The sequence below is a fragment of the Pseudomonas sp. genome, from assembly GCF_028293835.1.
In the GTDB taxonomy this organism is placed as follows: Bacteria; Pseudomonadota; Gammaproteobacteria; order Pseudomonadales; family Pseudomonadaceae; genus Aquipseudomonas.
This window is the reverse complement of record NZ_JAQGNX010000111.1, coordinates 1-42,139: the sequence shown is the minus strand read 5'-3', so window position 1 is coordinate 42,139 and position 42,139 is coordinate 1. Positions and strand designations below refer to the sequence as shown.

36 protein-coding genes, 1 tRNA gene, 3 pseudogenes and 1 riboswitch are annotated in these 42,139 nt (G+C 57.6%); of the genes and pseudogenes, 27 read left to right on the top strand and 13 right to left on the bottom strand.

The features are described 5' to 3' along the window. Positions 1-252 precede the first annotated feature (252 nt). From JWR17_RS16345 to rpoE, 4 genes are all read right to left on the bottom strand, one after another. The gene (locus JWR17_RS16345) at positions 253-1,632 is read right to left on the bottom strand and encodes a DegQ family serine endoprotease (protein WP_299832977.1); all 1,380 of its coding nucleotides are present in this window, start codon (positions 1,630-1,632) and stop codon (positions 253-255) included. Positions 1,633-1,982: 350 nt separating this feature from the next. After that, a complete protein-coding gene (locus JWR17_RS16340) occupies positions 1,983-2,951 on the bottom strand; it encodes a MucB/RseB C-terminal domain-containing protein (protein WP_299832975.1) in 969 nt (322 codons plus the stop codon). A 25-nt stretch (positions 2,952-2,976) separates the two neighbouring features. Beyond that, positions 2,977-3,570 carry an anti sigma-E factor RseA C-terminal domain-containing protein gene (locus JWR17_RS16335; RefSeq protein WP_299832974.1) on the bottom strand — a complete coding sequence of 198 codons (594 nt, stop codon included), beginning with the start codon at positions 3,568-3,570 and terminating at the stop codon, positions 2,977-2,979. Between the two features lie 31 nt (positions 3,571-3,601). Continuing rightward, the gene (gene rpoE, locus JWR17_RS16330; protein ID WP_020288878.1) at positions 3,602-4,183 is read right to left on the bottom strand and encodes an RNA polymerase sigma factor RpoE; all 582 of its coding nucleotides are present in this window, start codon (positions 4,181-4,183) and stop codon (positions 3,602-3,604) included. Between the two features lie 504 nt (positions 4,184-4,687). Between rpoE and nadB the strand changes: the two genes are divergently transcribed. Continuing rightward, positions 4,688-6,304 (top strand): L-aspartate oxidase, encoded by a 1,617-nt coding sequence (nadB, locus tag JWR17_RS16325; protein WP_299832973.1) that lies wholly within the window; start codon positions 4,688-4,690, stop codon positions 6,302-6,304. On the opposite strand, the gene JWR17_RS16320 is transcribed toward nadB, so the two are convergent. Further along, positions 6,273-6,740 (bottom strand): protein YgfX, encoded by a 468-nt coding sequence (locus JWR17_RS16320; RefSeq protein WP_299832972.1) that lies wholly within the window; start codon positions 6,738-6,740, stop codon positions 6,273-6,275. The two genes, nadB and JWR17_RS16320, sit on opposite strands and share 32 nt — an antisense overlap. Beyond that, positions 6,724-6,978 (bottom strand): succinate dehydrogenase assembly factor 2, encoded by a 255-nt coding sequence (locus JWR17_RS16315; RefSeq protein ID WP_299832971.1) that lies wholly within the window; start codon positions 6,976-6,978, stop codon positions 6,724-6,726. The genes JWR17_RS16320 and JWR17_RS16315 overlap by 17 nt, the downstream gene beginning before the upstream one ends. 160 nt (positions 6,979-7,138) lie before the next feature. Here JWR17_RS16315 and JWR17_RS16310 point away from each other — a divergent pair, with 160 nt between their 5' ends. Together JWR17_RS16310 and JWR17_RS16305 are read left to right on the top strand one after the other, a co-directional pair. Then, positions 7,139-8,080: a folate-binding protein YgfZ gene (locus tag JWR17_RS16310; RefSeq protein ID WP_299832970.1), complete on the top strand. Its 942-nt coding sequence runs from the start codon at positions 7,139-7,141 to the stop codon at positions 8,078-8,080. A 102-nt stretch (positions 8,081-8,182) separates the two neighbouring features. Beyond that, positions 8,183-9,004, top strand: a complete 822-nt coding sequence (locus tag JWR17_RS16305) for an HDOD domain-containing protein (RefSeq protein WP_299832969.1) — start codon at positions 8,183-8,185, stop codon at positions 9,002-9,004. Between the two features lie 30 nt (positions 9,005-9,034). Here JWR17_RS16305 and JWR17_RS16300 read toward each other — a convergent pair whose 3' ends face one another. Then, positions 9,035-10,435, bottom strand: coding sequence for a sensor histidine kinase (locus JWR17_RS16300; protein WP_299832968.1), 1,401 nt, complete (start codon positions 10,433-10,435; stop codon positions 9,035-9,037). Then, positions 10,428-11,099, bottom strand: a complete 672-nt coding sequence (locus JWR17_RS16295) for a response regulator (protein ID WP_299832967.1) — start codon at positions 11,097-11,099, stop codon at positions 10,428-10,430. Before JWR17_RS16295 ends, JWR17_RS16300 begins: the two co-directional genes overlap by 8 nt. Positions 11,100-11,313: 214 nt before the next feature. Between JWR17_RS16295 and JWR17_RS16290 the strand changes: the two genes are divergently transcribed. The 5 genes from JWR17_RS16290 (at position 11,314) to JWR17_RS16270 (ending at position 16,703) form a co-directional block, all read left to right on the top strand. Then, the gene (locus tag JWR17_RS16290) at positions 11,314-12,609 is read left to right on the top strand and encodes an OprD family porin (RefSeq protein ID WP_299832966.1); all 1,296 of its coding nucleotides are present in this window, start codon (positions 11,314-11,316) and stop codon (positions 12,607-12,609) included. Between the two features lie 43 nt (positions 12,610-12,652). Next, on the top strand, positions 12,653-13,639 hold the full coding sequence (locus JWR17_RS16285; protein ID WP_299832976.1) for a tripartite tricarboxylate transporter substrate binding protein: 987 nt from the start codon (positions 12,653-12,655) through the stop codon (positions 13,637-13,639). Positions 13,640-13,703: 64 nt separating this feature from the next. Then, positions 13,704-14,162, top strand: a complete 459-nt coding sequence (locus tag JWR17_RS16280) for a tripartite tricarboxylate transporter TctB family protein (protein WP_299832965.1) — start codon at positions 13,704-13,706, stop codon at positions 14,160-14,162. A 2-nt stretch (positions 14,163-14,164) separates the two neighbouring features. Next, positions 14,165-15,679: a tripartite tricarboxylate transporter permease gene (locus tag JWR17_RS16275; protein WP_299832964.1), complete on the top strand. Its 1,515-nt coding sequence runs from the start codon at positions 14,165-14,167 to the stop codon at positions 15,677-15,679. Beyond that, a complete protein-coding gene (locus JWR17_RS16270) occupies positions 15,672-16,703 on the top strand; it encodes an AbrB family transcriptional regulator (RefSeq protein ID WP_299832963.1) in 1,032 nt (343 codons plus the stop codon). The genes JWR17_RS16275 and JWR17_RS16270 overlap by 8 nt, the downstream gene beginning before the upstream one ends. Before the next feature lie 28 nt (positions 16,704-16,731). On the opposite strand, the gene ung is transcribed toward JWR17_RS16270, so the two are convergent. Further along, entirely contained in the window at positions 16,732-17,430 is a 699-nt protein-coding gene (gene ung, locus JWR17_RS16265) for a uracil-DNA glycosylase (protein ID WP_299832962.1), read from the bottom strand. A 175-nt stretch (positions 17,431-17,605) separates the two neighbouring features. Between ung and JWR17_RS16260 the strand changes: the two genes are divergently transcribed. Beyond that, positions 17,606-18,718 carry an enoyl-CoA hydratase/isomerase family protein gene (locus tag JWR17_RS16260; protein ID WP_299832961.1) on the top strand — a complete coding sequence of 371 codons (1,113 nt, stop codon included), beginning with the start codon at positions 17,606-17,608 and terminating at the stop codon, positions 18,716-18,718. A 183-nt stretch (positions 18,719-18,901) separates the two neighbouring features. Here JWR17_RS16260 and JWR17_RS16255 read toward each other — a convergent pair whose 3' ends face one another. Both JWR17_RS16255 and JWR17_RS16250 read right to left on the bottom strand, forming a co-directional pair. Then, positions 18,902-19,231, bottom strand: coding sequence for a hypothetical protein (locus JWR17_RS16255; RefSeq protein WP_299832960.1), 330 nt, complete (start codon positions 19,229-19,231; stop codon positions 18,902-18,904). An 8-nt stretch (positions 19,232-19,239) separates the two neighbouring features. Beyond that, complete coding sequence (locus tag JWR17_RS16250) at positions 19,240-19,563, bottom strand: hypothetical protein (RefSeq protein WP_299832959.1); 324 nt, start codon at positions 19,561-19,563, stop codon at positions 19,240-19,242. Between the two features lie 450 nt (positions 19,564-20,013). Then, a riboswitch (guanidine-I (ykkC/yxkD leader) is annotated at positions 20,014-20,115 on the top strand. A 59-nt stretch (positions 20,116-20,174) separates the two neighbouring features. Here JWR17_RS16250 and JWR17_RS16245 point away from each other — a divergent pair. The 13 genes from JWR17_RS16245 to JWR17_RS16185 all read left to right on the top strand — a co-directional run bounded on the left by JWR17_RS16245 (position 20,175) and on the right by JWR17_RS16185 (position 37,620). Next, positions 20,175-21,254 (top strand): putative urea ABC transporter substrate-binding protein, encoded by a 1,080-nt coding sequence (locus JWR17_RS16245; RefSeq protein WP_299832958.1) that lies wholly within the window; start codon positions 20,175-20,177, stop codon positions 21,252-21,254. A 27-nt stretch (positions 21,255-21,281) separates the two neighbouring features. Further along, positions 21,282-22,097 carry an ABC transporter permease gene (locus JWR17_RS16240; RefSeq protein WP_299832957.1) on the top strand — a complete coding sequence of 272 codons (816 nt, stop codon included), beginning with the start codon at positions 21,282-21,284 and terminating at the stop codon, positions 22,095-22,097. Next, the gene (locus tag JWR17_RS16235) at positions 22,094-22,858 is read left to right on the top strand and encodes an ABC transporter ATP-binding protein (RefSeq protein ID WP_299832956.1); all 765 of its coding nucleotides are present in this window, start codon (positions 22,094-22,096) and stop codon (positions 22,856-22,858) included. The genes JWR17_RS16240 and JWR17_RS16235 overlap by 4 nt, the downstream gene beginning before the upstream one ends. Before the next feature lie 12 nt (positions 22,859-22,870). Continuing rightward, positions 22,871-23,596, top strand: a complete 726-nt coding sequence (locus tag JWR17_RS16230; protein WP_299832954.1) for an urea amidolyase associated protein UAAP1 — start codon at positions 22,871-22,873, stop codon at positions 23,594-23,596. An 11-nt stretch (positions 23,597-23,607) separates the two neighbouring features. Next, the gene (locus JWR17_RS16225) at positions 23,608-24,240 is read left to right on the top strand and encodes an urea amidolyase associated protein UAAP2 (RefSeq protein WP_299832953.1); all 633 of its coding nucleotides are present in this window, start codon (positions 23,608-23,610) and stop codon (positions 24,238-24,240) included. A 316-nt stretch (positions 24,241-24,556) separates the two neighbouring features. Continuing rightward, complete coding sequence (gene uca, locus JWR17_RS16220; RefSeq protein WP_299832952.1) at positions 24,557-28,225, top strand: urea carboxylase; 3,669 nt, start codon at positions 24,557-24,559, stop codon at positions 28,223-28,225. Positions 28,226-28,253: 28 nt separating this feature from the next. Beyond that, on the top strand, positions 28,254-30,071 hold the full coding sequence (gene atzF / locus JWR17_RS16215; protein ID WP_299832951.1) for an allophanate hydrolase: 1,818 nt from the start codon (positions 28,254-28,256) through the stop codon (positions 30,069-30,071). A gap of 175 nt (positions 30,072-30,246) precedes the next feature. Continuing rightward, complete coding sequence (locus tag JWR17_RS16210; protein ID WP_299832949.1) at positions 30,247-33,645, top strand: DUF6543 domain-containing protein; 3,399 nt, start codon at positions 30,247-30,249, stop codon at positions 33,643-33,645. 74 nt (positions 33,646-33,719) lie between these two features. Beyond that, the gene (locus JWR17_RS16205) at positions 33,720-35,207 is read left to right on the top strand and encodes a sensor domain-containing diguanylate cyclase (protein WP_299832948.1); all 1,488 of its coding nucleotides are present in this window, start codon (positions 33,720-33,722) and stop codon (positions 35,205-35,207) included. Further along, positions 35,197-35,427: a cysteine-rich CWC family protein gene (locus JWR17_RS16200; RefSeq protein ID WP_299832947.1), complete on the top strand. Its 231-nt coding sequence runs from the start codon at positions 35,197-35,199 to the stop codon at positions 35,425-35,427. The genes JWR17_RS16205 and JWR17_RS16200 overlap by 11 nt, the downstream gene beginning before the upstream one ends. A gap of 6 nt (positions 35,428-35,433) precedes the next feature. Continuing rightward, complete coding sequence (locus JWR17_RS16195) at positions 35,434-36,126, top strand: 16S rRNA pseudouridine(516) synthase (RefSeq protein ID WP_299832946.1); 693 nt, start codon at positions 35,434-35,436, stop codon at positions 36,124-36,126. Between the two features lie 312 nt (positions 36,127-36,438). Beyond that, positions 36,439-37,323 (top strand): alpha/beta hydrolase, encoded by an 885-nt coding sequence (locus JWR17_RS16190; RefSeq protein WP_299832945.1) that lies wholly within the window; start codon positions 36,439-36,441, stop codon positions 37,321-37,323. A gap of 223 nt (positions 37,324-37,546) precedes the next feature. Continuing rightward, a tRNA-Gly gene (locus tag JWR17_RS16185) sits at positions 37,547-37,620 on the top strand. Between the two features lie 317 nt (positions 37,621-37,937). Here JWR17_RS16185 and JWR17_RS16180 read toward each other — a convergent pair. Then, positions 37,938-38,174, bottom strand: a pseudogene (locus tag JWR17_RS16180) (DUF4113 domain-containing protein); the annotation flags it as partial. Positions 38,175-38,597: 423 nt separating this feature from the next. Here JWR17_RS16180 and JWR17_RS16175 point away from each other — a divergent pair. The 5 genes and pseudogenes from JWR17_RS16175 to JWR17_RS16155 all read left to right on the top strand — a co-directional run. Next, the gene (locus tag JWR17_RS16175; protein ID WP_299832944.1) at positions 38,598-38,954 is read left to right on the top strand and encodes a metalloregulator ArsR/SmtB family transcription factor; all 357 of its coding nucleotides are present in this window, start codon (positions 38,598-38,600) and stop codon (positions 38,952-38,954) included. A 25-nt stretch (positions 38,955-38,979) separates the two neighbouring features. Then, a complete protein-coding gene (locus JWR17_RS16170; protein ID WP_299832943.1) occupies positions 38,980-40,263 on the top strand; it encodes an arsenic transporter in 1,284 nt (427 codons plus the stop codon). Between the two features lie 16 nt (positions 40,264-40,279). After that, positions 40,280-40,750: an arsenate reductase ArsC gene (locus JWR17_RS16165; RefSeq protein ID WP_299832942.1), complete on the top strand. Its 471-nt coding sequence runs from the start codon at positions 40,280-40,282 to the stop codon at positions 40,748-40,750. Positions 40,751-40,796: 46 nt separating this feature from the next. After that, positions 40,797-41,510 (top strand): arsenical resistance protein ArsH, encoded by a 714-nt coding sequence (arsH, locus tag JWR17_RS16160; protein ID WP_299832941.1) that lies wholly within the window; start codon positions 40,797-40,799, stop codon positions 41,508-41,510. 114 nt (positions 41,511-41,624) lie between these two features. Beyond that, positions 41,625-41,864 (top strand): annotated as a pseudogene (locus JWR17_RS16155) (hypothetical protein); the annotation flags it as partial. Positions 41,865-42,005: 141 nt separating this feature from the next. Here JWR17_RS16155 and JWR17_RS16150 read toward each other — a convergent pair. Further along, positions 42,006-42,139: pseudogene (locus JWR17_RS16150) on the bottom strand (NCS2 family permease); the annotation flags it as partial.

The following is a 42,139-nucleotide window of genomic DNA, read 5'->3' as shown; positions in this document are numbered from 1 at the left end:
ACTTGCCATGGTCAATGTGGGCGATGATGGAGAAATTGCGGATATGACTCAAATCACTCACGGATCAACACTCAAAAAGGTTGCAGGCAGACTGCCCGCCGAAAAATAGCCGGGAATTGTACCTGATGGAAGGCTGGGGCGTCACGTTCAGTAGCCAAGCAACGGCTTCTTACGCGCTGCGCGGGCACCTTCGCGGATGACGGGCACAAAAAAGGGCGGTAATCACCGCCCCCTTTCGATTTACAACGCAGACTACTCGGTCAGTTTGAACGTGATGAAGCTCGCACGGCCCTGGCGCAGGACGCGCATGGACACTGAATGGTTCATCGGCAAGTCTTTAGCGACCTCGGTGAAGTTCTTGGCCGTGGTGATCGGCTGATTATTCAAGTGAGTGATCACATCGCCCGGCTGCAACCCAATGCGAGACGCTGGACCATCTTCCACTTCCTTGATGACCACACCGCCCTTGAGGTCGAAGTTCTTCTTCTGCTCAGCGGTCAATTCAACCACCGAGACACCGAGACGATTGCTGCTGCGCTCGATGCCCTCTTCAGGAATGCCCATTTCCTGGCCCTCTTCCGGCAGCGCACCGACGGTGACGGTCAGGGTTTGACGCTTGCCGTCACGAATCACTTCCAGCTCAGCCTTGCTACCGTCCTTCATATTGCCGACCAAATGCGGCAAGTCGGCGGACATGACGATTGGCTGCCCATTGGCGCTGAGGATGACGTCACCCACTTGCACGCCACCTTTGGCCGCAGGACCGTTGTCGAGTACTTGAGCAACCAGCGCGCCGGCGGGTTTGTCCAGGCCAAACGACTCGGCCAGGTCTTTGTTGACCTCTTGGATCACCACGCCCAGCCAGCCGCGATTGACCTTGCCACCGGCTTTCAGCTGGTTGGCAACGTCCATGGCAACATCGATTGGAATGGCGAAAGACAAGCCCATGAACCCACCGGAACGGGTGAATATTTGTGAGTTGATCCCCACCACTTCGCCAGCCATGTTGAACAACGGGCCGCCGGAGTTACCCGGATTGATGGCCACGTCGGTCTGAATGAACGGCACATACGTGTCGTTAGGCAGGCTGCGACCTTTGGCGCTGACGATGCCTTTGGTCACCGAGTGATCAAAACCGAACGGCGAACCAATGGCCAATACCCACTCGCCGACCTTCAGCTTGTCGGAATCACCAATTTTGACTGTCGGCAGGTCCTTACCGTCAATTTTCAGTACCGCAACGTCGGTACGGGGATCGGTGCCGATCAGCTTGGCTTTCAGCTCACTGCGATCGGAAAGACGCACGATAATTTCGTCTGCGCCTTCGATCACGTGGTTGTTGGTCAACACATAACCGTCAGAGGAGGTAATGAAGCCCGAACCCAGTGACTGAACTTCGCGCTGGCGGTCACCACCCTTGGGATTGCGCTGGCCTTTTGGAAGGCTGTGCTCGAAAAACTCACGCAGTTGAGGCGGAAGGCCCTCCAGGTCCGGCATTTGCCCACTGGCGACGGAGCGATCAGGCATTTTTTGACGCGTGCTGATGTTTACAACGGCAGGTGAAGCTTGTTCGACCAGACCAGTAAAGTCAGGCAAAGCCTCTGCCTGAGCGATAGCCGCTTGACTCAACATCAGTACAGCGGCAACGAGTGACAAATAGGAATTCAAGCGTGGTATCAAGGTACGTCTCCCGTTCACAACGAGGATGGTTAAGCTGCCGGACCGACCGGTCCGAAAAAGCTGGCGTGCGTCGCAGTACAGTGCGCCGGCATTCCGTTTGCCAATGTTCCTGGCCCAGAAACGACCAAGGCCAAAGCAGTTAAGCAATGACCTATAAGAACAATCGAGTGTTTTTGCAAATCGGAAATTTCACAAAACATTTCAGCATCTCAACTGCGAAACAAACTCAAGCCGTGTCGCGAATCATACAACCGCAAATGAGAAAATCTCGTTGACGGCTGCGGCTCTACCGCCGCGCCGCATCAGCCGGCGGTCTGCTTAGGCTGCGTATCGGTACTGCGCATTGAAAGGGCGATTCGCTCAGCGGTGCCAATGGGGATTTCACCCACCACGGTGACCATCGCGTCGCCGGCAGCGGTGGTCACGCGTCGCGAAACTGCAGCCGTGGGGCCTAGTTGGGTCCGGATATCAGTCACGACGGCGCCGTTCAACGGTTCGATAAATACCGAGAATCGCGCCAGGCCGTCGTCATACATCAAACTCGTCAGGAGAACTTTCGAAACGGGGTCTTTACGCACCGAACTACTGCTCAGCTGGAACCCTTCAGGCACCCAGTCAGACCGCCATTTAGCGGGAACGGGTGGGGTGTCGCTTTTAATTTTTGCTGCTTGCACAGGCTTACAATCGGCCGTAGCGTCCAACATTTGATCGGTTGGAATGTCATGAGTATCCAATTCAGTAAACTGGAATCGCTCAAGCAATTGCCCTTTGTCATTTAATAATAACGACTTCAACGGCAGCGCTGTTTCGCCGTCCAAGTGTAATTCGACGCTATATCGATATTGGTCCCGTGGCGTTAGCGCAACAATAGTTGCGTTACGACCGGCGACGCGAGATTTTCCCACGATATTAATATCGTAGAAAGCTGAGAGTCTTTTAGGATCAAATGCTCGTGCCGGAGAATCGGGCTGATTGGTTATGCCTGAAACAAGCGTGCCGCTGACGCATTGGGTAAGTCCGTCAACGCGCAGCACCTCTTGCGCAGAACCGTCGAGCTGGAGCATATGCTCACGGACTTTGCCATCCACTACCCGATGCCAAATCCGATGGGTAGAAAAACTACCGTTACGCTCGTAAACAAAAGTGCCTTGAAAACTTTGCTGCTGCTCAGCCTGCGCAAGACGCCTGAGCATGTCTTGCGCGTCGTCGGCTTGCGCTGGAAGAACCAGCCATCCACCGAGCAGAAGCGGCAATAGAGGAATGGCGCGCATGGTCCTCCTTAGCCTTGGCGAAGCCTTAACGGCTTTCCAGGCTTGCAGCACGTGCGTAAGGCAGAGCGCTTTCAGTCCCTTTCAACGCAGCTTGCTGAGCATGCTGACGCAGATAGCCTGGAAGACGCTGATCATGCCAACCGGCTTGACCTTGCAATACACCGCTGGCCATAGGGCCTGGCGCTTGTTCCGAGCTCTCTTTGTATCCGGCCAGAACTGCCGGGCCTTTCACTTGCGGCACCGACAGGTTCGCCGGCTGTGGTGCTAGCTGTGCAAGCTGGGCACCTGCGATATCGTCCTGGTTGTACAAACGCACGCCCGCCAATACAGCGACGGTTACCGAAGCAGCAACGGCCAGACGACCCAAGCTACGCCAAGGACTGCGCGGCGCTTTGAGTGGACTTACTTCATCGGCAATCGCGGCAGAAACAGCAGCCGAAATATCCAGATGAGGCAACAACAAGTCCTTGTGCATTGCTGCACGAGCCACTTGATAACGCGACCACGTAGCACGTGTATCAGCGTCGTCAAAGGCATTCAATACTCGACGTATTTCCAGCTCGTCCGCTTCGTTGTCCATCACTGCGGACAGCGATTCCTGCAGGGCTTCACGACTCATGGCGGTTCCTCTCTTGGCTATCGCCGCTGTCTCAGGACTCCTGCAACAACGGCTGCAGGGCTTTGTCGATGGCTTCCCGAGCGCGGAAAATCCGAGATCGCACGGTACCCACCGGACACTGCATGACGCTCGCAATGTCCTCGTAACTCAGACCGTCGAATTCACGTAAAGTTAGGGCTGTACGTAAATCTTCTGGAAGTAACTGGATAGTTCGATGGACAGTGCCTTCGATTTCATCCCGTAACAATGCGCGCTCTGGTGACTCGATATCCTTGAGGCCATGATCGCCATCATAAAATTCCGCGTCTTCAGACCTTACATCGCTATCTGGCGGTCGCCGACCTCTCGATACCAAATAGTTTTTCGCCGTATTAATGGCGATGCGGTACAGCCAGGTATAAAAGGCGCTGTCGCCGCGAAAATTTCCCAATGCGCGGTAGGCTTTAATAAAGGCCTCTTGCGCAACATCCTGGGCTTCATGGGTGTCGTGCACAAATCGCACGATCAACCCGAGAATTTTGTGCTGGTATTTCAGCACGAGCAGATCAAACGCTCGCTTGTCGCCGCGCTGTACGCGCTCGACCAGCTGCTGATCCTCTTCCTGGGTTAGCATGAACACTCCTCGGTGGACCTGAAGGAGTGTTGCAGCCGCCCTTTAGCGGGCTTGCAAACATAGACTCGGGCTTTTCGCAAAAGTTCTCCCCTCCAAGCAAGTTTCCTGCGAGCGGTCATTAGCCCGCACGAAAAACGCAGCGCGAACATTGCCGGGCTGCGTGAATAATCTTGTCGTCGATAATTACGCGGCGCTGTTACTTCAGTCACTGCTGCTCCGCACGCAATCGACGCGTCCCTTTATAGGCAACCTGCTATTGAGCTCCGGGGGTGTAGGAAAGTTCCCGGATTTCCCTATCAGATGTACGAACCTTCCCACAACCTGGCTGGAAACATGATTCAGTCCAAAAATTGATGCGATCCGATTTCGGAAAAACCGTATGCACATCTATTCAGACTGGAGCACACTCCGGCCCCGCAGTGGCCACACAATGACATGAAAGCCCCGCTATTGTGCCGTTCCACCCCTCTATATACTAGTGGCCGCATTGGGCGGAGTTCAGACATGAGCCAACATTTTCAACATGACGTCCTAGTGATTGGTAGCGGAGCCGCTGGCCTGAGCCTCGCGCTGACGTTGCCCAGTCATTTAAGCATCGCGGTCCTGAGCAAGGGCGACCTGGCCAACGGCTCGACATTCTGGGCCCAGGGTGGTGTCGCGGCCGTCCTGGACGACGCAGATACCGTACAGTCCCATGTGGAAGACACCCTCAACGCCGGTGGCGGGTTGTGCAACGAAGACGCGGTACGCTTCACCGTCGAGCATAGCCGAGAAGCCATTCAGTGGCTGATTGACCAAGGCGTGCCGTTCACCCGAGATGATCAGCCCCACGTAGAAGACGGTGGATTCGAATTCCACCTGACCCGTGAGGGTGGCCACAGCCACCGCCGCATAATCCATGCCGCCGACGCCACCGGCGCCGCGATCTTCAAGACGTTGCTGGCCCAGGCCAAATTGCGTCCCAATATAGAACTGCTGGAACAGCGGGTCGCGGTGGACTTGATCACTGAGCGTCGCCTGGGTCTGGACGGTCAACGCTGCCTTGGCGCCTACGTGCTCAACCGTGCAAGTGGCGAAGTCGACACCTATGGCGCTCGCTTCACGGCCCTGGCATCGGGTGGCGCAGCAAAAGTCTACCTGTACACCAGCAATCCCGACGGTGCTTGTGGCGACGGTATTGCCATGGCCTGGCGTTCCGGCTGCCGTGTGGCAAATCTGGAGTTCAACCAGTTTCACCCCACTTGCCTGTATCACCCGCAAGCCAAGAGTTTTTTGGTGACTGAAGCCCTTCGCGGTGAAGGCGCTTTCCTTAAACTGCCGAACGGCGAACGCTTCATGCCGCGCTTCGATCCGCGAGCCGAACTGGCACCGCGTGACATCGTCGCCCGCGCCATTGACCACGAGATGAAACGCCTGGGCGTTGACTGCGTGTACCTGGACATCAGCCATAAGCCTGAAGCCTTCATCAAGACGCATTTTCCGACGATGTACGAGCGATGCCTTGAGTTCGGCATCGACATTACCCGGCAACCCATCCCGGTGGTGCCGGCAGCGCACTACACCTGCGGTGGCGTAATGGTCAATGAACAAGGCCGGACCGACGTGCCGGGCCTTTACGCCATTGGCGAAACCAGTTTTACCGGATTGCACGGCGCTAACCGGATGGCGAGTAATTCGCTGCTGGAGTGCTTTGTCTACGCGCGCTCCGCCGCAGCCGACATTCTCCATCATCTGCCGACCGTGCCCATGCCCGAGGCATTGCCCACCTGGGATGCCAGCCAGGTAACCGACTCCGACGAAGACGTGATCATTGCGCACAACTGGGACGAACTAAGGCGTTTCATGTGGGATTACGTGGGGATCGTGCGCACCAACAAGCGCTTGCAGCGTGCGCAGCATCGGGTGCGATTACTGCTGGATGAGATCGACGAGTTCTACAGCAACTATAAGGTCAGTCGCGACTTGATCGAACTGCGCAACCTGGCGCAAGTGGCCGAACTAATGATCAACTCAGCCATGGAGCGCAAAGAAAGCCGGGGATTGCACTACACGCTGGATTACCCGGACATGTTGCCCGAGGCACTGGACACTATTCTGGTGCCGCCCACCTACGTCGGCTGAATTTCAGACGCACGCGTAAGCGACGGTGCTCTTCCGGCGCCAGCGCGTCGCTCGGAATGCACAGACCACGCACCCGCCGACCGAACCGTCGCGGCTCGTTGACCACCCGAAAGCGCAGGACCACAACGAGCGGCAACGCGAGGCTGTCGCGGCGCAGTTGCACGGCTTGCCAACCGCCGCGATCACTCCACAACTGCCATCCGTCGACAGTGCGGCGCAGCCCGGTGAACGCCGCAGGGCTGCTCAGCACAATAAACTGTGGCAACGCCCAACACCCATGAACCAGACACGCAATAGCGCCGAGTACACGGACCCACCAGGACACATCAAGAAAAAATAACGAAAACAGCGCCAGCGCCTGGGCAACCCAGTACGCCGTCAGCAACAGCCGCGAAGCCTGCCAACGGCATTCGAACCGACTACTTTGGCTGGACACGGTCCAGAATCATCCGGACCATGCGCTGTAGCTCAGGGTCTTCAGACTCGGCGCGCTGCATGAACCAACCGAACATGTCCTGGTCTTCAGACGTCAGCAACCGACGATAAAGATCGCGGTCTTCAGCGTTCAGCGTGGAGTAAACCTCTTTTACAAATGGTACCAGCAGTACATCCAGCTCAAGCATGCCACGGCGGCTGTGCCAGTAGAGCCGGTTGAGTTCAACGTCATCGACCATGGAGCGCTCCTCAAATTAGGCGGCAAGTATACAGGCGCAGTTCCGCGCGGCGCACTGAGCTTTGGTCGCAGGAGTTTTCAATTGATCGGTGATCAAACCTGTACCCTTAGGCAAACTCGGCACTATCATGGTGCCCAGACTATTTATCCTGCGATGGCCCATGTCCGACTCCCCTTTCTTCTGCACGCTATCCCACGAGGGCATACTCGCCGTCCGCGGCCCTGACGCCAGTAAGTTTCTTCAGGGCCAACTGACGTGCAACCTCAATTACCTCAACGACACCACGGCAACCCTCGGCGCACGCTGCACGCAAAAGGGCCGCATGCAGTCGAGCTTTCGCATTCTGCTTGAACGTGATGGTTGCCTGCTGGCGATGGCGTCGGAGCTGATCGAGCCACAATTGGCCGACCTGAAGAAATACGCGGTGTTCTCCAAGTCCAAGCTGACCGACGAAAGCGCCCGCTGGGTGCGTTTTGGCTTTGATAACGGGGACGGCACGCTGGTTTCCCTGGGGCTGGATTTGCCGCAAGCCACGGATTCCGTGGCGCGTGCCAATGACCTGATCGCCATCCGTGTGTCGCCGGCTCGCGCCGAATTGTGGGTAGCGGCCGATCAGGCCGAGACCGTGCAGACGCGCATTGCAGCACAGCTGACCCAAGGCTCGCTGAACGATTGGCTGCTGGGCCAGATTCGGGCCGGTATCGGCCAGGTCACCGGGAATACCCGCGAAACCTTTATCCCGCAGATGCTGAATTTGCAGGCAGTAGGCGCCGTGAGCTTCAAAAAAGGCTGCTACACCGGCCAGGAAATCGTCGCGCGCATGCAGTACCTGGGCAAGCTCAAGCGTCGTTTGTACCGCCTGACGCTGGCAAACACTGAGCTTCCCGAACCCGGCACCGCTGTTTTTTCGCCGGTTCATGCCAGTGCAGTGGGCGAAGTGGTCATGGCTGCAACGGCAAGTAATGGCATAGAGTTACTGGCCGTGTTGCAGGCTGACGCAGCAGAGGACGGTAACATTCACCTGGGCAGTGCAGACGGCCCGGCCCTGGAGTTGGCAGAGCTGCCGTACACTCTGGACTCCAAGCTCGAAACTCAGCGTTAATCCGTATGCACTACCTGCTCGTTTCCGGGTCCAACCGCAACAACCCCGAGCCCTCGTCGAGTGTTCGGCAACATGAACCACGCTACGCCTATGAGATGTGACATGAACACGATGGCTGACACGGTGCAAAAGGATCTGATCCGGGCAATAAATAATGACGCGCTGTTTTTGCCAACCCTGCCGGAAGTTGCTTTGAAGATTCGTCTCGCCGCCGAAAACCAAGACATCAGCGTCAGCGAATTAAGCAAAGTGATCGCCAGCGATACCGCCTTGTCGGCGCGATTGATCAAAGTCGTTAACAGCCCGCTGATGCGCGGCAGTATCGAAGTGAGCGACCTGCATACCGCTATCACCCGATTGGGCATCAACTACAGCTGCAATTTGGCCATCGGATTGGTCGTTGAACAGATGTTCCATGCCAAGTCGGAGGTGGTTGAGCGCAAGATGCGTGAAATCTGGATAAAAAGCTTGCAGGTAGCGGGCATCAGCTACGTGTTGTGCCGCAAGCACACTCAACTTAAACCCGATCAGGCGACGTTGGCGGGGATGGTGCACCTGATCGGCGTATTACCAATCCTGACCTATGCCGAAGAGCATTTTGAACTGCTGTCAGATTCGGTCAGCCTTAACCATGTGATTGAGCGGATTCACCCGATCATTGGTGAGAGATTACTCACTGCCTGGGAATTTCCTGCGCCGCTGGCCAAAGTTCCGGGCCAGTTTCAGGACTTTGAGCGTCAGGCACCCCAGGCCGACTACGTGGATCTGGTACAAATCGCCATGCTGCACAGTTATCAAGGTACTCATCATGATTACGCCGAGATCGACATGAGAACCCTGCCCTCGTTTAAACGTCTGGGCCTTAGCTTTGAAGACGGCACGTTGGTCACCCAGATGAATGAAGCAATGAATATGCTTGTCTAGACCATTGCCCGGTCATCAAACAAACCTGCATCAGCCCTGACAAAAATGCACCCGCACCTTCAGCCCACGTTCAACCCCGTCATGGAGGCTGATCTGGGCCAGGTGCGCACGGCAGATTTCGCCGACAATAGCTAAACCGAGTCCCGAGCCTGAACCGTGCGGATAGCGACGGTAAAAGCGTTCAAACACGCGTTCACGGTCCGCTTCGGGAATACCGGCGCCGTCATCTTCCACCTCAAGCACACCTGGCGCACTGACCCGAAGGACGACATTGCCATTCGCCGGGGTATGCGCCAATGCGTTATCGACCAAATTACTCAGCAATTCGTTGAGCAAAATCGGATCGCCGCGCACCCACACCGGGGCATCGGCTTCCAGCGCCAAAGCGACCCCTCTGGCATGAGCCAGCGGCGCCATGGCCATGCCTAACTCACGGGCCAACTGGCTGAGATCGAGTAATTGCGCACCGCCTTCGGAAATCGCCCGGGCGCCGTTTTCGATGCGCGCCAACGACAACAATTGATTGGCCAGATGAGTCAGGCGATCAGTGCTCTGGGCCGCAGCCGCCAACGTAGTGCGCCAGTTCGCCGGATGGGTGTCGCGCAACCCCAGCTCGACACGCGCCTTGAGGGCGGCCAACGGGGTGCGCAACTCGTGGGCGGCGTCGGCGATGAACTGCGATTGGCGCTCGAACTGCACGCGCAGACGCTCGGTGAAGTGGTTGAGCGCGCCCACCAGCGGCCGCAACTCGCGCTGTACTTCGACCAATGGCAATGCGCGTAAATCGTCCGGCTGACGCTCTTCCACTGCGGTGCGCAAGCGCTCCAACGGGCGCAACGCCGCACTGACAGTGAACCAGACCAACACCAGTGCACCGCTGCCCAACATGCCCAGACGCCACAACGTATCGGCCATCAAGCTACGCGCCATGCGCACTCGTGCTTCTTCGGTTTCGGCAACACGAATTTCCACCATGCCGTTCATAGTTGGCTCGCTGACCGGCTTGAGCAAGCTGACCACGCGCACCTCCTGGCCTTGATAACGTCCATTGTAAAAACTCGCCAACGCCGGATAGTCGTCGGTGCGCAAGGTGCCGGGTGGGGGGGCCGGAAGATTTTCATAGCCCGAGACCAACTGCTTGTTGATGTCGTTGACCTGGTAATAAATTCGCCCGGCACTGTCATAGGCGAACGTGTCCAGGGCAACGTACGGCACATCGGCGCTGAGGCTGCCGTCGCGCTGGGAAACCCCAGCCGCGATGGTCCGCGCCGAGGCCAGCAATGTGCGGTCGTAGGCCGTATCGGCAGCTTCGCGGCCGTTCCAGTAAGCGCTTAAACCACTGGCCAACATTAATACCGTCAGCAACAAACCGAGATTCCACAGCAGCCGCCAACGCAGGCTGGTAGGGCCCGCGCGGGTTGCATCACGCATCACGGCTTTCCAGCAAATAACCGAGTCCGCGAAAGGTCACGATAGCGATCGGATGCCCGTCGAGCTTTTTGCGCAGGCGGTGCACATAGATTTCGATCGCGTCGGGACTGGCCTCCTCATCAAGGCCAAACACTTGCGCCGCCAACTGCTCTTTGCTCATTACCCGACCAGGCCGTGCAATCAACACCTCCAGCACCGCCTGCTCCCGAGAGGTCAAAGTCAGCAATTCGTCACCCAGGGCAAAACGCCGTGTATCCAGGTCGTAAACCAATGCCCCGCAGCGCTGCTGGCGCTCGCCACCCAATACGCTACGGCGCAATAATGCTTTGACCCGCGCCTCCAGTTCGGAAAGCTCGAAGGGCTTGGCCAAATAATCATCGGCGCCCAGATTGAGCCCATGCACGCGGTCTTTGACATCGCTGCGTGCGGTCAACATCAGCACCGGCAGGTTTTTGCCCCGGGCCCGTAAGCGCGCCAGGACTTCGAAGCCGTCCATGCGCGGCAGACCCACGTCGAGAATTGCAACCGCGTATTGTTCACTGCTCAAGGCCAGATCAGCGGCCACCCCATCGTGTAAGACGTCAACGGTCAAACCCTGACTTTTCAGGGACTGAGCCACGCTTTCGGCCAGTTGCAGATGGTCTTCGACGAGAAGAACCCGCATCGACTTCTCCAGTTTCTTAGGCTTATAAGCGGCGGAGTCTACAGCCGTGTTGGCCACTGTGAAGCACGAAAACAAATCAGCCATCACCAATGGGTCACTGAAAGGTTAGTGAAAGCTTCACCTTTTAGCATTCAGCAGCGGTAAGTCACCACTGCCGCGAAATTGAAAAACGCCCCGATGCGTTTTCTTATAAGAACAATAAATGGAGTACTTCATGACGCTGTCTTTGCAGCCTCTGGCCCCCTCGCCTGTTCGTTCCCAGCGCATAAACTCAACCGCCCTTGCCGGTGCAGCGGCACTGGCTGGTTTCAGCCCGATGAGCTTTGCTGACTTCGTCGAAGACAGCAGCGCCACCCTCGAAACCCGCAACATGTACTTCAATCGCGATTTCCGCGACGGCACGAGCGCCCAACAGTCCAAGCGCGACGAATGGGCTCAGGGCTTCGTGCTCAAGGTCGAATCCGGCTACACCGCCGGGACCGTCGGTTTTGGTCTGGACGCCATCGGTATGGTTGGACTCAAACTCGATTCCAGCCCCGATCGCACCGGCACCGGCCTGTTGCCGACCCATGACGACGGCCGCGCCGCCGACGAATACTCCAAGGGTGGGCTGACGGGCAAAGTCAAAGTCTCAGCCACTGAACTGAAAATCGGCACGCTGATACCTGAATTGCAAACCCTGCGGCCCAACGACGGACGCATCCTGCCGCAGTCCTTTGAGGGCGGCATGCTGACCTCAAAGGAATTCAAGAACCTGACCTTCACTGGCGGCCGCTTGCAAAAGGTCAAGGATCGCGACGATACCAGCAGTGAAGAGATTGCCCTGAACAACAAGAACAAACGCTTCACCGGCAACGTAGCCGGGAAGAATTTCGACATGGCCGGGTTCGATTACAAACTCACCGAGAAAATGGTAGCCAGCTACCACTTCGCCGAACTCGACGAGGTTTATCGCCAACACTTCGTCGGGCTGGTCGCCTCGCAGCCTTTTGGGCCGGGCACCTTCGGCACCGATTTACGCCTGGCGGTCAGCAACGACCAGGGCGCGGCACGGGGTGGCGACATTGATAACACCTCGCTCAATGGCATCGTCAGTTATGCCCTCAGCGGCCATAAGCTCAGCGCCGGTTACCAGCGCATGTCTGGAGACAGCGCTTTCCCGTATATCGATGGCAGCGACCCGTTCCTGATCAACTTCGTGCAAATCGGCGACTTCGCTGAAGCCAACGAACACTCGTGGCAAGCCCGTTATGACTTTGACTTCGCCAAGCTCGGCGTTCCCGGCTTGACCTTCATGAGCCGTTACATCAGCGGCGATAACGCCAGCGTGAACGGCCATAACGGTGAAGGCAAAGAATGGGAGCGCAACAGCGAAATCAAATACGTAGTACAGAGCGGCACTCTGAAAAACGTCGCGGTGCGCCTGCGTAATGCTACCTACCGCTCAAACTTTGCCCGGGACGCTGATGAAGTGCGCCTTCTGGTCAGCTATACGGTCGCGATCTGGTAAGCGCTTGCCAGCCATTTTCTAAAAACAACAACTCCCCTGGAGACTGCCCATGACTTTATCCTTGCGTCGCTTCGCCCTGGCCGCCAGCTGCCTGCTGGTGGCTACTCAACTGACCGCCGCCGAACCCAAGCGCCCGGAGTGTATCGCCCCAGCGTCACCGGGCGGCGGTTTTGACCTGACGTGCAAGCTGGTGCAAAGCGCACTGGTTAACGAAAAACTACTGAGCAAACCGATGCGCGTCACCTACATGCCAGGAGGCGTCGGCGCGGTGGCTTATAACGCGGTGGTCGCCCAGCGTCCGGCCGATGGCGGGACATTGGTGGCGTGGTCCAGCGGTTCGTTGCTGAACCTGGCGCAAGGTAAATTCGGCCGTTTCGATGAGAACGCGGTGCGCTGGCTGGCAGCGGTCGGCACCAGCTATGGGGCCATCGCGGTGAAAAGCGATTCGCCCTACAAAAATCTGAATGACCTGGTCGAGGCGCTGAAAAAAGACCCAAGCAAAGTCGTGATTGGTTCCGGCGGCACCGTCGGCAGTCAAGACTGGATGCAAACCGCATTGATTGCCAAAGCCGCCGGCATCAACCCGCGTGATTTGCGTTATGTCGCCCTGGAAGGCGGTGGTGAAATCGCAACGGCGTTGCTCGGCGGGCACATTCAAGTGGGCAGCACGGACATTTCCGACTCTATGCCACACATCCTCAGCGGCGACATGCGCCTACTTGCGGTGTTCTCCGAGAAGCGTCTCGATGAACCAGAGATGAAGGACATTCCTACCGCCAAAGAACAGGGTTACGACATTGTCTGGCCCGTGGTTCGCGGTTTCTACCTGGGGCCAAAGGTCAGCGACGAAGATTACGCCTGGTGGAAGGCCGCGTTCGACAAGTTGCTGGTGTCGGAAGACTTCGCCGCATTGCGTGATCAGCGCGAACTGTTTCCTTTCGCCATGACCGGTGCAGAACTGGACGTGTATGTGAAAAAACAAGTGGCTGACTACAAAGTCCTGGCCAAGGAATTTGGCCTGATTCAGTAACCGAGTCGTTTGCTATCAGCGGTCGCGCCCATCATGCGAAAGCGGCGCGACCCAGGAGTTTTCCATGCTCATACAACGAATTTTCGCCTCGGTGTTGCTGCTGGCGTGCATCGGCCTGGCGCTCATGGCCTGGCCGTATCAAGCGGCCTTTTCCTACGAACCGGTCGGACCTCGGGCGTTTCCACTGTTGATGCTCGGCCTGATGATGCTGGGCCTGCTGTACCTGCTGATCCGCCCGACGGCCATCGTCCATACCGACGAAGACCCACAACTGGACCGCCCGACTCTAATCAAGATCGGGCTGTGCACCTTGCTTCTGTTGGTATTCGCCGGACTGTTCGAACCGCTGGGTTTCATTCTCAGCAGCATCCTGATCGGTATCCCTATGGCCCGACTATACGGCGGGCGCTGGATGCCCAGCGTGGTGATCGTGACCTTGATGAGCGTCGGCCTTTACGTGTTGTTCGATAAAGCCATGGACGTTCCGTTACCACTAGGCCTGCTCGACGTTCTGGAGGATTAAACATGGATACTTTTGCCTATCTGGGCCAAGGTTTTGGCGTTGCGCTAACCCCTTACAATTTAATCACCGCCTTGTGTGGCACGCTGATCGGCACTGTCGTCGGGCTGCTTCCGGGTCTCGGTCCGATCAATGGTGTAGCGCTGCTTATTCCCATTGCGTTCGCCCTCGGCCTGCCGCCTGAGTCTGCTTTGATTTTGCTCGCGGCGGTGTACCTGGGCTGCGAATACGGCGGCCGGATCAGCTCGATCCTGCTGAACATTCCAGGTGAAGCCTCTACAGTGATGACCACCCTTGATGGTTACCCAATGGCTCGTCAAGGCTTGGCAGGTGTGGCGTTATCGCTGTCGGCGTGGAGTTCGTTCATCGGCGCATTTATCGCCACCTGCGGCATGGTGTTGTTCGCGCCACTGTTGGCGAAATGGGCGATTGCCTTCGGCCCGGCGGAATACTTCGTACTGATGGTGTTTGCGATTGTCTGCCTGGGCGGCATGGCCGGTGATCGTCCGCTGAAAACCTTCATCGCCGCGTTGATCGGCTTGTTTCTGTCCAGCGTCGGCATTGATGCCAACAGTGGCGTGTACCGTTTTACCGGCGATAACATTCACCTGACTGACGGTATTCAGTTCGTGGTGTTGGTGCTTGGCCTGTTTTCCATCAGTGAAATCTTGTTGCTGCTGGAGAAGACTCACCGGGGCCAGGAAGCGGTGAAAGCCACTGGCCGGATGATGTTCAACTTCAAAGAAGCCAGTTCGGTGTTCGTGGTGAATATTCGCTGCGGCTTGCTCGGGTTCATCATGGGCGTGCTGCCGGGGGCGGGCGCGACGCTGGCCAGTGCCGTGGCCTATATGACTGAGAAACGGCTGGCGGGCAAGACAGGCAAATTCGGCCAGGGTGACATGCGCGGCCTCGCCGCCCCTGAAACCGCTATCGGCGCTTCGGCCTGTGGTGCGCTAGTGCCGATGCTGACCTTGGGTGTTCCAGGCTCTGGCACCACGGCGGTGATGATCGGCGCACTGTCTCTGTACAACATCACCCCCGGCCCGCTGCTGTTTCAACAGCAACCGAACATTGTGTGGGGCCTTATTGCCTCGTTGTTCGTCGCCAACGTCATGTTGGTGATCCTCAACATCCCTATGATCCGCATTTTCACCCGCATCCTTGCCGTGCCGAACTGGGCGCTGGTGCCGGTGATCGCGATCATCACTGCGATTGGCGTCTATGCAGTGCACGCCACGACGTTCGATCTGTTCCTGATGGTCGGTATTGGCATCTTCGGTTACATCCTGCGCAAGCTGGATTTCCCGCTGTCGCCGGTGCTGCTGGGCTTCATTCTCGGAGGTTTGATGGAGCAGAACCTGCGTCGTGCGCTGTCCATTTCCAATGGTGCGCTGGAGATCCTCTGGTCCAGTCCGATCACTTTTGGCGTCTGGGTGCTGACCGCGATCATGCTGCTGATGCCAATCCTGCGCATCTGGCGTAAACGTTCCGTGCAACGTCGCGCCGTGGCAGATGCTTGATCGCTCGCTAAAAACCTGGTGGGGAACACCGCTGGTTGGCCTGCTGGGCGGTTACCTCGCCAGCCAGGTCGGTTGGCCGCTGCCGTGGATGGTCGGCTCGTTACTGGCGATCATAGTGGTGCGCTGCCTGACGCCTTGGCAACTGGGAGAAATCCCCGGCGGACGTAAAGTCGGCCAATGGATCATCGGAATCGGCATCGGTCTGCATTTCACCCCACTGGTGATAGAGCAGGTGATGTCGAACTTTGGCCTGATCTTCTTCGGCGCCTTGGTAACCAGTGTTTCCAGCGTGGTTGGCGTATGGTTGATGCGCCGCACCGGCGAAGACCGTGCAACCGCGTTTTTCTCCAGCATGCCAGGCGGCTCGGGGGAGATGGTTAACCTTGGCGCACGCAACGGGGCCATCCTCAGCAGCGTCGCCGCAGGCCAAAGTTTGCGGGTGTTGATGGTGGTGCTGTGTGTGCCCGCGCTGTTCAAGTACTTCATGGGCGACGGCGCGCCAGTGCTGACGCCGGTCGCAGTGGATTGGCGTTGGTTGCTGGTGCTGTTTCCGGCGGGCGGATTGCTAGCGTGGGCCTGGCAGCAGATGAAACAGCCCAATCCGTGGTTGTTTGGCCCCCTTCTGCTCAGCGCAGCCGTGAGCATCGGCATGGACTTGCACATTGGCTTGCCCCACGGCGGCAGTCAGGTTGGGCAATGGTTGATTGGTAGCGGATTGGGTTGCCACTTCAACCGTTCTTTCTTTCGACGTGCGCCGTCGTTCATTGGCAGAACCTTGCTCGCAACGGCTTTGACCATGCTGATCGCCGCCCTTGCCGCTGTGGGATTAAGCGCGCTGACCCATCTGGATCTGCGCTCCTTGACCCTGGGCATGATGCCCGGCGGCATCGCTGAAATGAGCCTGACGGCCGAGGTATTGCTGCTGTCGGTGCCCCTGGTGACGGCAATGCAGGTCATGCGCCTGCTGTTTGTGTTGTTTCTGGCTGAGCCGTTGTTTCGGTATTGGGATAAACGGCCGGTTTAAGACCGCGCAGCCTTATAAAAACAAAATCCTACAGCGTTACTTCCGGCAGCTTCCAATCAATCGGGCTCAACCCATTCTGCTGCAGGTACTTATTGGCCCGCCCAAAATGACCGTTACCCAAAAATCCTTTGTATGCCGACAGTGGCGACGGGTGCACTGAGGTTAATACCAAGTGCTTGGTGGCATCGATCAGCTTTTGTTTGCTTTGTGCGTGGGCGCCCCACAGCAGAAACACCAAATGCGGTTGATGTTCACTGACCGCCTCGATGACCTTATCGGTAAAATGCTGCCAGCCTTTTTTCGCATGTGAGGCAGCGTTGGCCCGCTCGACGGTCAGGGTGGTGTTAAGCAGCAACACGCCTTGATCAGCCCAGGATTGCAGATAACCGTGATTGGCAATGTCGATGTTCAGGTCACGCTTGAGCTCTTTGTAAATGTTGACCAGGGAAGGCGGTGTCGGCACCCCCGGCTGCACTGAAAAACACAAGCCATGGGCCTGACCGGGACCGTGATACGGGTCCTGACCAAGGATCACCACCTTGACCTTATCCAACGGCGTCGAATTCAGCGCGTTGAAAATCAGTGGTCCTGGCGGATAGATTTCTTTGCCGGCCGCGTGTTCCTGGCGTAAAAACCCGCGCAACTCATTCATGTACGGCTGCTCGAATTCGTCACGCAGCGCGTGCTTCCAGCCGGGTTCGAGTTTGATTCGGTCGTCGCTTGTCATGGCACACCTGCAGAAAACAATGCGCGGACACTAGAAAAGCCTGCCTCCGATGTCAAATCCGCTGAGCAGAAAGCGCCGGTTCCTGCGATTCTTTTCAAATCGCCGTTTGCAACTGCCCGCGCACCGGGGTATCACAGAGTCCATGGATAACCGCCCAGCCCCCCGAGAGGTCACGATGAATCTGCAATTTGAAGAACTCCCTGCCCAAGACGGCGCGCGTATTGGTATCGCCAGTCTGGATGCGGAAAAATCCCTGAATGCCTTGTCTCTGCCCATGATTAAAGCGCTGGCGGATCGTTTGGAAGCGTGGGCCAGCGATCCGCAGATCGTCTGTGTGCTGCTGCGCGGTAATGGTGGCAAAGCGTTCTGCGCAGGGGGTGACGTAATCGGCCTGGTACAAGCCTGTAGAGCGCATCCCGGCGAAGCCCCACCGCTGGCTGCCCATTTTTTCGCAGCGGAGTACCGCCTCGACTACCAACTGCATACCTACCCCAAACCGTTAATCTGCTGGGGCCATGGGTATGTGCTTGGCGGCGGCATGGGTTTGTTGCAGGGCGCGAATATTCGCATCGTGACCCCGAGCAGCCGCTTGGCGATGCCGGAAATCAGCATCGGTTTATTCCCGGACGTGGGTGCCAGTTGGTTCCTGTCGCGGCTGCCGGGGAAATTGGGCCTGTTTCTTGGCCTGACCGGATCCCATATCAATGCTCGGGATGCACTGGACCTGGACTTGGCTGATCGTTTTTTGCTGGATGAGCAGCAAGAAGAATTGGTCGAAGGCTTGTTGCAAATGAATTGGCAGGAACAAACCTCGGCGCAACTCAACAGCTTGCTCAAAGCGTTGCAACAGGAAGCCCTCGAGCAAATGCCTGAAGCGCAGTGGCTACCGCGTCGGCAACAGATCGATGAACTGCTGGACGTTGGCGACCTGGCCAGCGCCTGGCGCGCGATTACCCAGTTGCATCCGCAAAATGATCCTCTGCTTAGCCGCGCGGCGAAAAATCTGAGCGAGGGCTGCCCGCTGACGGCTCATCTGGTGTGGGAACAGATTCACCGTGCCCGGCATATGTCATTGGCGCAGGTATTCCAGATGGAATACACCCTCAGCCTGAACTGCTGCCGTCACCCGGAGTTCAGCGAAGGCGTTCGGGCGCGCTTGATCGATAAAGATCAAAAGCCCCACTGGCACTGGCAGGACGTGGCGACCGTTCCGGATGCGGTGATCGATGCGCATTTCGTCAAGGCCTGGGAAGGACGGCATCCATTGGCGGATCTGTCGGAGTATTAAAGCGAGGCCATGGAGTTGCGGGTCTTATGGTTCCGCAATCCAATGTTCAATTCACACTCTCCTCGGGCTGGCAAACAGCTCTGTAGGAGCCAACTCGTTGGCGAATCGATTGGCCGGACACAGAGAGTCGGGCCACTCGCCAACACGTTGATTGCGACAGAAATGATGTACTCACGAAGGGCTTCAAGGCCTGTCCCACGGACCGTGTCCGCCGCCCGCGCCGTAATGACCATCGTACTGACGCTCATAGTGCTGCGGTGGCCCCGGTTGGTAACCGGGGTTGCCGCGATAGCGCGGGTCCCACGCCTGCCCGGCCGGGTGGGAGTCCACGCTTGGCGGTGTGGACTCCATACGCGGTGGGGCCGTTTCGTAGCTGGGCCGAGGCGCGGCATAAATGGGGGTCGTCACAGAGCCGGGCTGACCGTGGTTATGCTCGGCACCATAGCCTTCGGCGTGAGCTGCGCTAGCTGCCAGCACTGTCAGTGAAAGGCTCATTAATAAGCGTTGCTTCATGGGGCCTCCTACTTATCGCCTACCGCCACCACCGCTACCGCCACCAGATCCACCGTGGCCTCCTCCACCTGAGCCACCGTGACCGCCTGGACTACCTCCGTGTCCGCCGCCGCCAGGCCGACCGCCAGAATAGCCGGGACGTGGTCCGCTCCAATTAGAACCTGGGCGTGGACCGGTGCCTGGATGATAACCGCCACCGGGTGCATAACCACGGCCAGGCCAAGGGCCATTACCGTAGCCGGGCCGGCCATAACCGGGACCAGGTCCGCGTGGATAATAGCCGGGACGCGAGCCGTAATAACGCGATTGGCCGACGACATAACCGGGGCCATAGTAACGATCGTAACCACCGGTGCCGTAGTAATAGCCTCCGTACACCGGCACGGGCGCCGTATATACATCGGAGTCGTAATAATCCGGTCCCGCGTAACAACCTGCTAGCGTCAAACCCAGCAAAGCAATAAGCAAAGTTTGTCGATACATGGCGGCCTCCCGGACCGCTATAGAGCTCAAACCAGCGACGCTGGTCGGCGTCGGTCAACTCTGACAGACAATAAATAAGACTGTAATAAGAGGTTTCGGTGCCGCCACATCCCGAGATATGTGTAACAAAATGCGCCCTCGCCCGGTGCGGACTTGCACCATCGTGAGGCACGCCACGCTAAGACAATGCGCCCGAGGATGCGCCAAGCCACGACCCATAAGGCTCGGCGCCACTTGGCACGGCTCTCGCTTGAGATTCTGTGTGCAGGAGTTAAAACAGGTTCGCGGCACCACAATTTGCAATAGCCGACTAGGGTTCCGGCTCGCTTCATGCGAGTGGCTGGTCCGAGAGTTGGCGACCTCCAGTAGAGGTTACACGGCGGGATAAAAGCCCGGGAGACAAGACACCAGTGGTGTCACGTGCCTCCTGCTCGCCTTTTTTCCTACTGGAGATCTCTACATGCAGCTCACCACCCGCAAGCCCCGCCTGTTTTCCTTGCTCGCTGCCGGCCTCGTCGCCGCATTGAGTCTCTCGGCCCAAGCCGCCCCGAAACAACACTTCAACGTCTGCTGGACGATTTATGCCGGTTGGATGCCGTGGGAGTATGCCGGCGCTCAAGGCATCGTCGACAAGTGGGCGAAGAAGTACGGCATCAAGATCGATGTCACTCAAATCAACGATTACGTCGAATCCATCAATCAATACACCGCCGGTCAGTTCGACGGCTGCACCATGACCAACATGGACGCCCTGACCATCCCGGCAGCAGGCGGCGTCGACAGCACTGCGCTGATCGTCAGCGACTTCTCCAACGGCAACGATGGCATCGTGATCAAGGGTGACGGCAAAAAAATCACCGACCTCAAGGGCATGAAGGTCAACCTGGTGGAGCTGTCGGTGTCCCATTACCTGCTGGCCCGGGCCCTGGACACCGTTGATCTCTCGGAAAAAGACCTGACCGTGGTCAATACCTCCGACGCCGACATCTCCGCCGCGTTCAATACCGACGAAGTGAAGGCGGTCACCACCTGGAACCCCATGTTATCGGACATCAAAGCCAGGCCGGGTGTGACTGAAGTGTTCGACTCCAGCAAAATCCCGGGCGAGATCATGGACATGATGGTGGTCAACAGCCAGACCCTCAAAGACAACCCGGCACTGGGCAAGGCACTGACCGGCGCCTGGTTCGAAGTGGTGGCGTTGATGAACGAAAAATCCGCTGCCAGCACCGCTGCGCTGGAGCACATGGCCAAAGCCTCGGGTACTGATCTGGCTGGTTTCCAATCGCAACTGGACACCACCAAATTGTTCGCTACGCCCAAAGAAGCCCTGGCGTTCGCCAACAGTTCTCAACTGCCGTTGACCATGCGCAAAGTGGCTGAATTTTCTTTCCAGCACGGGCTGCTGGGCCAAGGCGCCAAAGACACCGGCGCGGTGGGCATGTCGTTCGCCAACGGCGTTACCAGTGGCGACAAGGCCAATCTCAAGCTGCATTTCGATCCGAGCTACGTGCAGATGGCCGCCGACGGCAAGCTGTAATCGCGTCTTAGCCAAAGGTCATTGCCCATGCGTTTGATAAACCGCCGCCCGGATCGCGCCAGTCGACTGATTTTGGTGATCTTGCCGTTTGCCTTGCTGCTGTTCGCCTACTTCGTGGGTTCGGCAGCTCGGCTGACGGAAAACCCCAACGACAAGCTGTTGCCCAGCGCCGTACAGATGACGGAATCGGTCAAGCGCATGGCTTTCGTTGAAGACCCGCGTACCGGCGAGTATCTGTTGTGGCAAGACACCGGCTCCAGTCTGCGGCGTTTGGCCATCGGCTTGGGCATCAGTGCGTTGCTGGGGCTGTGCCTGGGCATCGCGGCGGGCATCGTGCCGATGTTCGGGACACCGCTATCGCCGCTGCTGACGGTGCTGTCCATGGTGCCGCCTCTGGCGATTCTGCCCATTCTGTTCATCGTATTTGGCTTGGGCGAGCTGTCGAAAGTCATGCTGATAGTGATTGGTATTACGCCGATTCTGGCTCGGGATCTGGAACAGCGCGCCCAAGAGATTCCTGTTGAGCTGTTGATCAAGGCGCAGACGTTAGGCGCCTCGACCTGGACTTTGATCCTGCGGGTCATCCTGCCGCAACTGCTGCCGCGTCTGTTGATTGCTCTGCGGCTGGTGCTGGGTTCAGCCTGGTTGTTCCTGATCGCCGCCGAAGCCATTGCCTCCACCGACGGCCTGGGTTACCGGATTTTCCTGGTGCGCCGGTATCTGGCAATGGACGTCATTTTGCCCTATGTGGTGTGGATCACCTTGCTGGCCTGGTTGATGGATTGGGGGCTTAAAGCGCTGACCCGACGTGCATTCCCTTGGTATGAAGGAGCGCGGGCATGAGCTTTATTTCGGTGAAGAACGTCTGGCAGGAATACGACCGGCAGCCGGTGCTGGAAGGGCTGAATCTAACGGTGGATGAAGGCGAGTTCTGCACCTTGGTCGGAGCTTCTGGCTGCGGTAAATCGACTTTCCTGCGTCTGCTGTTGGGCCAGGAGGTGCCGAGTCGCGGGCAGATTCACCTGGACGGCAAACCCTTGGTTGGCGAACCCAACGCCAGCCGTGGCGTGGTATTCCAGCGTTACTCGGTGTTCCCTCACCTGTCGGTGCTGAATAACGTTGCGCTGGGCCTTGAATTGCCCCGCTCGGCATTACTCGGCCGACTGTTCGGCAAGGCCAAACGCGAGGCTCGGGAACAGGCCGCCGTGTTGTTGCACAAGGTCGGTCTCGGGCACTCACTGGATAAATACCCGACGCAACTGTCAGGCGGCATGCAACAACGTCTGGCGATTGCTCAGGCGTTGATCATGCAGCCTCGAGTGTTGTTGCTGGACGAACCATTCGGCGCGCTGGATCCGGGCATCCGCAAGGACATGCACGGCCTGCTGCTGGAGCTGTGGCGCGAGACCCGACTGACTGTGTTCATGGTCACCCACGATTTGTCCGAAGGCTTCAATCTGGGCACACGCCTGCTGGTGTTCGACAAGGTTCGTCACGACCCTCAGGCGCCCAGCGCTTATGGCGCCCGCATTACCTACGACATCCCCTTGAACAGCGACCGCCGCGCTGCACGCGCCGCGATTGATTCGCTGCAAACGGTCTAAAGGAATTTACAGATGACTGACTCAACCACCCTGTTCCCGGTGTTCGCCGAAGAGCTTATTCCCGGCGGCGGCCACCGTTCATTCGTGCTCAAGCGCGGCCAACTGCTGCGCCTGTCCGACATCGAAGGCGGCGCCAACGTCAGCCTGACGTTGCTTAACGCCAACGAAAAAACCGAACGCCTGAACCTGCCCGACAGCCTCAAATGCCAACACACCGCCAAGCTCACCAACGGCCACTGTTTGTACTCGGACATGGGTCACGTGTTGGCCGCAATCACCGCTGACACCTGCGGTTGGAGCGACAGCATTGGCGGGATTTTATGCGCCGAAGAAGTCGCGGAAAAATACGGCCAGGGTCGCTATCAAGAACTGCGCAACGGTTTCTTCCGTAACGGCACCGACAATTTGCTGGTCGAGTTGGGCAAATGGGGGTTGGGTTTGTCCGACCTGCTGATGACCCTGAACCTGTTCAGCCGGGTCAATGTTGACGACAACGGCGCGCTGCGTTTCGTCCCTGGCAATTCCAATGCGGGTGACTACATCGAGCTGTACGCGCCCATGGACACGCTGGTGGTGATGACCGCGCTGCAACACCCCATGGACCCCGATCCGCACTATGCCCCCAGGCCGATACACCTAAGCTGGATGAACGCCGACGCCAGCGTCGCCGAGCACTGCCGCACCTCACGCCCGGAAAACGAGCGCGGCTTTATCAACACTGATCGCCTGTTCGCCTGAGGATCGTCACCATGAACATGACTTCATCCAAACACCCTGAAGCAGCGGCCTATAACGCGACTATTCCCGCAGGCGAGCCGTGGCTCAAGGAAGTCAAAGCCGGGCAGACCGTGCGTATCCTCGACCTCGACGGCAATCAAGCGGTAGATACACTGTTTTACAGTTCGGCCAACCCCCGTGAACGCTACGATGTGCAGCGCACCTTGCGTCGGCAAAACAATGTGTATTTGAGCGCTGGAAGCGTGCTGTACTCCAACCTCGGCAAGCCGATGCTGACCATCGTCGAAGACACCTGCGGCCGCCACGACACCCTCGGCGGCGCTTGCTCGCAAGAGAGCAACACCGTGCGTTACGCTTTGGAAAAACGCCACATGCACAGCTGCCGCGACAACTACCTGCGCGCGTGCGCCCACGATGGTCGCCTGAGCAAAAAAGACGTCGGGCCGAACATCAACTTCTTCATGAACGTACCGGTGACGGCTGACGGTGGGCTGACCTTTGAAGACGGTATTTCCGCACCCGGCAAGTACGTCGAACTGCGCGCCGAGATGGACGTGATTGTGCTGATCTCTAACTGCCCGCAATTGAACAACCCGTGCAATGCCTACAACCCGACGCCAGCGCAGTTGCTGATATGGAACTGACACTTTCGTTGTTGCGCCGCTGGTTATTGCGCCTGTGCCAAAGCCGTTCGGGGCAATGTTTGAGCCTCTGTCGGAGCTGCCGCAGGCTGCGATCGACCGGGGACCGGTCGCATTCGTCACACCGTTAAAGGTTGTTCCAACCTTATCGCAGCCTGCGGCAGCTCCTGCAAACGTCCTCGCTTACGCATAAAAGCGGACGCAGACAAATAGCACTCAGGTTTCGCCATCGGGGACGGCCCCGAGGCATTGTTCAATAGCGGGACGGCCCGCTTCCCAGTAAGAAACCGAACTGCCATCGGTTTCCGGGGTTTATGCCATGTTCGACACACTGCTGATTGCCAACCGTGGCGCCATTGCCTGCCGCATCCTGCGCACCCTGCGCGAGCTGAAGGTCAAGGGCGTGGCGGTGTATTCCGAAGCCGACGCCGCCAGCCTGCACATCCTTCAAGCCGACGAAGCCCATAGCCTCGGCGAAGGCGGCGCGGCCGGGACCTATCTGGCGGTGGATAAAATACTCGCCCTCGCCAAAGCCAGCGGCGCCAAAGCAATTCATCCGGGCTACGGCTTTCTCTCGGAAAACGCGGCCTTCGCCCAAGCGTGCGAAGACCACGGCATTGCCTTTGTCGGCCCAACCCCGGAACAGCTGCGGGTGTTCGGTCTCAAGCACACGGCACGCGCGCTGGCCAGGCAACACGGCGTACCCATGCTCGAAGGCACTGAGCTGCTGGACAGTCTTGACGATGCCCTCAGCGCGGCAGAACCCATCGGTTATCCGGTGATGCTCAAAAGCACGGCGGGCGGCGGCGGGATTGGCATGCGCGTGTGCCGCAACGCCGCAGAACTGAGCGAGTCGTTCGAGGCGGTGAAACGCTTGGGACAAAACAATTTCAGTAACGCCGGGGTGTTCATCGAGAAGTACATCCAGCGCGCCCGGCACCTGGAAGTTCAGGTTTTTGGCGACGGCCAGGGTGAAGTCATCGCCCTTGGCGTCCGCGACTGTTCAGTGCAGCGTCGCAATCAAAAAGTCCTCGAAGAAACCCCGGCGCCGAACCTGCCCGACGGCATGGCCGATGAGCTGTGCGCAGCAGCCATTCAACTGGCGAAAGCGGTGAACTACCGCAGCGCCGGGACCGTGGAATTTGTATTCGACAGCGAAGATCAGCGCTTCTATTTCCTTGAAGTGAACACTCGGTTGCAGGTTGAACACGGCGTGACCGAACAGGTGTGGGGCGTTGATCTGGTAAGTTGGATGGTGCAACTGGCCGCCGGAGATTTACCGCCGTTGCTTGAATTAAGGGCCGGGTTACAGGCTAACGGCCATGCGATTCAGGCGCGTCTATATGCCGAAGACCCGGGCCGGGATTTTCAGCCCTGCCCTGGCTTGCTGACCGCCGTGAGTTTTCCGGCGGCTGATGGCAAAAGCTTGCGCATTGATACCTGGGTTGAAGCCGGTTGCGAGATTCCACCGTTCTTCGATCCGATGATCGCCAAGCTGATCAGCTGGGCGCCGACCCGTGATCAGGCCAGCGCTGGGCTTGTGCAAGCGTTGGCTGACAGCCGTTTATATGGCGTCGAAACCAACCGTGATTATTTGCGGCAGATTTTAGTCGACGCACCGTTCGCCAGCGGCCAACCGTGGACCCGTTGCCTGGAAGGGTTGGTGTACCGCGCCGACACGTTTGAAGTGCTGAGTGGCGGCACCCAAACCAGCGTGCAGGATTATCCGGGACGCCTGGGTTATTGGGCGGTTGGCGTGCCGCCGTCGGGGCCGATGGACAGTCGGGCGTTGCGCATCGGCAATCGCCTGTTGGGAAATGCCGAAGGCACCGCCGCGCTGGAAATCACCATGAGCGGCCCACTGCTGCGCTTCAACACCGACGCGGTGGTGGCAATTACCGGCGCAGTGATTCCGGTGACACTGAATGGCCAACCGCAGGCGCTAAACACAGCGTTCATGGTGCCCGCTGGTGCAACCCTGGCGCTGGGTACGATTGCCGGTGCCGGGGCGAGAAGTTACCTGTGTGTGCGCGGCGGTTTGGACCTGCCGGATTATTTGGGCAGCAAAAGCACCTTCACCCTCGGTCAATTCGGCGGCCATGGCGGCCGCGCTTTGCGTGCTGGCGACGTGTTGCATATCGCGCCATTGAGTGACCGCCGCGTGGGGTTGAGTGTGCCTGATGAGCAGCTTCATGACTTGCTCGATGTACGTCAGATTCGGGTGATATACGGTCCACATGCGGCGCCGGAATATTTCACCGAGCGCTACATGCAGACGTTTTTCTCGACGCCCTGGGAAGTGCATTTCAACTCCAGCCGCACCGGCGTACGCTTGATCGGACCCAAGCCGGAATGGGTCCGCGCTGATGGCGGCGAAGCCGGGCTGCACCCATCGAACATTCACGACAACCCGTATGCGATTGGCGCCGTGGATTTCACCGGCGACATGCCGGTGATCCTCGGCCCCGATGGCCCAAGCCTTGGTGGTTTTGTGTGCCCGGTGACCATTATCGAGGCCGACCTTTGGCAGTTGGGACAGCTCAAGGCTGGGGATAAAGTACAGTTTCATCCGGTGGACCTGGCAACCGCCAGAGCCTTGGCCACCGCCGGAACACGTTCGCTCCTACAGGGGGAACGCAAATCCCAGGACAACATCGATCCCTGTAGGAACCAACTTCTTGGCGAAGCAGGCGACGCGGTGTCTGAGCTGGCACCGTCGCGGGCGAGCCCGCTCCTACACAGTCCGGTCGTATTGGACATCGGTGTGGACGACACCCGTCTGGTGGCCCGCCTTTCCGGCGATACCCATTTGCTGCTGGAGATCGGCGCACCGGAACTGGACCTGGTGCTGCGCTTCCGTGGGCATGCCTTGATGCAGGCGCTAGAGGCCAGGGCCTTGCACGGTGTGATTGACCTGACGCCGGGCATCCGTTCCCTGCAAGTGCACTATCACCCGGAGCAACTGCCCCTCGTCGATCTGCTAGGCATTGTCACCGAGCACTGGGAAATCGTCTGCGCCAGCAGAAACTTGCAGGTGCCTTCACGCATCGTCCATTTGCCATTGTCCTGGGATGACCCCGCGTGTCAGTTGGCCATAGAAAAATACATGACCACCGTGCGCAAAGACGCGCCGTGGTGCCCGAGCAACCTGGAGTTCATCCGTCGCATCAATGACCTGCCCAACCTCGACGAGGTACAGCGAACAGTGTTCGACGCCAGCTACCTGGTCATGGGTCTTGGCGACGTGTACCTCGGCGCCCCCGTCGCCACCCCGCTCGACCCGCGTCATCGGCTGGTCACCACCAAATACAACCCCGCACGTACCTGGACCGCCGAGAACTCCGTCGGCATCGGCGGCGCCTACATGTGCGTGTACGGCATGGAAGGCCCCGGCGGTTATCAATTCGTCGGGCGCACCTTGCAAATGTGGAACCGCTACCGAGAAGTGGCGGCCTTTGATGGTAAGCCATGGCTGTTGCGCTTCTTCGATCAAATCCGCTTCTACCCGGTCGGTGCTGAAGAACTGCTGCGCATCCGCCGAGATTTCCCCCTCGGTCGATATTCGCTGAATATCGAACACAGCAACCTGAACCTGGCGGATTACCAAGGGTTTCTGACCCGAGAAGCTGAAGGCATCGCCGCCTTCAGAGCCCAGCAACAGGGCGCGTTCAACGCCGAACGCGAGCGCTGGATCGCCAGCGGCCAGGCCAATTTCGAAAGCGATGAAGGCGCTGCTCCGGCCCCCGACGACATCCCCCTTGAAGCCGGCGAACACGGCATCGACAGCCACATCGCCGGCAACCTCTGGCAAGTGCAAGTGGAAGTCGGCCAGCGGGTTGAAGTCGGCGATGCGCTGGTGATTCTGGAGTCGATGAAGATGGAAATACCCCTGCTGGCGACGTTGGCCGGCACCGTCAGCGAAGTGCGCGTACAACCCGGATCTGCGGTACGTGCCGGGCAACGGGTCGTGGTTCTGAAAGCTGACTGAACTTCTCACATTTTAGGCAGAATTTTCCATGACTAATGCATCGCAACTGACTGACTTACGCCTCGACAACGTCCGTGCTGCCTATCAAGGCAACGCTATCACCCCGAGGCAACTGGTCCTCGCCCTGCGGGAAAAAGCCGCGGCGCTGAACCCGAGTTATCACCTGTTCATCTACCTGCTGAGCGTGGCCGAAATCGAACCGTACCTGGCCGCGTTGGAAGGCCGCGAACTCAAAGACTTGCCACTGTACGGCGTGCCCTTCGCGATCAAGGACAACATCGATCTGGCCGGTATTCCGACCACCGCCGCCTGCCCCGCATTTGCCTATACCCCCGAACGCTCGGCGACCGTCGTCGAGCAACTGATCGCCCTCGGCGCGATCCCCATGGGCAAGACCAACCTCGACCAGTTCGCCACCGGTTTGAACGGCGGTCGCTCGCCCTACGGCGCTTGCCCGAACAGTGTGCTGATGGAATATCCGTCAGGCGGCTCCAGCGCCGGTTCGTCGCTGGCCGTAGCGTTGGGCGTCGCCAGCTTCTCCCTGGGCACCGACACCGCCGGTTCGGGCCGGGTACCCGCAGCGCTGAACAACCTGTTGGGCCTGAAAGCCAGCAAAGGCTTGATCTCCACCGGCGGCGTCGTTCCGGCCTGTCGCACGCTGGATTGCGTCAGCACCTTCACCGCTACTGCCCGGGAAGCCAGTCAATTACTTGGCCTGATTGCCCGCCTCGATCCCCGTGATGCCTACAGCCGCAGCAACCCGATGTGGAATGACGCGTCGGCCTTCGGCGCGCCACGTCCGTTTAAATTTGGCGTGCCTCGCTCGCAGGATCTGGAATTCTTTGGCTGCAAAGAAAGCCCTCAGCTGTTCGACGACGCGATCAAGCACATGGTCGCCATCGGTGGCGAAGCCGTTATCCTCGACCTGTCACCCTTCCTCGAAGCCGCCAGCTTGTTGTACGACGGCCCGTGGGTGGCGGAGCGCTACAGCGTCGCGGGGGAGTTGATGGAAACCACGCCAGAAGCCGTGTTGCCGGTCATTCGTGCGGTATTGGCCAAAGCGCCCGCCGTGGACGGCGTACAAACATTCCGTGCGCAATACCGTCTGCAAGAACTCAAAGCGCTGTGCGACGCAGCCCTGAAAAACCTCGACTGTGTGCTGACCCCTTCGATTCCGCGCCCCGTCACCCGGGCCGAACTGGAGGCCGAACCGGTGCTGCGCAACTCAGAACTGGGTTACTACACCAACTTCGTCAATCTGCTGGATTACGCCGCCGTCGCCGTGCCCAGCGCCTTTATGAGCAACAGTTTGCCGTGGGGGGTTACGTTGTTTGGGCGCGTGTTCACCGACCACTATTTGCTCAGCCTCGCCGACGCCCTGCAACGCCAGACCCATTTGCCGTTGATCGGCAATAATTCACTGAGCCTGTCGGCTCCGGCAACCACTGCACGAAACGACATGTCTCGGCTGGTGGTGTGCGGCGCGCACTTGGACGGTTTGGCCCTCAACTGGCAGCTCAAACAACGCGGCGCTCGTTTGCTGCAAGTCACCCAGAGCTCAGCGGACTATCAACTTTATGCGTTGGCCGGTGGCCCCCCGTTTCGGCCGGGCATGCTCCGGGTTGAACAGGGTGGTGTCGCCATCGCGGTGGAAGTATGGGAACTGCCAAGCACAGAATTGGGCTCGTTCCTCACCGGCATTCCCGCACCGCTCGGGCTTGGCAAAGTTCAACTGGCGGATGGACGTTGGGAAAGCGGTTTTATCTGCGAACCTTATGGCCTCGAAGGCGCCATAGATATCAGCCACTTAGGCGGATGGCGCGCTTATATGCAGACCAAAAGCTGACGCCTGTTAAAAGCGCAACTTATTGAATACACACGTTTTAACTGTAGGAGCGCGCTTGCCCGCGATGGATCGCGGAACGGCCCCAAAACGCGCCGGTCGTTGCATAGATAGATACCGATTCTGCCAAGGGTAATCGCGGCACAGTAAGCCTCCCCCGCCGTGATCAAGAACCCACATGAATGAAGATTGGAACACCAACGACCGGAGGGCCTTAACAGGCACAGCAACGGGTATAACACTCGAACACCCCGCCGTCACCGCACGGCCCGAAAGCATCCATGAGCGCACGGATACGTTGGCATCATCTGGCGCTTTCTCCCAGTCACCCTTCTATCACACGCCGTATACCGACACGCCGCCCCTGCAAGCAGCACCTGACGCTGTGCCACTACTCAACAGCCAGCGATTGATGGCGCTGAGAAAAAGTCCTGCAGCCAAGCTGTTGGCCGGCTCGCTGCTGAGTCTGCAAACCTGGCAAATGGACCTGGATTGCCCGCCGTCACTGCGCGATTACATCAAGCAACAGCTTGGCCGCTTTCTATTCGACAACCGGCTAGTCGATAGCGCCGGCAAAGGCTTGTCCCCCGACCAGCTGTACATTCATTTCCTCACCGACAAAGACCCGGCTATTCAGGTCGACGGCCATGAGCATTACGCGCTGCAGCTGTCCTTGAGCGACTTAGCCATGGCGTCGTTCGACACCGGCAGCTACCTTGCACTCATCAAGTGTGCCGAGCCTGATCGTCCCCTCCACGTATCGAACCCATTACTCACCACCCAATCAGTGATCGAGTTCATCAACGCGTCGCGCTGGGAGCAGGATTACAGCACGCTGCTAGAAGCGTTCTGGGCCAGGCATGAAGCCACCTATTGCGTGCTCGCCAGACTTTCCTTTGTCGAGGGGTTGGCCCGGCAATATAAAAAAACGAAAATCACCCTGGAGGGCTACACCCTTGCCCTCGATATGCTGGGGCTTGATCGTTTCCCCACCACGCTAAGCAGTCTCCAACATCCCATCAACGGCGAACGAACAGCGATCAGTTTGCTATCGATAAATGGCCAGACTGTGCCCGGTATTTTCCAGCTGAAATCCAAACTAACCTCGCACTGCTTCATCCATACCCTCGGTGATGCGCCCACCACCATTGAATACATCAGCCACGATCAACACGGCGATCCACACAAATGGCTGCACGCCCTGAACGCCTGTTCCTGGCTCGGGCTGTTGGCAGACGGTATGCCGTCGTTGGAAGCAGCCGATGTCAGCCCGTATGCGGTTGATGGCGATTTGTTTGCGGCGCTTACGGCCGCGCAGAAAACCTTTGCGCTGGCGCTGTTTACGGCACAACCGTTCGAGGCGCATTCGGCAGAACATGAAGTGGACGACGCGATTATTTTCAAGCCCATCGAACGGGGCATGGCCATGGTCAGCGCCCTCGATCTGTGGCAACCGCAGCCTGACGTTGCGAAACGACTACCTGACCATAAAAAAATAGCCCAGCGACTAATGCGCAGTGCGCTGGTTAAAAACCATCAGTTGGACAGCTCACCCGACACAGTGTTTATCCGCTACCTGCGCGGCACGTCGACCACGCCGCTGGGAAGCGCGCACTCGCCGGTGACCTACGTGCACACGCCTGATGAAACTCCAATCAGCCTGACCGATGCGTTACTTAGCAATTACCGAGTCGACGGTCCGGTAGGTTATCTCGATAACGGCGGCCGTAACGTGGTGTATTCAGACCCGACAGCCCAAGGCGTGTTTATTGCAAACGCCGAGCTGGCCGTCTCCGCGCAAGGGATAGAAAGCCTCATCAAACGCATTGATTTCCTGTCCGTGATAACACGACGTTTCAATGAATTTTGGGACAGACATTCGGCTGCCATCGATCAGTCACTCAATGCCACATTCAACGCCCAGGCAGTAATCGCCCTGAAGATGGGCCATATATCCCGCTCAGGATTCGACATGCTGGTACGGGCACTCGCCTCAACCGAATCCCGGCCTGCGCCTGTAACCTGTCAAACCTTGGGTTTTTACCTGCAGCCGTCGTTGACTGAAGGCGAACACTGCGAAGTTTGCGCGGGGTTATTGGTCTTCACCGATGCGACGACGGCCCTTATCGTGTTGTACCAGGCTGGCCAGGTTCAGGCGCTGGTGGAGTTCACCGACAGCGACGACCTTGACCGGCATATCGAACAATCAGCGGCTGATAAGCAGTGGCGAACGACGTTGTTGAATTACGTTCCCGTCAGCCAGCATGCCAAGCTTATTTATGTCCTTGAGGTGTGGGCCGGGCAACGAATCCCCGACCCACCAGGGTCTTTGCTGACACCATGGACCGATGTGATTTATGCCGAACACTTGCACAAAGCCAAATCAAAAACCTTATGTGGACAAGTGCTGACGTCGTCACCGTTCGCCTTTATCCGGCAAACCCTGGCGCGCAATCATCTGGCGAATGCGACTGAACGCGTCGTCACCTCCAGGGAGGTCGCCCTGCGCTATTGGACCCAACAGCTCAACCATCTGCAGCTACTGCTCGCGCCCATGTCGCTGCTGCTGACGCCGGCCATGGTGGCTTCGATAGCGGTGCATACCGGCTCTGTGTATCTGGGTATCGAAAAAGCGCTACTGCCGGGTAATCGGGACACGGAAAAGGTCCAGGCGCTGCTCAACGCGCTGTCCTTGGGACTGTTGCAACTTGCGCCTTTTTCCCCTCGATTGTTGCGTGTATTCGATACCCTGACGCGTCACACAAAATCGGTCAACGCGGCCGTGGCGGTGGCGTCTGTGCCTTTGCGAAGTTTCAACTTCCTGCTCAGACGCTGCATCAATCCGCGCACAACATGGCTGCAGCTATTCTTCGGCACCACTCGGCTGGTGAAAACCTGGAAGATTCCGGGCAACGGTCCCTTGGGCACAACGGTGGTCCAGGCTTGGAAACTCGATCGCCAGTTCCTGCTGTGGACGTCAGACCAGGGGCAGGCCAGAACACTGGTGGTCAGTACCCATGGCTATTATTTGCCGTGGACGAAAACCACAGCCATTCCCAATGGCACTGAACTGCGCACCTATGCGCCCCATGGCTATCAGCTCGTCGATCCGTCGCTGCACAGGGTTGTGGGGCAAAACGTCGAGGCATTTTCAGTGTTGAACCCTGCGGGCAATCGCCTTGCTTCCAACACGATGCCGCCATTCGCTGTCACTGACACTCTTCTGGCGGGCACGTCATTAGCCGGCAGAATCAAAAATTACAGCGTCGCGAAGTTTCAAGGGGCATCCGGCGAGAGTTATAAAGACATATGCCACGTAGTCAGTAATTCAAACCTGTCGCCTTGGCGTGTTGCGCAAATACCCCCAGTACCCATGGATGTACTGACGGTCAGAAGTCGCTTCGGGATGATGGCCCCAACACTGCAAGACGTGTTCAAGACACTGTCGGAGCATGGCATTCATTACGACAGGATTTTGTTGCTGCACTGCCGCTGCGCGGCTATTAGCGCGGCGTTGCGCCTGTCACCGGTGTACACCGCGCCGTTTAACGGCTCCCCGCCCAGCCCTGGCCCATGAAACGCGATAGCCTTAGGGGTGGCGACACGCTAGCATGCCGCCCCCACTCGAATTTGTTCGCCTCCGGATGTGTCATGTCTCTTCGCTCCGCATTCATTTCACAACGGTCATTGATCCTGACGTTGGTGGTCCTGCTGGGGAGCGGCTTTCTTGCCACATCATTGCTCAGTTACTACGCATCGCGGGCGTCGATCCGCGACAACATCGTCAATACCGAACTGCCGCTGACCTCTGACACGGTGTATTCGGAAATCCAGAAGGATCTGGTCAGACCTATTCTGATTTCCTCGATGATGGCTCGCGATACCTTTATGCGCGACTGGGTCGTAGCCGGCGAACACGACCCTGAGCAAATGACCCGTTACCTCAACGAGGTTATGAACCACTACGGCGCCTACACCGCATTTTTCGTGTCAAACACTAGCCTCAAGTATTACCAGGCCAAAGGCGTGCTCAAGCAGATCGACCCGGAAGAACCGCGGGATGTCTGGTACTACCGGGTGCGTGACATGACCACGCCGTATGAGATTAACGTCGATCCGGACATGGCCAACAAAGACAACCTGACCTTCTTCATCAATTACAAAGTATTCGACTACAACGACAACTTTATAGGCGCGACCGGGGTTGGCCTGACGGTGGATGCAGTGATCAAACTGATTGACCGCTACCAGCAGCGCTACCAACGCAGCGTGTACTTTGTCGATGCCTTTGGCAGGATTGTGCTGACAGGCGCTGACGGTGGTCCACAAGGCGCCACTATCGGTCAACAACTCAGCAGCGTGCCGAGCTTGAATGAACTGCAAAAAAAGCTGCCCAAGCCTCAAAGCGGCAGCTATGAGTATGAAGCGCAGGGCCAGGGTCATTTTCTCAACGTACGTTTTATTCCAGAGCTGAATTGGTATTTGTACGTCGACAAACAGGAAGCCGGGGCGATGAGCGACATTCGCCGCTCGCTGTACCTGAACTTGCTCATCTGCCTATTGGTCACGCTGGTGGTGGTGTTCTTGCTGCAGCGAGTGCTCAATCGCTATCAGCGTAAAATCGACATCCACGCGACACTCGACAGCCTCACCCGGTTGCCCAATCGACGCGGCTTCGACCTGTTGGCACTCAAGGCGATGCAAGAGGCCCGCCGGGAAAGCAAACCATTGGCCGCGTTACTGTTGGATCTCGACCACTTCAAACAACTCAATGACAGCCATGGTCATTTGGCTGGCGATGAGGTGTTGGCGGGTTTTGCCGACGACCTGAAGAGCTGCCTGCGTCAGTCGGATATCATTTGTCGTTGGGGCGGCGAAGAGTTCATCATTCTGCTCAAGAACACCGACAGCGTCACGGCTCATACAGTCGCGGAGAAAATTCGCAAATTGGCCGAGCAGCACCCCTACCGGTTTGACGGTACGTCACTGCACATTACTGTCAGTCTTGGCCTGACCCAATGGCAAGCGAACGACACTCTGCACAGCTTGATCTCTCGAGCCGACCGCGCGCTGTACCGCGCCAAGCAGGCCGGTCGCAACCAGATATGCAGCGAGGCGGCGCACTCCCATGCCGAATGAACATGACAGGCTCGACACTTCGATCTGCCCGGTCTGCGGCCTGAGTAATAGCTGCACCCTGGCCGACCCGCGAACCGCCGCGCAACCTTGCTGGTGTTTTTCGGTAGAAATCGATCCGGCACTACTCGACGCCCTTGCGCCAGCAGTGCGTAACCAGGCGTGTCTTTGCCCACGCTGCGCACAGGTCGAAAACGACGCTTGTGCAAAAACCAGCCGATAGACCGCCATGCGCCTGGACCGCTTCCTCAGTAACCTGCCGCGCTTCAGCCGCAAAGACGTGCGCTTTGCGCTGGCAGGCAAGCGAATCAAGGTTGACGGCCAAACCGTGAGCGACCCTCTGCATGAGGTGCGGGAGTTCAGCCGCGTGGAATGCGACGACGAGGTGTTGCAGCTCGGCAAGCCCGCGCGCTACTTCATGCTGAACAAGCCGACCGGATGCGTCAGCGCGACCATCGACCCGCAGCACCCGACGGTGCTCGACCTGCTGAACGAGCCAGACAAGCACGACTTGCACATCGCCGGCCGGCTCGACTTCAACACCACGGGTTTGATGTTGATCACCAATGATGGCGTGTGGTCCCGACGCCTGACTCAACCGCAGACCAAAATCGCGAAAACTTATTACGTCGAAACCGAAAGCGTGATCGGCCCGGAGTACGTTGAGAAGTTCGCCGAGGGTTTTTATTTTGCGTTTGAAGACCTGACCACTCAGCCTGCAGAACTGACCGTGCTGGGTCCAAGAAGTGCGCGCTTGAGCATCGTCGAAGGCCGTTACCATCAGGTCAAACGCATGTTTGGCCATTTCGACAACAAAGTTCTGCGCTTGCACCGCGAGTCCATGGGGCCTTTATGCCTCGATCCCGACTTGGCGCCAGGCGCCTATCGCCCTCTGAACGCCGCAGAAATACTGGCGATCTGATCCTGACCGACCGCTCAGCAGAAGTTGTCGAACAATTTACCAATGGCACTTGCGGGTTACCGTTGAGCCTGCTTGAATCCAATCGTCAGTCCGCATGTGACTCATCGGTCACAAACGCATTCCAAGAAACTTTTGCCGCGACCGGAACCTCGGTTCCAGCACGACAAACAGCCCCCTCACAATAACAACACCCGTCGACCTTAAGCAGTTGGATCGACATGGGCCTCCCTTCCAGGCGTATGCCTACCTGTCATGAAGATCGTGCAACCTCGTTTGCGCGGACACCTGTTTTTGCGTCGGGAGAAATTTGATATGAGGCCAGAAATCGCTGTGCTTGATATACAAGGTCAGTTCCGGGTTTACACGGAGTTCTATCGCGCAGATGCCGCGGAAAAGACCATTATCTTGGTAAACGGCTCGATGGCCACCACTGCGTCATTTGCTCAAACCGCCCGCAATCTGTATCCACAATTCAACGTCGTGCTTTATGACCAGCCCTACGCTGGCAAGTCTAAAGCCCACAACCTGAACCGCCAGCCGCTGACGAAAGAGCTGGAAGGTCAGATATTGCTTGAGCTGATCGACCACTTCGCCGCCGAGCACATTTTGTCGTTCTCGTGGGGTGGCGCAGCGGCCCTGATCGCCCTTGCGCAACGACCACGGCGGATCGAGAGAGCCGTCATCAGCTCATTTTCACCCGTGGTCAACGTACACATGCGCGACTACCTCGAACGGGGCGTTCAACACCTTGGCGCGTTTGACCGGCATGAAGTCGGCCATCTGGTGAACGACACCATCGGCAAACACCTGCCATCGTTGTTCAAGCGCTTCAATTACAAGCATGTCAGTACGCTGGATGTTCATGAGTACGTGCAGATGCATTTCCACATCAGCCAAGTGCTGTGCATTGATCAATTATGCTACTTGGAAGCCGCGCAAAACATTGACGTGCCGGTGCTGTTTCTCAACGGCGAATGGGACGAATACACCGCCGCAGCGGATGCCAGACTATTCGCCCAGCACGTGCCCGACTGCCAATTCAGCACGCTGCAAAGCACCGGACACTTTCTGGACATGGAACACAAAACCGCCTGCAGCGAATCGCGCAAGGCATTGCTGAACTTCCTCAAACCCGAACCCGCCACCCAGCGCTCGCGGTACCACGAGGTACACCGCCAGCATGCCTTCGCACTGTGAATCTAAAAGCGTCAGTTCCTTGTAGGGATTGCCAGATGTCTGTAGTTGGTGTTTCTGCAAGGGATGGTTTTGCGCGGAATCTGATGGAATGCTAAATCTGTAGAGAGGCAACTTGTCGGCCAACGGGCCGTGTCCAGCGCCGCGGGTCTCACTGAAAAACACTGATCGAGAAATTATCGCTTCTGTTCAGAGGTGACATCTGGTACAAAGTCAGCCGCGAAAAGCGGGTGTCGTATAATGGCATTACTCCAGCTTCCCAAGCTGATAACGAGGGTTCGATTCCCTTCACCCGCTCCAATGAATTCAAGGCTTTCAGCCTGCCCCGCTTCAACTGGGTGTCTGTTTCTATCCTTCTGGCTAAATAAAGTTGAGTACGCCCGTCACTGGGATCTATGGCATTACCACGTCGGGATGCCCGATTTTGATGAAACCAAGGGTCACGGTGATTTCACCTCCGAATGGGTTCTACAGCTCCGTCGCCTCCCGTGCGGAACGCGAACGCAAATTGTAGATTGGGATAAACATCCGCCATTTGAGCTTCCCCTCGAAAAATATTTTGTGATGCCTGGCGACGAGCTTCCTTTGGTGTTCCCAAAGAAACCTAAGCCGGTACGTTAACCACCGCGTACCGTCCATAACAGATCCAGCCTCGTTGTATAGCTCTGACTCATCATCTCTCGTCGCATGCCTCAGTGAGGATTTCTCGGCACACTGGCGGCACGGAGCGTACCTCTACCCCATCGCCCGCTGATCTCGTCCAGCACCGCCATCACCTTGGTCGCCTCTGTCGGCTGGGAAGTGGCGAACAAATCATCGGTGTACTCGCCCGGCTGACACCGATTTAGTAACATTTCAAATCCTCCCCATCCGACAGTCATGCCGTTCAGCGTGAACTCAAAAAAAGTTCGACCCGAAAGCTCGATATCGACTGCGGGTAGATCGGCGGATTCCAAAGCGCTGCGAAGACGCTCCAATTGCTCCCCAACAGTTTCCGTTGCCTGAATTGTCGTCTCGCTTTCCATACGCTCTCCCTGATCGATCCAATTAACGCCTTATGAGGGGGGCAATCGCAAACACTGCTCAACCTTATTCGCTTTACTGAATATCCGTAAATACGTATATTCGTTTTTCCGTATGTGAAAATGAGCTTTACCAATCAAAGCGCTTTCCGTCCGTGACCAGCGACGACCCCGCCGTAATTTGCAACACGCTCCATTTCATCCAGGAGCGCATAAAATTCTTCGTTTTGGTCAAGCCCGACATCTGGAGGATCTATGACAGACCCGATGACTCCGACTGCATTGTTCAAGTGCCTGGCGGATGACACACGAACCAAGATTACGCTGCTGGTCGTCAGTGAGGGCGAGCTGTGCGTATGTGAACTTACAGCCGCTCTTGACCTTAGCCAACCCAAAATTTCTCGCCACTTGGCTTTGCTTCGATCAGCAGGATTATTGATGGACCGTCGCCAGGGTCAGTGGGTTTATTACCGACTGCATCCGGAGTTGCCAACGTGGGTGACGGCCATTTTGAAAGACGTTGTAGATGCCAATCAGCAATGGTTGGAAACCGAGGCCAAACGCCTCTGCGGCATGAATGGTCGTCCAATCAATCAGACCGTGTGCAACTGATTCACGTCCGAACCGGGTTACCGAAATGCTGATCGCCGTACTTATCTTTATTGCCACCATGGTCCTCGTTATTTGGCAACCCAGAGCGTTGGGGGTTGGCTGGAGCGCTACCTTCGGTGCGGTCCTCGCGTTGCTGACCGGTGTCGTCACCTTAGGGGACATTCCCGAGGTGTGGCACATCGTCTGGAATGCCACGGCGACGTTCATCGCAGTGATCATCATCAGCCTTCTACTCGATGAAGCAGGTTTTTTCGAATGGGCTGCGTTGCACGTTGCCCGTTGGGGCGGAGGCAGCACACGTAAGCTTTTCGCCTTCATCATTTTGCTGGGCGCTGCGGTGTCGGCATTGTTTGCCAATGATGGGGCAGCATTGATCCTCACGCCCATCGTGATCGCGATGTTATTGGCGTTGCGCTTTACCCCCGCAGCAACCCTGGCATTTGTCATGGCTGCCGGTTTTATCGCTGATACTGCGAGCCTGCCATTTGTAGTTTCGAACCTGGTCAACATTGTCTCTGCTGACTACTTCAATATTGGTTTCACCGAATACGCGTCCGTCATGGTGCCCGTGAATCTGGTCAGCATTGCGGCGACGATGCTGATGCTGATGTGGTTCTTCCGCAAAGAGCTGCCCAGAACTTATGACCTCAAGCAACTGCATCATCCGGACGAGGCGATCCGCGACCGCCCTACATTCATAGCGGGCTGGTGGGTTTTGGCTTTTTTGTTGGTCGGTTTCTTCGTAATCGAGCCATTGGGCGTGCCGATCAGCGCCATTGCAGCGGTCTGTGCATTCATCCTCTACGTCATCGCGGCACGTGGCCACGCTATCGACACCGGCAAGGTGCTTAAGGGCGCACCATGGCAGGTGGTGATCTTTTCCTTAGGTATGTATCTGGTCGTCTACGGCCTCAAGAACGCCGGGCTGACCGACCATATAGCCCAGATCCTTAACGTATTCGCAGGTTACGGCATCTGGGGCGCCTCCTTAGGTACAGGGCTGTTAACGGCATTCCTATCTTCGATCATGAACAACATGCCTACCGTCCTGATTGGCGCATTGTCCATCAACGCCGCCGATGCCAATGGCGTGGCTCAACAAGCGATGGTGTACGCCAACATCATTGGTTGCGACCTCGGCCCCAAGATCACCCCGATTGGCAGCTTGGCCACGTTGTTGTGGCTGCACGTGCTGGCTAAAAAGAACATCACGATCAGTTGGGGTTACTACTTCAAGACCGGGATCGTGCTGACCTTGCCCATCCTAATCGCCACCCTGTGCGCCCTGGCATTGCGCCTCAGTTTCTGAGTCAAGGAGTCTTCTGATGAAAGTCTTGTTCATGTGCACCCACAACAGTTGCCGCAGCATCCTCTCCGAGGCGTTATTCAATCATCTGGCGCCGAAAGGTACAGAAGCGATCAGCTCAGGTAGCTTTCCTAGCGGGCGCGTAAATCGACGTGCGTTGCAAACGCTGGAGATTGCGGGCATTCCCACGACTGACTTGAGCAGTAAGGCTTCAGATACTTTCGAAGGCTCACCACCGGATATCGTGATTACCGTCTGTGATCGTGCTGCGGGTGAAGCATGCCCAATATTCTTCGGGCCAGCTTTGAAGGCGCACTGGGGCTTGGCCGATCCATCGGAAACTTCCGGGACGGAGGCAGAGATTACGGCGGCATTTGAATCAACCCTCGCCAAGATTCGGGAGCGTGTGAGCGCGTTCCTGGCCCTGCCTCTCAAAACGATGGGTGCTGACCAACTTAAAGCTGAGCTGAGTCGTATTGGCACGCTTTGAAGATCAACCGAAGCTGTGCCTGCCTGGCTAAGCCTTAGGAGTTTATATGCAAGATACATTGCCGAACGTACTCGTCGATCTGATCGACATCCCTTCCCAAGAGCAACTGACACCGGCTACCCCGTCACTCCATAAACCTCGAATTCTTCTTCTGTATGGATCGACACGAGAGCGCTCATTCAGCCGATTAATTACTCAGGAGGCTGCGCGCTTGCTGGAGGAGTTTGGCGCCGAAACCAAAATCTTCGATCCCTCAGGTCTGCCGCTACCTGACGATGCTCATGAGACCCATCCAAAGGTGGCTGAGCTGCGCGAGCTGATGCAATGGTCGGAAGGACAGGTGTGGTGCTCTCCTGAGCGACACGGCTCCATGAGTGCGGTTTTCAAGGCCCAAATCGACTGGGTTCCACTGGCGATAGGCGCTGTACGACCGACCCAAGGAAAGACCCTTGCTGTGATGCAGGTGTGCGGCGGCTCGCAATCTTTCAACGTAGTCAATCAACTGCGGGTACTGGGTCGGTGGATGCGGATGTTCACCATTCCGAACCAGTCTTCGGTTGCCAAGGCGTTTACCGAGTTCGACGAGGCAGGCCGCATGAAGCCGTCCTCGTATTACGACCGTCTGGTAGACGTGATGGAGGAGCTGATGAAATTCACGCTGCTGTTGCGAGATCGCCAAGACTACTTGGTAGATCGCTACTCAGAGCGCAAAGAAACTGCCGAGCAGTTGTCTTCCCGGGTCAATCAGCGATCAATTTAAGGCCCTCATGCCGATTGAAATCAAAGCTGAGCGTCCCGAGGACGCCTCGGAAACCCAGGCCATCTACGCCCCGGTGGTTGCAGACACCGCGATCTCTTTCGAAGAAGTTCCTGCATTAAGCGCAATAAGGCAGTCGTGTTGGACCCGGCAAGAAACTTTGGCAAGCCCGTTTTGACATCAGTGGGTATTTATACGTCGGCGGTTTATCAGGCTTATCTGGCCGAGGGTCAGGACGCCAGGCGTGTTGCGATAATATTTGAGACTCCAACTGCGGCAGTGGATGCGGCGGTAGCGTTTTCGGGAGCGCGGCATTTAGGGTTGGCTATGTCCAGTATCTCGGAAACGGTAGCGTGAGGATCCGCGATAACGCCGACACGTTATTCTCTGATATTACTGAAGGTACGCGACCCCGGCCATGGCAGCCTTCGGCAGCGCCTACAGGTTTTGTGTTTGCTGCGCGGCAGCGCAGCGTCGAAGACGTAGCCATTCACTCAATCAAGCATTAAACCAGCCCAACTTGATCACAAACAGAATTGAAAGTATCACCAGCGCCGGGTTCAGTTCCCGCGCTTTGCCGGACAGCAACTTGATCGCGGTCCAGGAAATAAACCCCAGGGCGATGCCGTTGG

What these genes read in the sequence shown, in the direction of transcription:
- JWR17_RS16345 (WP_299832977.1), bottom strand. Translation starts at nt 1,632, where the DNA reads ATGTTGAGTCAAGCGGCTATCGCTCAGGCAGAGGCTTTGCCTGACTTT.
- JWR17_RS16340 (WP_299832975.1), bottom strand. Translation starts at nt 2,951, where the DNA reads ATGCGCGCCATTCCTCTATTGCCGCTTCTGCTCGGTGGATGGCTGGTT.
- JWR17_RS16335 (WP_299832974.1), bottom strand. Translation starts at nt 3,570, where the DNA reads ATGAGTCGTGAAGCCCTGCAGGAATCGCTGTCCGCAGTGATGGACAAC.
- rpoE (WP_020288878.1), bottom strand. Translation starts at nt 4,183, where the DNA reads ATGCTAACCCAGGAAGAGGATCAGCAGCTGGTCGAGCGCGTACAGCGC.
- nadB (WP_299832973.1), top strand. Translation starts at nt 4,688, where the DNA reads ATGAGCCAACATTTTCAACATGACGTCCTAGTGATTGGTAGCGGAGCC.
- JWR17_RS16315 (WP_299832971.1), bottom strand. Translation starts at nt 6,978, where the DNA reads ATGGTCGATGACGTTGAACTCAACCGGCTCTACTGGCACAGCCGCCGT.
- JWR17_RS16310 (WP_299832970.1), top strand. Translation starts at nt 7,139, where the DNA reads ATGTCCGACTCCCCTTTCTTCTGCACGCTATCCCACGAGGGCATACTC.
- JWR17_RS16305 (WP_299832969.1), top strand. Translation starts at nt 8,183, where the DNA reads ATGAACACGATGGCTGACACGGTGCAAAAGGATCTGATCCGGGCAATA.
- JWR17_RS16300 (WP_299832968.1), bottom strand. Translation starts at nt 10,435, where the DNA reads ATGCGTGATGCAACCCGCGCGGGCCCTACCAGCCTGCGTTGGCGGCTG.
- JWR17_RS16295 (WP_299832967.1), bottom strand. Translation starts at nt 11,099, where the DNA reads ATGCGGGTTCTTCTCGTCGAAGACCATCTGCAACTGGCCGAAAGCGTG.
- JWR17_RS16290 (WP_299832966.1), top strand. Translation starts at nt 11,314, where the DNA reads ATGACGCTGTCTTTGCAGCCTCTGGCCCCCTCGCCTGTTCGTTCCCAG.
- JWR17_RS16280 (WP_299832965.1), top strand. Translation starts at nt 13,704, where the DNA reads ATGCTCATACAACGAATTTTCGCCTCGGTGTTGCTGCTGGCGTGCATC.
- JWR17_RS16275 (WP_299832964.1), top strand. Translation starts at nt 14,165, where the DNA reads ATGGATACTTTTGCCTATCTGGGCCAAGGTTTTGGCGTTGCGCTAACC.
- JWR17_RS16270 (WP_299832963.1), top strand. Translation starts at nt 15,672, where the DNA reads ATGCTTGATCGCTCGCTAAAAACCTGGTGGGGAACACCGCTGGTTGGC.
- ung (WP_299832962.1), bottom strand. Translation starts at nt 17,430, where the DNA reads ATGACAAGCGACGACCGAATCAAACTCGAACCCGGCTGGAAGCACGCG.
- JWR17_RS16260 (WP_299832961.1), top strand. Translation starts at nt 17,606, where the DNA reads ATGAATCTGCAATTTGAAGAACTCCCTGCCCAAGACGGCGCGCGTATT.
- JWR17_RS16255 (WP_299832960.1), bottom strand. Translation starts at nt 19,231, where the DNA reads ATGAAGCAACGCTTATTAATGAGCCTTTCACTGACAGTGCTGGCAGCT.
- JWR17_RS16250 (WP_299832959.1), bottom strand. Translation starts at nt 19,563, where the DNA reads ATGGCCCCGGTTATGTCGTCGGCCAATCGCGTTATTACGGCTCGCGTC.
- JWR17_RS16245 (WP_299832958.1), top strand. Translation starts at nt 20,175, where the DNA reads ATGCAGCTCACCACCCGCAAGCCCCGCCTGTTTTCCTTGCTCGCTGCC.
- JWR17_RS16240 (WP_299832957.1), top strand. Translation starts at nt 21,282, where the DNA reads ATGCGTTTGATAAACCGCCGCCCGGATCGCGCCAGTCGACTGATTTTG.
- JWR17_RS16235 (WP_299832956.1), top strand. Translation starts at nt 22,094, where the DNA reads ATGAGCTTTATTTCGGTGAAGAACGTCTGGCAGGAATACGACCGGCAG.
- JWR17_RS16230 (WP_299832954.1), top strand. Translation starts at nt 22,871, where the DNA reads ATGACTGACTCAACCACCCTGTTCCCGGTGTTCGCCGAAGAGCTTATT.
- JWR17_RS16225 (WP_299832953.1), top strand. Translation starts at nt 23,608, where the DNA reads ATGAACATGACTTCATCCAAACACCCTGAAGCAGCGGCCTATAACGCG.
- uca (WP_299832952.1), top strand. Translation starts at nt 24,557, where the DNA reads ATGTTCGACACACTGCTGATTGCCAACCGTGGCGCCATTGCCTGCCGC.
- atzF (WP_299832951.1), top strand. Translation starts at nt 28,254, where the DNA reads ATGACTAATGCATCGCAACTGACTGACTTACGCCTCGACAACGTCCGT.
- JWR17_RS16210 (WP_299832949.1), top strand. Translation starts at nt 30,247, where the DNA reads ATGAATGAAGATTGGAACACCAACGACCGGAGGGCCTTAACAGGCACA.
- JWR17_RS16205 (WP_299832948.1), top strand. Translation starts at nt 33,720, where the DNA reads ATGTCTCTTCGCTCCGCATTCATTTCACAACGGTCATTGATCCTGACG.
- JWR17_RS16200 (WP_299832947.1), top strand. Translation starts at nt 35,197, where the DNA reads ATGCCGAATGAACATGACAGGCTCGACACTTCGATCTGCCCGGTCTGC.
- JWR17_RS16195 (WP_299832946.1), top strand. Translation starts at nt 35,434, where the DNA reads ATGCGCCTGGACCGCTTCCTCAGTAACCTGCCGCGCTTCAGCCGCAAA.
- JWR17_RS16190 (WP_299832945.1), top strand. Translation starts at nt 36,439, where the DNA reads ATGAGGCCAGAAATCGCTGTGCTTGATATACAAGGTCAGTTCCGGGTT.
- JWR17_RS16175 (WP_299832944.1), top strand. Translation starts at nt 38,598, where the DNA reads ATGACAGACCCGATGACTCCGACTGCATTGTTCAAGTGCCTGGCGGAT.
- JWR17_RS16170 (WP_299832943.1), top strand. Translation starts at nt 38,980, where the DNA reads ATGCTGATCGCCGTACTTATCTTTATTGCCACCATGGTCCTCGTTATT.
- JWR17_RS16165 (WP_299832942.1), top strand. Translation starts at nt 40,280, where the DNA reads ATGAAAGTCTTGTTCATGTGCACCCACAACAGTTGCCGCAGCATCCTC.
- arsH (WP_299832941.1), top strand. Translation starts at nt 40,797, where the DNA reads ATGCAAGATACATTGCCGAACGTACTCGTCGATCTGATCGACATCCCT.